This is a genomic window from Pseudomonas sp. GW821-FHT09C09 (assembly GCF_059418105.1).
Map to the genome: position 1 here is coordinate 154077 of NZ_JBWKPF010000007.1, position 55904 is coordinate 209980.

At 60.3% G+C, this 55904-nt stretch carries 54 protein-coding genes and 1 pseudogene (1 of these 55 only partly in view); 30 read left to right on the forward strand and 25 right to left on the reverse strand.

Going from position 1 to position 55904, the window contains the following annotated elements; translation table 11 throughout:
- Positions 1–186: 186 nt before the first annotated feature.
- The 3 genes from AC07NR_RS21955 to AC07NR_RS21965 all read right to left on the reverse strand — a co-directional run bounded on the left by AC07NR_RS21955 (position 187) and on the right by AC07NR_RS21965 (position 3095).
- Positions 187–522, reverse strand: coding sequence for a hypothetical protein (locus tag AC07NR_RS21955; RefSeq protein ID WP_085711582.1), 336 nt, complete (start codon positions 520–522; stop codon positions 187–189).
- A gap of 131 nt (positions 523–653) precedes the next feature.
- On the reverse strand, positions 654–1742 hold the full coding sequence (locus AC07NR_RS21960; protein WP_495079462.1) for a polyamine ABC transporter substrate-binding protein: 1089 nt from the start codon (positions 1740–1742) through the stop codon (positions 654–656).
- Between the two features lie 51 nt (positions 1743–1793).
- Positions 1794–3095 (reverse strand): NAD(P)/FAD-dependent oxidoreductase, encoded by a 1302-nt coding sequence (locus AC07NR_RS21965; protein ID WP_495079463.1) that lies wholly within the window; start codon positions 3093–3095, stop codon positions 1794–1796.
- A 160-nt stretch (positions 3096–3255) separates the two neighbouring features.
- Here AC07NR_RS21965 and AC07NR_RS21970 point away from each other — a divergent pair, with 160 nt between their 5' ends.
- Positions 3256–4140, forward strand: coding sequence for a LysR family transcriptional regulator (locus AC07NR_RS21970; protein WP_495079464.1), 885 nt, complete (start codon positions 3256–3258; stop codon positions 4138–4140).
- 37 nt (positions 4141–4177) lie between these two features.
- Here AC07NR_RS21970 and AC07NR_RS21975 read toward each other — a convergent pair whose 3' ends face one another.
- Together AC07NR_RS21975 and AC07NR_RS21980 are read right to left on the reverse strand one after the other, a co-directional pair.
- A complete protein-coding gene (locus AC07NR_RS21975) occupies positions 4178–4567 on the reverse strand; it encodes a c-type cytochrome (protein ID WP_495079543.1) in 390 nt (129 codons plus the stop codon).
- A 55-nt stretch (positions 4568–4622) separates the two neighbouring features.
- Positions 4623–5954: an aminotransferase-like domain-containing protein gene (locus tag AC07NR_RS21980; protein WP_495079465.1), complete on the reverse strand. Its 1332-nt coding sequence runs from the start codon at positions 5952–5954 to the stop codon at positions 4623–4625.
- A gap of 90 nt (positions 5955–6044) precedes the next feature.
- Between AC07NR_RS21980 and AC07NR_RS21985 the strand changes: the two genes are divergently transcribed.
- Complete coding sequence (locus AC07NR_RS21985; protein ID WP_495079466.1) at positions 6045–6938, forward strand: DMT family transporter; 894 nt, start codon at positions 6045–6047, stop codon at positions 6936–6938.
- Positions 6939–6941: 3 nt separating this feature from the next.
- Here AC07NR_RS21985 and AC07NR_RS21990 read toward each other — a convergent pair whose 3' ends face one another.
- On the reverse strand, positions 6942–7763 hold the full coding sequence (locus AC07NR_RS21990; protein ID WP_495079467.1) for a cupin domain-containing protein: 822 nt from the start codon (positions 7761–7763) through the stop codon (positions 6942–6944).
- 133 nt (positions 7764–7896) lie between these two features.
- Here AC07NR_RS21990 and AC07NR_RS21995 point away from each other — a divergent pair, with 133 nt between their 5' ends.
- On the forward strand, positions 7897–8415 hold the full coding sequence (locus tag AC07NR_RS21995) for a carboxymuconolactone decarboxylase family protein (protein ID WP_495079468.1): 519 nt from the start codon (positions 7897–7899) through the stop codon (positions 8413–8415).
- Positions 8416–8434: 19 nt separating this feature from the next.
- On the opposite strand, the gene AC07NR_RS22000 is transcribed toward AC07NR_RS21995, so the two are convergent.
- Positions 8435–9880: a SulP family inorganic anion transporter gene (locus AC07NR_RS22000; RefSeq protein ID WP_495079469.1), complete on the reverse strand. Its 1446-nt coding sequence runs from the start codon at positions 9878–9880 to the stop codon at positions 8435–8437.
- 159 nt (positions 9881–10039) lie between these two features.
- Here AC07NR_RS22000 and AC07NR_RS22005 point away from each other — a divergent pair, with 159 nt between their 5' ends.
- Entirely contained in the window at positions 10040–10339 is a 300-nt protein-coding gene (locus tag AC07NR_RS22005; RefSeq protein ID WP_248740746.1) for a DUF7693 family protein, read from the forward strand.
- A 5-nt stretch (positions 10340–10344) separates the two neighbouring features.
- Here AC07NR_RS22005 and AC07NR_RS22010 read toward each other — a convergent pair whose 3' ends face one another.
- A complete protein-coding gene (locus tag AC07NR_RS22010; RefSeq protein ID WP_248740745.1) occupies positions 10345–10803 on the reverse strand; it encodes a GNAT family N-acetyltransferase in 459 nt (152 codons plus the stop codon).
- Positions 10804–10928: 125 nt separating this feature from the next.
- Between AC07NR_RS22010 and AC07NR_RS22015 the strand changes: the two genes are divergently transcribed.
- Entirely contained in the window at positions 10929–11570 is a 642-nt protein-coding gene (locus AC07NR_RS22015) for a TetR/AcrR family transcriptional regulator (RefSeq protein WP_134826247.1), read from the forward strand.
- 4 nt (positions 11571–11574) lie between these two features.
- Here AC07NR_RS22015 and AC07NR_RS22020 read toward each other — a convergent pair whose 3' ends face one another.
- The 3 genes from AC07NR_RS22020 to ggt all read right to left on the reverse strand — a co-directional run bounded on the left by AC07NR_RS22020 (position 11575) and on the right by ggt (position 15002).
- Positions 11575–12588, reverse strand: a complete 1014-nt coding sequence (locus tag AC07NR_RS22020) for a lysozyme inhibitor LprI family protein (protein WP_248740744.1) — start codon at positions 12586–12588, stop codon at positions 11575–11577.
- Positions 12589–12674: 86 nt separating this feature from the next.
- Positions 12675–13208, reverse strand: a complete 534-nt coding sequence (locus AC07NR_RS22025) for a cysteine hydrolase family protein (RefSeq protein ID WP_248740743.1) — start codon at positions 13206–13208, stop codon at positions 12675–12677.
- A 66-nt stretch (positions 13209–13274) separates the two neighbouring features.
- The gene (gene ggt, locus AC07NR_RS22030) at positions 13275–15002 is read right to left on the reverse strand and encodes a gamma-glutamyltransferase (RefSeq protein ID WP_085711597.1); all 1728 of its coding nucleotides are present in this window, start codon (positions 15000–15002) and stop codon (positions 13275–13277) included.
- Between the two features lie 135 nt (positions 15003–15137).
- Here ggt and AC07NR_RS22035 point away from each other — a divergent pair, with 135 nt between their 5' ends.
- Positions 15138–15653: a methylated-DNA--[protein]-cysteine S-methyltransferase gene (locus AC07NR_RS22035; RefSeq protein WP_248740742.1), complete on the forward strand. Its 516-nt coding sequence runs from the start codon at positions 15138–15140 to the stop codon at positions 15651–15653.
- Here AC07NR_RS22035 and AC07NR_RS22040 read toward each other — a convergent pair.
- A complete protein-coding gene (locus tag AC07NR_RS22040) occupies positions 15650–16240 on the reverse strand; it encodes an NUDIX domain-containing protein (protein ID WP_248740741.1) in 591 nt (196 codons plus the stop codon). The genes AC07NR_RS22035 and AC07NR_RS22040 overlap by 4 nt on opposite strands.
- A 207-nt stretch (positions 16241–16447) precedes the next feature.
- On the opposite strand from AC07NR_RS22040, the gene AC07NR_RS22045 reads away from it, so the two are divergent.
- The gene (locus tag AC07NR_RS22045; RefSeq protein WP_495079470.1) at positions 16448–21292 is read left to right on the forward strand and encodes an RHS repeat-associated core domain-containing protein; all 4845 of its coding nucleotides are present in this window, start codon (positions 16448–16450) and stop codon (positions 21290–21292) included.
- Between the two features lie 2 nt (positions 21293–21294).
- Positions 21295–21696, forward strand: a complete 402-nt coding sequence (locus tag AC07NR_RS22050) for a hypothetical protein (RefSeq protein ID WP_495079471.1) — start codon at positions 21295–21297, stop codon at positions 21694–21696.
- Between the two features lie 188 nt (positions 21697–21884).
- Here the strand turns inward: AC07NR_RS22050 and AC07NR_RS22055 are convergent.
- The 3 genes and pseudogenes from AC07NR_RS22055 to AC07NR_RS22065 form a co-directional block, all read right to left on the reverse strand.
- Positions 21885–22913 (reverse strand): annotated as a pseudogene (locus AC07NR_RS22055) (chitinase); the annotation flags it as partial.
- Between the two features lie 39 nt (positions 22914–22952).
- Entirely contained in the window at positions 22953–23588 is a 636-nt protein-coding gene (locus AC07NR_RS22060) for a lytic polysaccharide monooxygenase auxiliary activity family 9 protein (RefSeq protein ID WP_114883991.1), read from the reverse strand.
- A gap of 223 nt (positions 23589–23811) precedes the next feature.
- Positions 23812–24249, reverse strand: coding sequence for a hemerythrin domain-containing protein (locus tag AC07NR_RS22065; RefSeq protein WP_085712365.1), 438 nt, complete (start codon positions 24247–24249; stop codon positions 23812–23814).
- Between the two features lie 137 nt (positions 24250–24386).
- Here AC07NR_RS22065 and AC07NR_RS22070 point away from each other — a divergent pair, with 137 nt between their 5' ends.
- Positions 24387–24812, forward strand: a complete 426-nt coding sequence (locus tag AC07NR_RS22070) for a GNAT family N-acetyltransferase (RefSeq protein ID WP_085712366.1) — start codon at positions 24387–24389, stop codon at positions 24810–24812.
- A gap of 64 nt (positions 24813–24876) precedes the next feature.
- Here AC07NR_RS22070 and AC07NR_RS22075 read toward each other — a convergent pair whose 3' ends face one another.
- Positions 24877–25227, reverse strand: coding sequence for a hypothetical protein (locus AC07NR_RS22075; protein ID WP_085712367.1), 351 nt, complete (start codon positions 25225–25227; stop codon positions 24877–24879).
- 134 nt (positions 25228–25361) lie between these two features.
- On the opposite strand from AC07NR_RS22075, the gene AC07NR_RS22080 reads away from it, so the two are divergent.
- From AC07NR_RS22080 to AC07NR_RS22115, 8 genes are all read left to right on the forward strand, one after another.
- Positions 25362–25691 carry a DUF6388 family protein gene (locus tag AC07NR_RS22080; protein WP_085712368.1) on the forward strand — a complete coding sequence of 110 codons (330 nt, stop codon included), beginning with the start codon at positions 25362–25364 and terminating at the stop codon, positions 25689–25691.
- Positions 25692–25716: 25 nt separating this feature from the next.
- The gene (locus tag AC07NR_RS22085; RefSeq protein WP_119427043.1) at positions 25717–26421 is read left to right on the forward strand and encodes a YoaK family protein; all 705 of its coding nucleotides are present in this window, start codon (positions 25717–25719) and stop codon (positions 26419–26421) included.
- A gap of 77 nt (positions 26422–26498) precedes the next feature.
- Positions 26499–26891, forward strand: coding sequence for a sulfurtransferase complex subunit TusD (gene tusD, locus AC07NR_RS22090; RefSeq protein ID WP_248741031.1), 393 nt, complete (start codon positions 26499–26501; stop codon positions 26889–26891).
- Between the two features lies 1 nt (position 26892).
- A complete protein-coding gene (gene tusC / locus AC07NR_RS22095; RefSeq protein ID WP_248741025.1) occupies positions 26893–27249 on the forward strand; it encodes a sulfurtransferase complex subunit TusC in 357 nt (118 codons plus the stop codon).
- Entirely contained in the window at positions 27249–27542 is a 294-nt protein-coding gene (gene tusB, locus AC07NR_RS22100) for a sulfurtransferase complex subunit TusB (RefSeq protein WP_114883996.1), read from the forward strand. The genes tusC and tusB overlap by 1 nt, the downstream gene beginning before the upstream one ends.
- A complete protein-coding gene (locus AC07NR_RS22105; protein ID WP_007958196.1) occupies positions 27539–27874 on the forward strand; it encodes a TusE/DsrC/DsvC family sulfur relay protein in 336 nt (111 codons plus the stop codon). Before tusB ends, AC07NR_RS22105 begins: the two co-directional genes overlap by 4 nt.
- Complete coding sequence (locus AC07NR_RS22110; protein ID WP_495079472.1) at positions 27871–28872, forward strand: glycosyl transferase family protein; 1002 nt, start codon at positions 27871–27873, stop codon at positions 28870–28872. The genes AC07NR_RS22105 and AC07NR_RS22110 overlap by 4 nt, the downstream gene beginning before the upstream one ends.
- 91 nt (positions 28873–28963) lie before the next feature.
- Positions 28964–29965 carry a glutathione S-transferase family protein gene (locus tag AC07NR_RS22115; RefSeq protein ID WP_495079473.1) on the forward strand — a complete coding sequence of 334 codons (1002 nt, stop codon included), beginning with the start codon at positions 28964–28966 and terminating at the stop codon, positions 29963–29965.
- Between the two features lie 42 nt (positions 29966–30007).
- Here AC07NR_RS22115 and cysG read toward each other — a convergent pair whose 3' ends face one another.
- The 6 genes from cysG to AC07NR_RS22145 form a co-directional block, all read right to left on the reverse strand.
- Positions 30008–31402, reverse strand: a complete 1395-nt coding sequence (cysG, locus tag AC07NR_RS22120; protein ID WP_305833936.1) for a siroheme synthase CysG — start codon at positions 31400–31402, stop codon at positions 30008–30010.
- On the reverse strand, positions 31403–32683 hold the full coding sequence (serS, locus tag AC07NR_RS22125) for a serine--tRNA ligase (RefSeq protein ID WP_495079474.1): 1281 nt from the start codon (positions 32681–32683) through the stop codon (positions 31403–31405).
- A 15-nt stretch (positions 32684–32698) separates the two neighbouring features.
- Positions 32699–33073, reverse strand: coding sequence for a fluoride efflux transporter CrcB (gene crcB, locus AC07NR_RS22130; protein WP_085712376.1), 375 nt, complete (start codon positions 33071–33073; stop codon positions 32699–32701).
- The gene (locus AC07NR_RS22135) at positions 33073–34395 is read right to left on the reverse strand and encodes a replication-associated recombination protein A (protein WP_114884005.1); all 1323 of its coding nucleotides are present in this window, start codon (positions 34393–34395) and stop codon (positions 33073–33075) included. Before AC07NR_RS22135 ends, crcB begins: the two co-directional genes overlap by 1 nt.
- A gap of 24 nt (positions 34396–34419) precedes the next feature.
- Entirely contained in the window at positions 34420–35040 is a 621-nt protein-coding gene (gene lolA, locus AC07NR_RS22140; RefSeq protein ID WP_495079475.1) for an outer membrane lipoprotein periplasmic chaperone LolA, read from the reverse strand.
- Positions 35041–35105: 65 nt separating this feature from the next.
- Entirely contained in the window at positions 35106–37514 is a 2409-nt protein-coding gene (locus AC07NR_RS22145; RefSeq protein ID WP_085712378.1) for a DNA translocase FtsK, read from the reverse strand.
- A 475-nt stretch (positions 37515–37989) separates the two neighbouring features.
- On the opposite strand from AC07NR_RS22145, the gene aat reads away from it, so the two are divergent.
- The 3 genes from aat (at position 37990) to infA (ending at position 39767) form a co-directional block, all read left to right on the forward strand.
- Positions 37990–38670 carry a leucyl/phenylalanyl-tRNA--protein transferase gene (aat, locus tag AC07NR_RS22150; protein ID WP_495079476.1) on the forward strand — a complete coding sequence of 227 codons (681 nt, stop codon included), beginning with the start codon at positions 37990–37992 and terminating at the stop codon, positions 38668–38670.
- Positions 38671–38728: 58 nt separating this feature from the next.
- Positions 38729–39436: an arginyltransferase gene (locus AC07NR_RS22155; protein WP_119427033.1), complete on the forward strand. Its 708-nt coding sequence runs from the start codon at positions 38729–38731 to the stop codon at positions 39434–39436.
- 112 nt (positions 39437–39548) lie between these two features.
- Positions 39549–39767: a translation initiation factor IF-1 gene (gene infA, locus AC07NR_RS22160; protein WP_002553999.1), complete on the forward strand. Its 219-nt coding sequence runs from the start codon at positions 39549–39551 to the stop codon at positions 39765–39767.
- A 756-nt stretch (positions 39768–40523) separates the two neighbouring features.
- On the opposite strand, the gene clpA is transcribed toward infA, so the two are convergent.
- Positions 40524–42794 carry an ATP-dependent Clp protease ATP-binding subunit ClpA gene (clpA, locus tag AC07NR_RS22165; protein WP_085712381.1) on the reverse strand — a complete coding sequence of 757 codons (2271 nt, stop codon included), beginning with the start codon at positions 42792–42794 and terminating at the stop codon, positions 40524–40526.
- 30 nt (positions 42795–42824) lie between these two features.
- On the reverse strand, positions 42825–43208 hold the full coding sequence (gene clpS, locus AC07NR_RS22170; RefSeq protein WP_011334948.1) for an ATP-dependent Clp protease adapter ClpS: 384 nt from the start codon (positions 43206–43208) through the stop codon (positions 42825–42827).
- A 224-nt stretch (positions 43209–43432) separates the two neighbouring features.
- On the opposite strand from clpS, the gene AC07NR_RS22175 reads away from it, so the two are divergent.
- Positions 43433–43714, forward strand: a complete 282-nt coding sequence (locus tag AC07NR_RS22175) for a cold shock domain-containing protein (RefSeq protein WP_114884011.1) — start codon at positions 43433–43435, stop codon at positions 43712–43714.
- A gap of 79 nt (positions 43715–43793) precedes the next feature.
- Here the strand turns inward: AC07NR_RS22175 and icd are convergent, their stop codons facing one another.
- Positions 43794–45050: an NADP-dependent isocitrate dehydrogenase gene (gene icd / locus AC07NR_RS22180; protein ID WP_085712383.1), complete on the reverse strand. Its 1257-nt coding sequence runs from the start codon at positions 45048–45050 to the stop codon at positions 43794–43796.
- A 481-nt stretch (positions 45051–45531) separates the two neighbouring features.
- Between icd and AC07NR_RS22185 the strand changes: the two genes are divergently transcribed.
- From AC07NR_RS22185 to aceA, 9 genes are all read left to right on the forward strand, one after another.
- Positions 45532–47757: an NADP-dependent isocitrate dehydrogenase gene (locus tag AC07NR_RS22185; protein ID WP_114884013.1), complete on the forward strand. Its 2226-nt coding sequence runs from the start codon at positions 45532–45534 to the stop codon at positions 47755–47757.
- Positions 47758–47835: 78 nt separating this feature from the next.
- A complete protein-coding gene (locus tag AC07NR_RS22190) occupies positions 47836–48282 on the forward strand; it encodes an NUDIX hydrolase (protein WP_103386160.1) in 447 nt (148 codons plus the stop codon).
- 59 nt (positions 48283–48341) lie between these two features.
- Positions 48342–49466 carry a tRNA 2-thiouridine(34) synthase MnmA gene (gene mnmA / locus AC07NR_RS22195; RefSeq protein ID WP_495079477.1) on the forward strand — a complete coding sequence of 375 codons (1125 nt, stop codon included), beginning with the start codon at positions 48342–48344 and terminating at the stop codon, positions 49464–49466.
- On the forward strand, positions 49463–50086 hold the full coding sequence (hflD, locus tag AC07NR_RS22200; RefSeq protein WP_495079478.1) for a high frequency lysogenization protein HflD: 624 nt from the start codon (positions 49463–49465) through the stop codon (positions 50084–50086). Before mnmA ends, hflD begins: the two co-directional genes overlap by 4 nt.
- Positions 50087–50213: 127 nt before the next feature.
- The gene (gene purB / locus AC07NR_RS22205) at positions 50214–51584 is read left to right on the forward strand and encodes an adenylosuccinate lyase (RefSeq protein WP_085712387.1); all 1371 of its coding nucleotides are present in this window, start codon (positions 50214–50216) and stop codon (positions 51582–51584) included.
- A gap of 86 nt (positions 51585–51670) precedes the next feature.
- Positions 51671–52846, forward strand: coding sequence for a ribosomal protein uL16 3-hydroxylase (locus tag AC07NR_RS22210; protein WP_114884016.1), 1176 nt, complete (start codon positions 51671–51673; stop codon positions 52844–52846).
- Positions 52839–53264, forward strand: a complete 426-nt coding sequence (locus AC07NR_RS22215; RefSeq protein WP_423203817.1) for a GNAT family N-acetyltransferase — start codon at positions 52839–52841, stop codon at positions 53262–53264. The genes AC07NR_RS22210 and AC07NR_RS22215 overlap by 8 nt, the downstream gene beginning before the upstream one ends.
- Before the next feature lie 132 nt (positions 53265–53396).
- Positions 53397–54134, forward strand: a complete 738-nt coding sequence (locus AC07NR_RS22220; protein ID WP_248741018.1) for a secretin N-terminal domain-containing protein — start codon at positions 53397–53399, stop codon at positions 54132–54134.
- A 476-nt stretch (positions 54135–54610) separates the two neighbouring features.
- On the forward strand, positions 54611–55904 hold the 5' portion of the coding sequence (gene aceA / locus AC07NR_RS22225) for an isocitrate lyase (RefSeq protein WP_039767419.1). The gene runs 32 nt beyond the window's last position; 1294 of the gene's 1326 nt are visible here — the first part of the coding sequence; it begins with the start codon at positions 54611–54613; its stop codon lies off the right edge, out of view.

A 55904-nucleotide genomic window follows, 5' to 3' on the forward strand; every position in this document is an offset into this window, starting at 1 on the left:
GGTTCGGATCGTCTGCAAGAACGTCGCGTAGCTGAAGGTGGCTCGGATCGTCTGCAAGAACGCCGCGTTGCCGAAGGTGGCTCGGATCGTCTGATCGAACGCCGCGTCGCATGATCTGAAAACGCTTTCGCAAGACAAAGAAAAGCCCGGCCTGATCAGCCGGGCTTTTTCACATCCAGCCGTCGCTTACTGAACGGTCTTCAGCTTGACCACGTCACCGGAAACCTTGGTGGTGTAGCCGCTCAGAACCCATGCCCAGAACCAGTTTTCCTGAACCTGGGTGTTGATCATGGCATCGCCGCCCTTGGCCTGGATGGCGGCCTCTTGCGCGCGGACGAAACGGCTGTTCTGCCGGATCGGGATCACGCCGAACAGCATCAGGCCGGTGGCGGTCGCTTCGCTGTGGCCGATCACGGTGTACTGGTTGCTGTCGTAGTGCTTGGTATTCATCGGGGTGCCGGTGCAACCTGCCAGAACCACACCGAACAGTGCGGCGGCGACTACTTTGCTGAGGTATTTCACTGCAAGACTCCATGGGTAAACGCCCGGGATCCATCTCTCGGGCGGCGCACACTTTACTGGAGGCAATGGCACATTGGTATCAATCTGGAAATGTTTCATGAAGCGCTGCCAGCAGCGCTTCACGAGTCTCTTCAGGTGTTGGTCTTCAATTTGGTCCACAGCCGCGTCGTCAACCGCGCAATCGCCGCCGGCAACTCTTCCACGGTGAACAGCTTGTCCATCACCTCTTTCGGCGGGTATATCGCCTGATCCTGTTTCACCGCCGGCGTCAGGAACTCATTCGCTGCCGCGTTGGGGTTGGCGTAGTGAATGCTGTTGCTGATGTTGGCGATCACCTTGGGTTCCAGCAGGTAGTTCATGTAGGTGTAGCCGTTCTTCTGGTGGGGCGCGTTCCTGGGCATGACCACCATGTCGAACCACAGCGTCGTGCCTTCGTCCGGGATCGAATAGGCGATGTCGATACCGTTTTTTGCTTCCCTGGCACTGGCGGCAGCCTGGACGACATCGCCGTTGAAACCGATCACCGCACAGACGTTGCCGTTGGCCAGATCGCTGATGTACTTCGACGCGTGGAAGTACTGCACGTAAGGGCGAATCTTGAATAACGCAGCCTCGGCTTTTTGGTAATCCGCCGGTTCATGGCTGTGTGGCGGCAGGCCCAGATAGTTGAGGGTGATCGGCAACACCTGGGTCGGGTTGTCGATGATCGCCACGCCGCACTGGCTCAGCTTCTTGATGTTGTCTTCTTCGAAAAACAGCTTCCACGAACGGGTAACGTCGGTGTTGCCGAAAATCGCCTTGATCTTCTCAACGTTGTAACCGATACCCGCCGTACCCCACATGTACGGATAGCCGTATTGATTGCCCGGATCGTTGACTTCGAGTTTCTTCATCAACTGCGGGTCGAGGTTCTTCCAGTTCGGCAGTTGCGACTTGTCGAGTTTCTGGATCGCACCAGCCTTGATCAACCGCGACAGAAAGTGGTTCGACGGACTGACCACGTCGTAACCGGTATTGCCGGTCATCAACTTGGATTCCAGCACTTCGTTGCTGTCATGGATGTCGTAAGTGGCCTTGATGCCGGTGGCTTGGGTGAAGTTGGCCAGGGTGTCGTCGGCGATGTAGCCGTTCCAGTTGGAAATGTTGACCGCTTCGTCGGCCAGGGCGCCGGTCGATGCGGTTGCGAGCAGGACCGCCAGGGAAAGTGTATGGACGCGCATGTTCTGTCACCTGAATTGAATGGCTTTTGTTCTTGTGGGATGTGCGGAATTTCAGATTTCTGTTCTGGCCCTGACCGCCTCCACGCGCATGCGAAGCATGGCACCGATATCGAAGAAAGGTCGCGGCGGCAGCCAGCCGGGTTCGGCCCGTTGCATCACCGATTGCAGCAAGGGCGAGTCGACGCCCGATGCCAGTTCCGCCAACAGCCGTCCCCACAGGGTTCCACGCGCCACGCCTGAACCGTTGCAACCGGCGACGGCGAAAACGCCCTCCTCAACCCGGTCGAAATAGGCCTGGCCGCTGCGACTCGCACTCAGGTGACCGGTCCAGGTGTAGCGAATGTCTTGTTCGCCAAGGAACGGAAAACGCCGTTGCAGACCGCGCACATGATGTTGCCGACGCAGGACCAGTTCGCTGTCGGACAGGTCTCGCGTGCGGTATTCGGCGGTGTTGCGGATCATCACCCGGCGATCCGGGGTCAACCGCACGGTCGCGCCCAGCGGCCGGGTCGACAGCACACCCCAGGGCTCGACCGAACCGATGGCCGCGAATTCCTGATCCGTGAGCGGGCGCGTGAGACTGGCGCTCAACTCCATCGGAAACGTGGCGCTGTCGCGGATGCCGACGCGGGGAATGAAGGCGTTGAGGCACACCAGCACCTGCTTCGCCTCGATACTGCCTTCGGCACCTCGGGCACGCAGGCGTCCCTGGCCGACACGCTCAAGACCCGAAATATCGGTGTTTTCAAACACCGTGACATTCTCCGGGAGCACATCGAGCAAGCCCTTCACGTACTTGGCCGGTTGCAGCAGCGCGTTGCCATTGCCGCACCAGATCGCCGCCTGATAGTGGCGAGTGCCGAGTTTCTGGCTCAGCGCCTCGCCTTGCAGGAATTCGGCGCGGGCACCGAGGGCGCGTAGCGTGGCCAGTTTTGCATCGACCTGATTGAGCTTGGCCGGGTCGTTGACGGCAAAAAAATAACCGCTGTCACGAAAGTCGCAGTCGATAGCGTGTCGGGCAATGCGTTGGCGGACTTCTTCGCTGGCGGCGCGGGAAACTTCCGTGTCGACTTCAAACCCAGCAAAGCCTGCGGCGCCGATCAGTTCGCTGTCGGCCGGGTGTTCATGGGCGACCACGAATCCCGAGTTGCGCGCCGAAGCGCCTTCCGCCGCCGATTGCCGATCCACCACCACAATCCGCGCTTCGGGATGCAATTGCGCGAGGTTATGCGCGGCGCTGAGCCCGGTGATCCCGGCCCCGATCACCAGCCAGTCGGCTTTTTGCGCTCCGCTCAGGCGACCGCGTGCCGGGGCGTTTCCGGCTTGCGCGATCCAGCCACAGATATTGTCCATGCATCACCTCGTAAGACTGTCGTTCGGCGGCTTGCCTTCTTGGGATGCCCATGCGTGAATCGCATGCCCGTGTTGTGAAGATTGCCGCCAGAGCTTGAATCTATAGGGTCTTCAAACGCCTCACCAACGCTAAGAAATCATCGAGCCATTCTGAAAACGCATGGATAAAATTCGCCACGTTCCGTCCCTGCAAGCCATGCAGGCACTGGTCGAAGTCGCCCGATGCGGCAGCTTCACTCAGGCTGCGCAGACGTTGTGCCTGACCCAAAGCGCCGTCAGCCGGCAGATCCAGCAACTGGAAAGTCACTTCAACGTGGCGCTGTTCGTGCGCACCAGTCGCAACCTGCACCTGACGCCGGAAGGCGAGCAGGTTCTGGCGAGCGCGCGGAGCATTTTCGAGCAACTGAAAAACCTCGAAGAACGCCTCACGCCGCAGAAGCGACCGTTCCGCATTCGCCTGCACGTGTCGCTGGCAGTGCGTTGGTTGCTGCCCAGACTCAGCGACTTCTATCTGCACCATCCCGAGGTCTCGTTGGCCATCGAAACCGTCGCCACCGAAGTCGTCGAGCCCACCAGTGACAGCGACGCGTACATCCTTTATCTGCCGACGGCATCGAGTGATCCGGACTGCCTGACGTTGTTTCAGGAAACACTGGTGCCGGTGTGCGCTCCCAATTTGGTGGACGCCCCCCGGTCAGTCGAAGAACTGCAGCGTTTTGCCTTGCTGCATCGCTCGGCGGATCGCCAGGCGTGGATCGAATGGCTGGCTGCGAACGACGGCAAACCGCTGGAGGACTACCGGCACATCCCGTTCAATCTCGATGAACTGGCACTGGACGCGGCGGCGCGGGGATTGGGTGTGGCGGTGACGGACATGACGCTCGCGGCAGAATCCATCGAGCGTGGGGTGTTGGTGGTGCCGTTCGGGGAACCGCTGAAAACCGGGGGGATTTACTCGTTGTGCCTGCAGCCGTCAGCGGCAGCGCATCCAGCGTGTGCGGTGGTGATGGGGTGGTTTGCCAGTCAGGTCGAGCAGGAAAATTGAACGCGGGAACGGCGTTGCGCGGTCCCCGCCATTAAGCTCATTGATTGGGAAATGACTGAAGATACGCCAACAAATTATCAATCTTCTCCTCATCACTCAGCCCCCAGAAGATCATCCGCGTCCCCGGCACCACGCCTTTCGGATCTTTCAGATACTCCGTCAGCGTTTCGCGGTTCCAGGTGATGCCGGAGTTCTTCATTGCATCGGAGTACACGTAGTTCGCCGATGTCCCCGCCGGACGGCCGATGATGCCGTTGAGTTGCGGGCCGAATCCGGGACGGGCGGATTCGCCGACCTGATGGCAGCCGCCGCACAGGCGCGGGAAGATTTTGCCGCCCGCCTCGGCGTCGCCGGCCGCATAGGTGGCGGTGCTGAACAGGCCTGCGTTGAGGATCAGGGCGAGGGTCAATAACGCGGTGTTTTTCATCGGGAGCATCCAGATCTTCGGCGGTGCCAAGGGTAATCCTGCGGGGAGCGTTGCGCTACAGGTAAGCCGCGATCACCTGCCGGACTTTGAGCAAGGCTTGACGCAGGACAAGCATGTCCACCGAGCCCAGCGCCAGCCGGATCGCGTGGGGCACATGGGCCGATACGGTGAACGGCTCGGCGTTGGTAACCGAGATCTGCGCCTTCATCAGCTCGATCACCACCTGATCGGACCTTGCATCTTCCGGCAGCGGCAGCCAGAGGAAATACGAAGATGGATGACCAACCATCGGCAAGCCTTGCAGGATTTCCGCGGCCAGCACCTGACGGGCCCGGGCGTCATCGCGCTTTTGCGCCTCCAGCAAGGTGACCGTGCCGTCGTCGAGCCAGCCGCAGGCCATCGCGGTCATCACCCCCGGCGTGTTCCAGGTGGTGGCGCGGATGATGCGTTCCAGTGCCGGGACGATTTTCAGCGGCGCGGCGATGAAGCCGACGCGCAGACCCGTGGCGATGTTTTTCGAAAGCCCCGAGACGTACACCGTGCGCTCCGGCGCAAGATCCGCCAGTGGCGGCGGCGGGTTATCGACCAGAAAGGCGTAGGCAGCGTCTTCGATGATCGTCAGATCATGCTGTCGGGCAATCGCTACCAAGCGTTCGCGCTGGTCCAACGGCATTACCCAACCCAGCGGATTGTGCAGGGTCGGCATGCTGTACACGGCATGCACCGGGCGACTGCGGCAGAATCTGTCGAGTGCCGCCAGATCCGGCCCGTTTGCGGTCACTGGAATCGCCACCACTTCCAGATGCAGTGCTTCGGCCAATACCTTGAAGCCTGAATAGGTCAGCGCATCGGCCGCGATCACGTCACCGGGATTGAGCTGTGCCATCAACGTCACCGCCAGACCTTGCTGGGCGCCGTTGACGATCAACACCTGTTCGGCGTCGACACTCAGGCCTCGGGCTTGCAAGTGCCGGGCAACCGAGGCCCGTTCATGCTGGCGCCCGGCGTGGGGCTGATAACGCAGGAGCGCTTCAAGGTCGCCGGACAGCGCCAATTGCCGCAAAGCGGTGCGCAACAGATCGGCCTGCCCCGGCAGCGACGGGTAGTTGAAGTTGAGGTCGATCATGCCGACGGCAATATCTTTCTGGTCAATGCCCTGCCCCGGCAATAACGAAGTTTCCCGGACAAACGTGCCCCGCCCGGTCTCACCGCTGACCAGTCCCATCGCCTCAAGCTCCGCATACACCCGCGACGCCGTGACCAGCGCCAGCCCTTCGCTGGCCGCCAGTTGCCGATGGGTCGGCAAACGCGTACCAGGCAGCAAACGACCGGCACGAATGTCGGCGGCATAGGTATCAACGAGGGTCTTGTAGCGGGAGCGCGGCATGTCGGGATGTATCCATGACAATTCTTTGATTGTGCTGATTCTCAACCCTAGGATGAGCCACAAGCAACCCCACTTTTGAGCATGACCGACATGGAACGAACCACGAATCTGCCCGCCCCGGCCCTGGAAAAAACCAGCGGCTGGATCAACGGTTTCATCGGCGTCGTGATTTTCAGTGGCTCGCTGCCGGCCACACGGCTGGCGGTGCTGGAGTTCGACCCGGTGTTCCTCACCGTCATCCGCGCCACCATCGCCGGGGTCTTGGCGTTGTGCCTGTTGTGGCTGTTTCTCGAACGACGCCCGGCGCGGGATCAGTGGTTCTCTTTGTTGATCGTGGCAATGGGCGTAGTCGTGGGATTCCCGCTATTGACCGCCCTCGCGCTGCAATATGTGACGTCGGCGCATTCCATTGTGTTTGTAGGATTGCTGCCGTTGGCGACGGCGTTTTTTGGCGTGCTGCGCGGCGGTGAACGGCCGCGCCCGGTGTTCTGGATCTTTTCGGTGTTGGGCAGTTCGCTGGTGGTCGGCTTTGCGGTTTCCCAGGGACTGACCGCCTCGCCCACCGGCGATCTGTTGATGCTCGCGGCGATCCTTGCCTGCGGTCTCGGTTATGCCGAAGGCGCCAAACTGTCGCGCACCCTCGGCGGCTGGCAGGTGATCTGCTGGGCACTGGTGTTGTCGCTGCCGGTGATGGCCGTACTCAGCGTATGGAAGGCGCCCGCCTCGTTCAGCGGCATCAGCGTGTCGGCGTGGGTGTGCCTGGCGTACGTTTCGCTGTTCAGCATGCTGATCGGTTTTGTGTTCTGGTATCGCGGCCTCGCTCAGGGCGGGATTGCGGCGGTCGGGCAGTTGCAGTTGTTGCAGCCGTTTTTTGGTCTGGCGCTGGCGGCGACGTTGCTGCATGAACACGTCAGCGTCGGCATGCTGGTGGTCACGTTGGGTGTGATTCTCTGTGTGGCCGGGGCGAAGAAATTCGCAAGATAAGCTTCAGCTCGTTCCCGCTTTCCACTCCCGTGGACTGAGCCCGGTCTTGCGTCGAAACGCCCGGGCCAGCGCCGAAGGACTTTCATAGCCGACTTCTTCGGCGATCAGGGCAATCGGCCGCCCTTCGCGCAGACGTTTCTGCGCGAGGCTGATCCGCCAGCTCACCAGATAATCCACCGGCGTCTGCCCCACCACTCGCCGGAAATGCTCGGCAAAACCGGCACGGGACAAATGCACGGTCGCGGCCAGTTCGGCGACGCTCCAGGCCTTGGCCGGATGGTCGTGCATCAGGCTCAAGGCACGGGAAATCTTCGGGTCGGCCAACCCCGCCATCATGCCCGGTTGCTGATTGCGACTGCTGATCAGATGCCGCAGCAGCAGAATAACCAGCAATTCGAACAGCCGATCCATCACCGCTTCACGCCCGCAATGGCCGTCGAATGCTTCCTTGAACAGCCATTCCAGAGTGCTGGTCATCTCCGGAAGGTCGGCGAGTTTCAGCACCAGATAATCCGGCAGCGCCGCCGCCAGCGCATTGCCCGCGCCACCATCAAAGGTCAGCGAGGCGCACACCAGTTGCGCGCCCATGCTCTCGTCGGCGAACAGTCGATGGGAAAACGGGCGTGGGAAAAAGATCAGCGTTGGTTCACTGAGGGTGAGTTCGGGGTCATTCCCCGGTTTGAGCAGCACTTGCCCGGCCTGCAACAGATGCACATGACCGCAGACCTGATCGCCACCGTAGGCGCTGATGCCGCAGAAAGTACCGCTGTGGAAGGTGCCGGCATTCACGCCGAAGTGGCTGAGCAACGTGGACAAGCGATCCATGGGCGAATCCTCGACGACAGGCTTGGACGATCTGTCGCATATCCTCGACGATTTGCACCCAAGGCACCAGCCTCGCTCAATAACATGACCTCCATCCCCGGCGCACTTCGCACCGGACTTTTGGAGAATCACCATGAGCCGCATCGCCCCGATCACCCTTGAAAACGCCACCGACACCACCCGCCCGACCTTGGAAGGCGTGCAGAAAAAAATCGGCTTCCTGCCAAACCTGTTCAAGACCCTGGCGGTTGCACCCGCCGCACTGGATGCCTATGTGCAAGCCTCCGCCACACTGGGCAAAACGTCCCTGAGCGCCAAGGAAAAAGAGGTGGTGTACCTCGCCACGTCGCAGGTCAACGGCTGTGATTACTGCCTGGCGGCGCACACCTTGTTTGCCAGCAAGGCCGGGCTGGCAGCAGAAGAAATCATCGAAGCGCGTCACGGCAGGCTGAATGCTTTTGCCACCCTCGCCCATCAACTGACCGAAACCCGTGGTCATCTGAGCGATGAGCAGATTGCCGCCGCCCGCGCTGCCGGCATCGACGACAAGAAGATCATCGAAGTGATCGCCATCGTCGCCGTGCAGACCCTGACCAACTACCTCAACAACACCGCGCTGACCGACATCGACTTCCCGGCTATCGATGCCTGATCCGTGACCGGGGTCGATCTCAGTCGTGGTCGACCCCGGCGCGTTTCAGCAGTTTCTTGCAGCGCTCGGACAGGTGAAACACCTGCAACTGCTTGCCGGCCTTGGCGTAGCGTTCACGCAGGGTTTTCAGCGCGGCGATGGCCGAGTAGTCGACAAAGCTCAGGTGCCGGCAGTCCAGGGTCACGCGCTGTGGATCGTTGGCCGGGTCGAACTGATTGAGGAACGGCGTGGTCGAGGCGAAAAACAGCGTGCCGTGCAGGCGATAGAGTTTGCTGCCGTCGGCTTCCAGATGTTCGTCGGCGTACAGTTCACGCGCCTGCTGCCAGGCAAAATTCAGCGCCGCGATGATGATCCCGCACAGCACTGCCGTGGCCAGATCGGTGAACACCGTGATGGTGGTCACCGCGATGATCACCAGCACATCATTGAGCGGCACTTTGTTCAGCACCCGCAACGAGGCCCAGGCAAACGTCTGCTGCGACACCACGAACATCACCCCCACCAGCGCCGCCAGCGGAATCCGCTCGATCAGCGGCGACAGAAACAGAATGAACAGCAGAATCAGCACGCCCGCCACAACACCGGACAATCGGCCGCGCCCGCCGGAGCTGAGGTTGATCACGGTCTGACCGATCATCGCGCAACCACCCATGCCGCCGAACGCGCCGGAGACCATGTTCGCCGCCCCCAGCGCCACGCATTCGCGATCCGGGTAACCACGGGTTTCGGTGATTTCGTCGGTGAGGTTGAGGGTCAGCAGGGTTTCCAGCAGGCCGACCAGCGCCATCAGGATCGCGTAGGGCGCGATGATGCGCAGGGTGTCGAGGTTGTACGGGATGTCCGGCAGCGCGAACGTCGGCAGACCGCCAGCGATGTGCGCCATGTCGCCGAGGGTGCGGGTCGGCAGGCCGAGCAGATAGACCAGCGCCCCGACGCCGAGGATCGCCACCAGTGCCGGCGGAACGGCACGGGTCAGGCGCGGCAGGATGTACACGATGGCCATGGTCAGCAGCACCAGCCCGGTCATCAGGTACAACGGCGTACCGCTGAGCCACTGCTCGCCGCTCTTGAAATGCTCCAGTTGCGCCAGCGCAATGATGATCGCCAGACCGTTGACGAACCCGAGCATCACCGGGTGCGGCACCATGCGCACCAGTTTGCCCAGGCGCAACAGCCCGAACGCCATCATGATCAACCCGCCAAGCAACACCGTCGCCAGCAGGTACTGCACGCCGTGCTGCACCACCAGCGCGACGATCACCACCGCCATCGAACCGGCCGCCCCGGACACCATGCCCGGCCGGCCGCCGAACAACGCAGTCAGCGTGCAAATGATGAAGGCGCCGTAAAGCCCCATCAGCGGATTGAGATGAGCCACCAGCGCGAACGCAATGCATTCGGGCAACAGGGCGAACGAGGTGGTGAGTCCGGCCAGGACATCGGCGCGCAGACGAATCGGTTTCATGGCTTACCTGACAGCGCGGCCGACACTGGCGGCCGCTGTATTCACGGGAAAAAGAGGGTTGCGGATGTTACGCAATTGACCGGGCACGGGCCAGCGGTCGCTGACAGGGACGGCCTGGCGCTTTATGCTTGCGCGCTTCGTTGATCGACGGATTTGAACATGTCACCGCTATCCACCCGCGAAGTCTGCCAGCGCCTGCGCGATGCGGCATTGGGCGTTTGCGCATTACGGCGTATTGCACAGGAATCCGGGGCCGGCCAGATGTCGGTCGAGATCGACGGCTGGCACCTGTCGCTCGACTTTGACAGCCAACGCCTGCACCACTGCCTGCAATGCCGGTGCCCGGAAGGTCGCTTATGGACACTCGACACCACTCAACGTTTCGGCACCGACCCGGTCAGCCTGCTCAGCACCTGGGAACTGGCTCAGATCGAGCGGCTACTGGCCTGGGCCGACTGACCGAATCAGCCCTGTCGCAGGTCCAGGTTGTAGGTGTAATAGCCTGTGTCACGCACCCAGCCAAGGGACTCGTACAAGCCCTGAGCCGTGAAATTGTCGGTGGCGGTTTCCAGAACCAGTCCCTTGGCACCGGTTTCCACGGCGAAGTCGCGGGCGGTGTTCATCAGCAATCGCCCGACGCCACGGCCTCGAGCGGCCGGCGTGGTAAACAGGTCGCTGAGCAACCAGGTGCGGTGGGCATCAATCGATGAAAACGTCGGATACAACTGTACGAATCCCAACGCCTCGCCGTTTTCATCTTCAACCAGAAAAATCGCCGATTCGTTGCCGGCCATGCGCTCGGCGATGAAGGCCCGCGATTGCGCCAGGTTCGATGGCTGACCATAAAATCCACGATAGCCGTCGAACAGAGAGGCCACCGCATCCAGATGTTCCGCGCTGGCGCGTATTGCCTGAAGACTCATATCCCCTCCCCCGATCCCGTCAAATGATTGCAGCAGCATAGCGCTGTCCGTCGAGTTCGCTGGCTTAATCGCTATATAGTTTTGTATATTGCGAACCCGAAATCGCCAGACTTTCAACGCCTTCCATGAGCAGCATCCGCGAACGCAACCAGCAACTGATCCTCAAGGCCGCCAGCGAAGAGTTCGCCGCCAACGGCTTCGACGCGACCCAGACCCGCGACATCGCCGCCCGCGCCGGTGTGCCCAAGGCCAATCTCTATTACTACTTCCAGAGCAAGGAAAACCTCTACGGCAAAGTGCTGCTCGGCTTTGTCGAACCACTGTTGGAGGCCTCGGCGGTATTGCGCGAAAGTGACGACCCGTTGATCGGCCTGCGCGCCTACGTCGCGGCCCGCATCCGAATCGCCCGCGAGCATCCGGCGATTGCCAAGGTGTTCAGTGGTGAACTGCTGCTGGGCGGTCGCCAGCTACCCGATGAATGCCGCGACCTGCTGCACGCCGAAGCCCGGCGCAATGTCGAGTGCCTGCGCAGCTGGATCGAGCGCGGCTTGCTGGCGCCGGTGGATCCCGAGCATTTGATGCTGTTCATCTGGTCGGCGACGCGCACCTACACCAATATCGGCTGGCAGATGGGGCGCATCACCGGGCGGGAAGTGCCGCAGGATGAGGACTATGAAAGGGCGGCGGATACCATCACGCGGCTGGTGCTGGGCGGTGTGGTGTCCGCGCCGGTGAGTGATGTGCGCAGGTTGATGTTTGCGACTTGAAGTGTCAGGGCATGAAGTCCAGCGGCAGCGCTGCTTCACCTGACCTTTGCTTGTACCAGGCCTGCATGACGTCGGGTAATCGAGCTTTCCATTGCGGCACGTTGGTGTAGTAACGAACACGAGAATTTCCCTTGCCGTCGTAGGCCATCAGCATCACCCAAAACCGGCTGCTTGGGCCGCTCATGAAAATCGCCGTCCCCCCTATACCACGCATCCACATTTCCACAACCTGGCCGTCCGGCACATCTGCACCAGGGTCGCCGATCATCATTGAACCGGATGTTTCAACCAGCACCTGATAGTCAGCGTTGAGTAACGCATGCAGCGTCGCGTTGTCCTGAGACGAACGGGCCAGTCCAAGGCTGAGTAAATCGTATTCGATCTTCAATGGTTGCTCGGAAGCCACATAGCGACCGGCGTAGAAAACCCCCATGCCCCCACCGCAGGCGGCGTCGGAACCATCCTGAACAACATTCAGAATGCCGTTGATCGCCGTAAAGCTCAGCGCACATTCACCTTCAGCGTAATCGGCCTGCTTACCCTTCAGCACAGCCACACCCTCCAGATCGCCCGAGTTGCCGCCCTCTGCCGCCGAAATATCGAAAGCGATATGCCCGGCGTCGCGCTGCCGGGTATTGATTTGGGCGGCTGTCGAGGGACCATCAGGGATGAGCTGCCATGTGGCGTTCCAGCCAAAAGGTTTGGCGGCGTAATCGAGCTCGGTAATTCGCATCAGATAATTGCGGCGCAGACAGGCCAGCCGCTGGTCGCAACTATTGCGGCTTTTCAGCCACATCCGCTGATCAGCCTTGAGGGCTTTGGGATCGGCAACTTTGGCCAGCGCCGAACGCCAGACTGCAGCCAGTTTGTCATCGAGTCCCGAGAGATCCGGATCCGCACAAATGGCTTTTTCAACCGGGCTGGAAGCGCCGGCGCAGTCGAAACTGGCAGCGTGGGTGTTGGCAGCAAAAACGAGGGACGTCAGCAGCAAGGCGTGACGGAGATTGAAAGCGAGCATCGACAGATTCCATTCCTGAGGCGGCGGCAGTATGCCGGGCCCGGGCTATCGATGCTCTGGAAATTTCACCGGTTACTTCAAGAGAGTCAGAACGCGATCTCGGCCGCCGGCTTCACATCAATCCGCGCCACGGAACCGGTCAGGTGCGCCCAGTCCTTGTTGTGTTCGGCGATGATGTCTTCCGCGCTCATGTTGCCGTTGTCGACGGTGGAATGCGCGTCGGCGGCCAGTTCCACGTCGTAGCCCAGTTGATGGGCCTGGCGTACGGTGGCGTTGACGCAGTAATCGGTCTGCAAGCCGCAGATCACCAGGCGATCGAAGTCTTCCCGGGGGATCAGCTTTTGCAGGTGGGTCTGGTAGAACGAGTCGTTGGCGGTCTTGTCGACGTGCAGGTCACTCGGTGCGGTATTCAGGCCATCGGCCAGTTGCCAGCCCTCGGCGCCGTAGGTGAGCGGGCTGTCCTTCTCGTTATGCTGGATCAGCACGACTGTGACGCCAGCCTTGCGTGCGCGGGCGCTGAGGCCGTTGATAGTGTCGATCACCCGTTTGATGTCGTGGCACTCGTATTCGCCTGTGCACAGGGCGCGCTGGACATCGATGATCAGCAATGCGGTGGTCATGGTGAGCCTTCCTTGATCGGTCCTTGAGACAGGGGCGGACGTGTGCCCGCCCCCTTTTTACCCTTCTCAGTAACCCAAAGACAACCCGGTGTTGCGCCGTGGATCATTGGCGCCGTAGAAGCGGTTCTTGCCCACCGGTTTACCGCCCAGCGACGGCGCTCCGACCAGAATCGCAGCGATGTGGTTGGCGTCCTGCGGGCCCGCAAACTTGTGGCCCCAGCTCTCGAGAATCTTCTTCGTGTCGGGGCTCGCGGCGTAGTCCTCGAGGTTGGTCTGCTCCGGCATCCACTGCTGGTGGAAGCGCGGCGCATCGACCGCTTCCTGCAGGCCCATGCCGTAGTCGATGACGTTGAGCATGGTCAGCAGCGTCGCCGTGATGATGCGACTGCCGCCCGGCGTGCCCACCACCATCACCACTTTGCCATCCTTGGTGACGATGGTCGGGCTCATCGACGACAAGGGCGCCTTGCCGGGGGCGATGGCATTGGCTTCACCCTGCACCAGGCCGTACATGTTCGGCACGCCCACTTTCGAGGTGAAGTCGTCCATTTCATCGTTGAGGATCACCCCGGTCTTGCTCGCCATCACACCCGCGCCGAACCAGTCGTTGAGCGTGTAGGTGACCGACACCGCGTTGCCCCATTTGTCGACGATCGAGTAGTGCGTGGTGTTGCTGCCTTCGTGAGGCGCAACGCCAGGTTTCAGCTCAGCCGACACACCGGCCTTCTGCGGCTGGATCGCGTTGCGCAGCTTGGTCGCGTAGTTCTTGTCCAGCAGGTGCTCGATCGGGTTCTTCACGAAATCCGGGTCGCCCAGATAGCTGTTGCGATCCACATAAGCGTGGCGCATCGCCTCGATCTGATAGTGCATGCCCTGGGCCGAATGGAAGCCCAGATCCTTCATCGGATAGCCTTCGAGGATGTTCATGATCTGGCAGATCACCACCCCGCCAGAGCTTGGCGGCGGCGCCGACACCACGTGGTAGCCGCGATAATCGCATTCCACCGGGGCCAGTTCGCGGGTCTTGTATTTGTCGAGGTCGGCCTGGGTGATGATGCCCTTGTTGGCCTGGCTGGAGGTGACGATGGCATCGGCCACCCAGCCTTTATAGAAGCCGTCGGCGCCTTTCTCGGAAATGGTACGCAGGGTCTTGCCCAGATCCTTCTGCACCAGTTTCTGCCCGACCTGCATCGGCTCGCCGTTGTGCAGGAAGATCGAGCCTGAATCTTTCATGTCCTTCTTGAACACGTCGGTGGCGTAGTCCAGCAGATCGACGTCACCCTGCTCCAGCTCGAAGCCTTCTTCCGCCAGTTTGATGGCCGGGGCGATCATGTCCTTGCGCGGCTTGGTGCCGTACTTGGTCAGCGCCAGCTCCATGCCGGAGACCGTACCCGGAACGCCCACCGCGAGGTGGCCACGGGTACTCAGATCAGGAATGACGTTGCCATCCTTGTCGAGGTACATATTGGCCGTCGCGGCCAGCGGGGCTTTTTCCCGGAAGTCGAGGAAGGTCTTGCGTCCGTCCGCCAGTTGGATGGTCATGAAACCACCACCACCGAGGTTGCCCGCTGCCGGGTAAACCACCGCCAGTGCGTAGCCCACGGCGACCGCCGCATCCACCGCGTTGCCACCACTTTTCAAGACATCGACACCCACGTGGGTGGCCAGGTGCTGGGCGGTGACCACCATGCCGTTTTCGGCGGCGACCGGGGCAACCGAGGCGGCATGGGCCATGAGGCAGCTGAGCGCCAATGAGGTCGCAATCAGCGATTTGGCAAAAGGTTCGTACTTCATGAGTCGGTCTCTTCTTTTTATAAGGTAGGAAAGCGCTTCAAGAGCATCAGCCAGTATGGTCGCGATTGCGGTTTGCGCCTCCCCGATCCGGCAGTATGCTGGGCGCTGTTGCCGACCCGACCCGGAGTTTTTCCCATGGCCTACACGTTCATCACCCTGCCCTCGCCCGTCGGCGAGTTGAAGCTGGTCGCGAACGGTTCACGACTGGCCGCCATCCTCTGGGAAAACGACAAACCGAACCGGGTGCGCCTCGGACCCATGACCGAAGCCCCTGATAATCCGGTGTTGCTGAAAACCGCGCGACAGCTGGAAGAATATTTTGCAGGAACGCGAAGTGCGTTCGATCTGGAGCTGGACTTTGCCGGCACCGAGTTCCAGAAAAAGGTCTGGGCCGCGTTGCTGACCATTCCGTTCGGCGAAACCCGCACTTACAGCCAGATTGCCGAACAGATCGGCCATCCCAGCGCGGTACGTGCCGTCGGCGCGGCGAACGGCAGAAACCCGATTTCGATCATCGCGCCCTGTCACCGGGTGATTGGTGCTTCGGGAAAACTGACCGGGTTTGCCGGCGGCCTTGAAGCCAAGGAACGCTTGCTGATACTGGAAGGTGGCCAGTGGTCAGACATCGGCAAAACCGGCGAGCTGTTTTAAGCGTCGAAAAAGTTATTCATCGCCGCGTACTGCAACAGCATGATGGTCTTGGCATCGCAGATCTCGCCACGATGAAACGCTGCCAGTGCATCGTCGAAGCGCCACTCCAGAACCTCCAGTTCCTCGGTTTCCTCCTCCAGGCCTCCACCGTCGCTGACCTTTGACGCCGCATCGTATTCGGCAACGAAGAAGTGCAGCTTCTCGGTCACCGAGCCCGGGCTCATGTACGCCTCGAACACCTTCCTCACATCGTGCACGCGGTAACCGGTTTCTTCCTCGGCCTCGTCGCGGATGCGCTGCTCCGGCGCCGCGCCTTCCAGCAACCCGGCAGCCACCTCGATCAGCAGACCGTCATGACCATTGACGAACACCGGCAAGCGGAATTGGCGAGTCAGCACCACCGTACGCTTCTCTCGGTTGAACAACAGAATCGCTGCACCATTGCCACGGTCATAGACTTCGCGGGTCTGGCGTTGCCATTCACCGTTGTTGCGCAGGTAGTCGAAGGTGATTTTCTTCAGCAGATACCAGTCGTGGGACAACACCTGAGTGTCGACGATGTTGATCCGCTCGGCGGTGTTGGGCATGACGCTCGATCCTTTTTTGTCATCGATATCGTTAATGGCATGGTAGGCGAAAGCCCTGCTCAACGAACAGCCTCTCGCTAATACCCGGCAAAGCCGAATGCACTTAGAGAAACGCCCTACAGACATCGCCTACTCGGCTGACTTCTTTCCTGTTTGATCCCCCGCAAAGTTTCGCGCCATCCCCTTGATGCGCGCGAGTGACTGCGAATGCTTCCATCTGACCAACTCCTGAAACTGAACAACAGCATCGGTTTGCTGGTGGTCGCTGCGCTGAACCCTGACCAGCCCGACGCCGAGAAGCTGTTTCAGGAGTTCCGTCTCTGCCTCAACGACTATGAAAGCTGGGCCGAGCAGTTCTGGACGGGAAACGCGCTGGATGTCGATCAGGTGTTCAAGGTCGGCAACGATGTCCAGCTCAGTGCGCCGGTTGGCAGTCGAAAACCCATCAGTTCCTCAGTGGCCATGTGTTCTGCCACTGGCTCCCTGACGCTGGTGCACATGTTCGAAGCCGCGCGCTTCGTGCCGATCGGCGATACGCCGGTGACCCTGGAACCGGTCATTTCGGACGCTGGCGGTGTCCTGTCATTTGGCGAACCGCAGCATTACACCATCGGCCCCAGCGGCATTCTCGAGGTCGACAACTGCGACCGGGGCCAGCGTTATCGCATCACCTTCTTTCCCGATGTTTCCACCGCGCATATCCAGACGCTGTATGCCTCGTATCAGGGGCTCATTGATGGCCTGGAAAAATGGTTGCGTGAGGAATGGGTCGGGGTTCAACCGCAATGGGCCGAGTTTTCCAGCGCGGGTTTTCTGGAGCGTTACGGTCAGTTGCAGCAGGCCGACTGGCGCGGTTTCGAAACGGCGCTGAATGGCGTCTGGGATGACGTGAAACAACTGTTTGCCCTGCTCGCCGACTTGCAGGCCAACAGCGAAAAACTGCTGCAATACCTGTCCGGTGTCGAGTTGGAAGCCTTGCTCGAGGCCTCCGCCGAAGCCATCGCCAATGGCTTGCTGATGCTCAGCGACGAGCCGTTGCTGTTCATTCATCTGGCAGCTTTTACCAGTTGGCTGAAGATGCTGCCGCCGCAGTACCTCGCCGAGGTGGTGGCTGAAGTCCGGGCGGAGTTACTGGTCAGTTTTCTGCTGATGTGCATGTCGGGCGGTATGGGCGTGCCGCTGCGGTTGAGCGCCAAGGTGCTGGGCAAGGTCAAGTCGCCGCGTGCCCGGGAATGGCTGGCGGCGTCGGCGTTGCGGTTGGCGGAGCTGACTTCGGCGCCCGATCTGACTCGGCATGCGGGCGCGTTGAAACCGCTGATGATCAATGCCCGTCCGGCACCGCTGCGGCCGACACCTGCAGTTCCGCTGGAGATTCGTACGGCGGATGCGCGGGTGCTGACGGTGCCCAATCCGGCGGCCATTGCACGTAACAAGTCACACGGCACGACCCGAATGGAGCGGCATGAGCCTCGCGACGATGCGTCGGCTCAGGCGAAGAACCCTAACGGTGACAGCGCCGATTGCGCGCCGTTGACCTGCACCAACGGGTGTCCGGTGTCGATGGTCACTGGCGAAGAGCTGCTGACGCTGACTGACGGTGTGCTGGATGGGCTGCTGCCCTTCGAATTCAGCCGGTTGTATCGCACCAGTGCGGCGGAAATCGATGTCGGGTTGGGTTTTGGCTGGAGTCATTCGCTGGCGCATCGACTGGAGGTTGATGGCGCTTCGGTGGTCTGGGTTGACCATGAGAACCGGCGCACGCGGTTTCCGTTGCCGAGTGGCGAGCGGCCGGCGATTCACAACAGTCTGTCGCGGGCGGCGATCTTTCTTGGGGATGAGCCGGAGGAACTGATCGTTGCGCTGGCGGGGGATGCGGCGCGGTTTTATCACTTTCGGGCTGGACGTCTGACGCTTTTCAGCGATGCCTACGGCAACCGGTTGCGCATTTCGCGTGATCGTCTGGATCGCGTTGAGCGCCTCGACAACGGGGCCGGTCGTTCCTTGTTGCTGCGCTATGAGCGGGCGCATCTGGTCGCGGTCGATTATCAGGTTTTTCGGGAGTCTGCCTGGCGTACCGAGCAAACGCTGGCCAGCTACCGCTTCGATGCCCGTCACCGACTGATCGAAGCGACCAACGCCGTCGGCGAAAGTGAGCGTTACGACTACGACGACCAGCATGTCATCCTGCAACGGCAACTGAGTGGCGGCGCGAGCTTCTTCTGGGAGTGGGAGCGTTCCGGCAAGGCGGCACGTTGCGTGCGGCACTGGGCATCGTTTTCGCAGATGGACACGCGTTATGTCTGGGACGATGCCGGCAGCGTCACGGTGCGCTACGTCGACGGTCGCGAAGAGGTTTACGTCCACGACGACACGGCGCGGCTGGTGCGTCAGGTGGCCGCCGACGGTGGCGAGCAGTTCAAGGCCTACGATGCGCAGGGCCGATTGATCGCCGAGCAGGATGCGCTGGGGGCGGTCACCGAGTACCGCTATGACGACGCCGGACGGCTGATCGCGCTGATTCCGCCGGACGATGCGCCCACGTCCTACGAGTACCGCAATGGTTTCCTGCACCGCCGTTCGCGTGGCGAGGCGGAGTGGACCTACCGGCGCAATGCCCAGGGTGACATCACTGAAGCGGTTGATCCCGACGGCCATGTCACCCATTACCACTACGACCCGCAGGGGCGGTTGCTGTCGATCCGTTATCCGGACAGCGGCCGGCATGTGTTCGTGTGGAACGACCTTGGGCAACTGGTCGAGGAAAGCCTGCCGGACGGTGGGGTTCGGAAGTTTTCCTACGATGCCTTGGGACGGCGGATTACTGCGCAGGACGAACATGGCGCCGTCACCCGCCATGTGTGGGACGCCGTCGGCCGGCTGATCCAGACCACGATGCCGACCGGAGCGACGCGGGCCTGGTCCTACAGCGCTTACGGCCAGATCACCGCCGAACGCGATGAGTTGGGGCGCATCACCCGCTACGAGTATGACGACGACCTGCACCTGGTCAGCCGGCGGATCAATCCTGACGGCACGCGGCTGCAGTATCGCTACGACCATGCGCAGCTGTTGCTGACGGAAATCGAGAACGAGTCCGGCGAGAAGTACCGGCTGGACTACACGCCGACCGGATTGATCCGACAGGAAACCGGTTTTGACGGGCGGCGCACCGCGTACGCCTATGACCGCAACGGTCATCTGCTGGAGAAGACCGAGTACGGCGATGACGGCTCGACGCTGGTCACCGGCTATCAACGCGATGCTGCCGGGCGCCTGCTGCTCAAGACCCTGCCGGACGGCGGCACGGTTGAATACCGCTACGACCGCCTCGGTCGGCTGATCGGTGTAGACGACGGCCAGAATCACCCACTGGCCTTTGAATACGACCTGCAGGACCGCCTGGTCCGTGAGCATCAGGGCTGGGGCACCTTGCGTTACACCTACGACGCCTGCGGCCAACTCACCCGGATGCGTCTGCCGGACAACAGCAAGCTCGACTACCACTACGCCAAGGGCGGCGCGCTGACCGCGATCGACCTCAACGGCGCCTTGCTCACCCGCCACGTCTACCAGAACGGCCGCGAGCAAAAACGCCAGCAAGGCCTGTTGCTCAGCGAATATGCCTACGACGAACAGGGCCGCTTGCTGTCCCACGCCGTAGGCCATCAACGCAGTGCGCTGTACCGCCGCGATTTTGCCTACAGCGCCAACGGCAACCTTGAACACATCGCCGACACCCGCCACGGCCAGCGCAGCTACCAGTACGACGCCCTCGACCGACTGATCCGCGTGCGCCACACCCGTGACGATGTGCCGGAAAACTTCGCCCACGACCCGGCGGGCAACCTGCTGCTACAGGACCGCCCCGGCCCGACACAGATCAAGGGCAACCGCCTGCTGATGCAGGGCGACCGTCACTACGACTACGACGCTTTCGGCAACCTGATCCGCGAACGCCGTGGTCGCGCCCAACAGCTCGTCACTGCATACCGCTACGACAGCCAGCACCGCCTGATCGGCCTGACCCGCCCCGACGGCACCAGCGCCACCTACCACTACGACGCCTTCGGCCGCCGCATCCGTAAAACCGTCGATGGCCAGACCACCGAGTTCTTCTGGCAGGGCGACCACCTGATCGCCGAAAGCAGCCCGACCCAGCACCGCAGCTTCATCTACGAACCCGGCACCTTCCGCCCGCTGGCGATGCTCGACGGCCAAGGCCCGAAACGCGCCTGCCCGTTCTACTACCAGCTCGACCACCTCGGCACCCCGCAGGAACTGACCGATTACAGCGGCGAGATCGTCTGGTCAGCCAAATACAGCGCCTACGGCAAGGTCACCTCGCTGGAACTGGCGACCGACGACTACCTCGACCAACCGCTGCGCTTTCAGGGGCAGTACTTCGATGCGGAAAGCGGGCTGCATTACAACCGGCATCGGTACTACGACCCGGACGTTGGACGGTACCTGACGCCGGATCCGGTGAAGCTGGCAGGTGGGCTGAATCAGTACCGGTACGTGCCGAATCCGACGGGGTGGGTGGATCCGTTGGGGTTGACGTCCAATTGTCCGCCGCCGAATAGGCCGGGATGTCCGGTTCCGGATGGGGTGGAAGGGTCCAAAGTTAATGAAGGTGAGCCCAAGCTTCCGCTCCGAGAAAAAGAAGGAGAATACTTATATCGCGGTGACGTGAAACATCCCGATGAGGTTTTTAAAAACGGGTTCAAAAGCAAAGGCCAAAGTACTGATCTATTGCTACACGCCATGGACAGCAATAACCCACCGAGCTACTTTATCAGCACATCACCATCTGAGTTTGTCGCGATCGAATTTGGTACAAGTTCAAAAACAAGAAAAGGTTACCTATACACACTTAGAAAAATATTAGGAATAAATGTAAACAAAACACTCGGAAACCAAGTACCATTTGCAGACGAGATAGAAGTTGCAATTCCAGGTTCCATTCATAGCGCTGACATTATTGGAGTTACACCGCTAAAAAAAGATGGTAGCTATGTAGGCTACTCAATCCCTAATCCAAAAAGAAAATAGAAATGGAACACAAAAAAATATCAATCATCGTTAATGAGGCTCTCGAACAGGCAAATCTGTCCTACGATGCCGCAAAGGGGACCATTGAGTTTTCGATGAGCAACGGATTTAAACAAATATACGAGGCAGACGACCTATATCTTTGTTTGGCGAAAATCAGGAATGAGCACCCGAAAATAACATTTCTTTGCAAGGGAGCCAAATTGAACGTGACGCCCTCCCGAATGTGTTCACAAATGAGTGGCGGCTCACTTGCGTATGAATTAACGCTAGGGAAATCAGCAAGAAGAGAAAACATAGTCCATATTTTCGACCATGAAGATTGCAACATTTCAAAAACACCGAAAGAGCAGCAAGATTATTTTAAAACATGGTTAAATTCACTCAGCGCGCCCAAAGAATGAGCCTCAAAGCACCTTGAGCAACACAATTTAAAGCCCTCATCCAGTCAGGTACACTGTTTGCAATTGATGAACAGCTACAGAACATTGGCCTCATTTTATTTTTTCAGTAATTCAAAAAAAGCCCGGCAGCGCTACCGGGCTTTTTCATTCGATTACCGCTGACGGGCCATGTCGGCCATTGCGACATCTGGCACCTGCGTGGCAGCCGCCACGCCGTTGATCAGCGGTCCATAACGCCGGCTGAACTCCCAGTTGTACGGCACACGATCCTTGCTGGTGCCGTTGTCCCAGTTTACCGACCAGGTCATCAGGCCCTTGATCGGGTGCCCTTTGACCGCCAGGCGTTTCATCGCGTTGCCGACCGCGTTCTTGTCGATCACATAACCGGTGGCAGCGGCGTCAACGTTGGCAGGCAGGCCGATGACGAACTTGTCCGCAGGGATCTTCGTGAACCCGCGCGTGCCGGTCACCAGACTTTCGGTCAGGTAATAGAGGAAGTCCTCTTTCATCGCATCGTTGTTCTGCGCGATCCATGCCCCGTTGCCGTTATTGGCCTCGGGGACCCAGACACCGTCACCACCCTGGTTGTAGAACTGCGGCGCGATGAAGTCGTAGTAGCCTTCCAGTGCCTGCAGGTAGCCGACGTATTTGCCGGAGGTGGTCAGGTATGGAAACTCCGGCGCCATGCTGATGATGAAATGCTTGCCCTGGCCGGCGTAGTGATCCTTGACCAGTTTCAGGGCGGCCGGCAGCACGGTCTTGTTGGCAGCGAAATCAATCGCGCTCTGTTCAAGATCGATGTCCAGCCCGTCGAAACCGTAGGTCTCCACCAGACGGATGATTTCGTTAGCCAGTGGCTGCTCCTGACCGGAACGCAACTCGATGTGCGCATCGGCGCCGCCGAGGGAAATCAGCACCGCCCGGCCCTGACTGTTGAGTACGCCAACCTGGCGGCGGAACTCGGCATCGGAAACATTGAAGGGCTTGAAGGTCGGAATCCCGCTGCCCTTCATGAACGCGACCGCAACCACGTTGTAGTCCTTGGGCACGTTTTCCAGAGCGATGTTGGCGAACTGACCGCGCTGATAGCCATCGCTCGGGCCCGCGGGCCAGTTGTGCCAGAAGCCCATGAGGATCTTCTTGCCGGCGATGCTCGGCATCAGCGAAGCCGCATCGCTCGCCTGGTTTTGCATTAACGTGAAGTCGATATTTGACATGTTCTAATCCTTCAGAACGTGTAGGTAGGTGTTGCGGACTTATTTGAAGTCCACATCGAAGGCCTGATAGAAGGCGTTGCCGGTGTTGGCGACGATCCACATCAGGACGATGACGTGACGACCTTGCTTGTTGGCCGGAAGTTTCACCGCGTGATTGACCTTGGCCTTCAGCTCCGCCGAATGACTGTAGTACGGCACTTGCGGATAGAAGTCCTCGGCGAACGGTTTTGTTTCCAGTTGCGCACGAGTGATGCGTTGTTTCGGGTCCCAGCCATCCTTGGTGATCAGCCAGCGGTAACCGCGAGTGGTGTGCGGCGCGGTGTATTCCCATTTCACTTCGAGGGTCTGGCCAGGGGTGACGTTGAGCAGCGGCCAGGTGAACGGGCGACCGAGCTTCTTGCTCATTTCCTCGTCGGTGAAGTTCACACAGTCACGGGCGTCGTCCTTGCCGCCGCTGAGAATGTGCCCGTCGGCCGGTGGCACGACACTCGGGTTGTCCGACTCGAAAGGCGCCGGGAACGGGCCGGCCACCAGTGCCGGGAAGTTCTTGCCGCCTTCCATCTCGTTGACCTGCCAGCCACCGAGCAATCCTTGTTCGATAGCCACCGCACCGCGGCTTGCAGGGGAAATGACGCGACCGTGTCGCAGTTGGGTTTGAGCTTGTGGTTGATTCATGTTTTTCACTCCATTGATTTAAGAACTCTCCTTTCCGGGGAGAGGTCTTCAAGCTAACGGAGGGGGATTTTTTGTCCATCGGCGGTTTTGTCGCAGCACGCCTGGGCAATATCCGAAAAACACCGAAAACACTGGATATAAATACAGTACATTACGACGACGCTCACCCAACGCATGGCAAAAAGCCTACACGGCGTCATTGCAAAAACCTGCATTCAAGCATTCAGGGAAGTTGCGCCTTGAACTCCTTTTCATACTGCCCGGCGAGCTGTTCTTTCTGCTTGTCGTCGAGCAGCTTGCCGGCCATCTGGAAGAACTTCTGCTCCTCTTCCTTCAAGTGGTGATGGACTTTGTCCGAGAGCTTTTTCGCCGTGGCCAGCCAGGCTGGACTGGACATTTCGGTCTCGTCGAGCTCCTCCATCATTTCGTCCATTTCATGGTGTTCGGCGATGGCGTGGCGACTGAGATCGACCCCGTTGTCGAACTCCATCAACGGGATGTAGAAGTGGCGCTCTTCGGCTGTCTCGTGGGCTTGCAGCTCGGCCTTCAGTTGCTTGTAGGCTTCGACGCGCTCCGGGGTGTCGCCGCTGGTCTTGATCAAGGTCTTGGCATAGCCGCGCTGGCGGTCGTGGCTCTCGCGAAGGGCTTCGAAAATATTCATGGACTCTCCTCGGCAGACGTATTCGGAATGAACGCCTTCAAGGGCTAGACCCCGGCGCGGGAGCAACGGTTCCGGGCGATTGCTTCAATCGACTGCCGCACGATAGGCTGCGAGCTCATTACTACAAGGAAGACAACATGACGTTGCGGATCGAGCTGTCACAGGACCCCACCGAAGAACAGCGCGCAGCCATCCTGGCGCCCCTGCGTGCCTATAACATCGCCAAGGCCGGGCCTTCGTTGTACGAGCCGGTCGCGCTGCTGGTGCGCGACGATAACGACGCGATCCTCGGTGGCCTTTATGGGCACACGTTCTATCGGTGGCTGTTCATCGAGTTGCTGGCCGTGCCGGAAGAAGGCCGGGGCCAGGGTATCGGCTCGAAACTGATGCAGATGGTCGAGGAATTTGCGCGAGAAAAAGACTGCGTGGGAATCTGGCTCGACACCTTTGAGTTTCAGGCGCCCGGGTTCTACAAGAAGCTTGGCTATGTCGAGTGTGGCGAAATCAAGGATTACCCGCTGGGGCACAAGCGGCACTTTTTCCAGAAACGCTTGATTGATTGAGTTCAGCGTCCCCCTCGCCAGCAAACTGGCGAGGGTCAGACACTTCAGCGCACTGAACCGCTCGTTACAGACAGGTCGCCAACGCTGCCAACCGGCGCTTGGCGACAAAGTCGTCCTTCTGCGCGTAGTAGTTCAGCACCGTGCCGGACGCATCAGTGGTCAAGTCGACGAACGACTCCGCCGAACGGGTATAAACCGTCGAGCCGCCCTTCTTGCCCGGTTGCAGGTACGCCGCCGCATCCACGCCGAACACTGCTTCGTCCTGCCAGGCGAACTGCACACATTCGGCCACGACTTTTTCAGGCTTGTCCGAATTCAGGACCTTGTAAGGAGTTTGAGTGCGGGCGTCTTCCATCACCGAACCCGCGCAACCGGCCAGCAGGGTTGCCGCCAGTGCCACCATCAGCATTCGCATTGCATTCGCTCATTCGGAAAAAAGCGGACTGTATCACCGCAACGCGCAAAATCGTTCTGCTTTACTGCATTTAGAGCGCGACACCCGCCGACAGCTGCGGCACATTAAGGTCATCAGCCCCACAAGGAAGCCCCATGGCGCCTACCGACCAGCGACATGAACATGCTTTGAAACTGTTTCTCGACGCACGCCCCGAGCTGCGCGAAACCCTCGACCATCTCAATCCGTTACTGGCCCAGGCCAAGGGCGAAACCCCGGCACAGTACCGCGAGGAACGTCTGCACGAGGCCTTTGAAGCCGAGGCCGAAAGCCAGGGTCTGTTCGCCTGGGAGCTGACGCTGCAACTGACTGCAGCCACTCCCGAGGAATATCAGGCGCAACGCCTGGAAGTGCACCGCGAGGTGGCGGAGATGGCCGGGATGGACTGGTTGGAATATTGCGACCTTTATGGCATAGAACCCTGACTTCGACGCAAGGACATCCGCGCCAATGCTGCCAACCGCCTCGACTCACCGCGCCAGCCCCGGCCACTTGCACACGCAAAAATGGCGCGGTCGCATAGGGCTGGCAATGGTGGCCGCGCTCTCGGTGCTGGCGGGGATGACCGATGCCATCGGCTTCATGGCCAGCGGCGACTTCGTTTCATTCATGAGCGGCAACACGACACGCTTGGCGGTAGCGATCAGTGACGGCGATGTGAGTCTGACGCTGCGGCTGGTGATCCTCGTCGCCACGTTCATCGTCGGCAACGCCCTCGGTGTGGTGATCGGTCGCCTCGGCGGGCGCCGCGCACTGCCGTTGCTGCTGTGCATCGCGACGCTGCTCTGCGGGGCCGCCGCCTGGCCGTCCGAGGTGCAACTCCCGGCGCTGCTGGCGGCAATCATCGCCATGGGCATGCTCAATGCTGCGGTAGAGGAAGTGAACGGTCTGGCGGTCGGGCTGACTTATGTCACCGGTGCACTTTCACGGTTCGGCCGCGGTCTTGGGCGCTGGATCATGGGCGAGCGACGCAATGGCTGGCGGGTGCAACTGGTGCCGTGGAGCGGCATGTTCATCGGCGCCATCCTCGGTGCCGTGCTGGAGCATCACCTGGGACTCAAAGCACTGTACGCCAGCGGTTTGCTGGCTGCGTTGATCGGCCTGGTCTCGCTGAAAATCCCTCGGCGCTGGCAGTTGGGTTACATGCCGCGCTGACGTCTGCGGCAACATCGACTTCGCCGCCCCGCCGAGAAAGCTTTATCATGGCCGCAGTTTTGCTGATCGAGTCCGTCATGAAGTTCGCCATCGCACTGTTTTCCGCCGCCCATGCGCCCTCCTCGCGCCGCGCCCTGCTGTTCGCGCAGGCTGCGCTGGCCGGCGGGCATGAAATTGTCCGGCTGTTTTTCTATCAGGACGGGGTCTACAACGCGTCCGACGCCGTGGTCACCCCACAGGACGAACTGGACCTGCCCAAACAGTGGCGAACCTTTATCACCGAACAAAACCTCGACGGCGTGGTGTGCATCGCCGCCGCCCTGCGCCGGGGCGTGTTGAATGCCGAGGAAGCCGGGCGTTATCAGCGTGATGCCGTGGCGGTCAGCGCGCCGTGGGAATTGTCCGGCCTCGGCCAGTTGCATGATGCGGTACAGGACGCCGACCGCATCATCTGTTTCGGAGGCGCATGACATGGCCAAATCCCTTCTGATCATCAGCCGTCAATCGCCATGGTCCGGGCCCGGCGCCCGCGAAGCGCTGGACATCGTGTTGGCTGGCGGTGCCTTCGATCTGCCGATCGGTTTGCTGTTTCTCGACGACGGTGTGTTGCAACTGGCTGCCGGGCAGAACGCCAGGGCCCTGCAACAGAAAGACCTGAGCGCCAACCTGCAAGCGCTGCCGATGTTCGGCGTCGAAGAGCTGTTCTACTGCGCCGAAAGCGCCAGTGTTCGCGGCCTCGGCGATCGTTCGCTGGATGAGGCGCAGCCTTTGGCCGCCGAGCAAATCACCGCCCTTATTGACCGTTACGATCAGGTGATCACCCTCTGATGTCGACTTTGCATGTGTTGTCTCATTCCCCGTTCGGCGACGAACGCCTGACCAGTTGCCTGCGTCTGCTCGGCACTGCCGACGCGCTGCTGCTGTGCGGTGATGCCGCTTACGCGCTGCAACCCGGCACCGCGCCGTTCAACGCGCTGGAAACCCGTCGGGTGAAATTGTTTGTGCTGGCCGAAGACGCACAAGCCCGTGCCGTGCAGGTTCCGGACTGGGCCGAGGCCATCGATTATCCGGCCTTTGTCGAGCTGTCGATCCACCACGACAAGGTCAATTCCTGGCTATGAATGCGCTGACCGTCGGCGCCCGCGCCATCGAACTGGACAAGGACGGCTTCCTGGTCGACCTCAACGACTGGTCGGCAGAAGTCGCCAGCGCCCTCGCCGCTGCCGAAGATATCGAACTGAGCCCGGAACACTGGGAAGTCCTCGAACTGCTGCGCAGCTTCTACGCCGAATTCCAGTTGTCGCCGGCAACCCGGCCGCTGATCAAGTACACCGCGCTCAAACTCGGCGCAGAGAAAGGCAACAGCCTGCACCTGAACCGACTGTTCAAAGGCACCCCTGCCAAACTCGCCGCGAAACTGGCGGGCCTGCCCAAACCGACGAATTGCCTATGACCGACTATCCAGCGCTGACCCTCGAAACGCCCGCCGAACATCCGTTCGCCCAGTTCGTGCGCATCCTCGGCAAGGGCAAGCGCGGCGCCCGTGACCTGACCCGCGAGGAAGCCCGGGAAGCCATGGGCATGGTGCTCGACGAAGCGGTCGAGGCAACCCAGCTCGGCGCGTTCCTGATGTTGCTGCGGCACAAGGAAGAAAGCGCCGAGGAGATGGCCGGTTTCACCGAGGCCCTGCGTGAACGCTTGCAGGCGCCAGAGTTGAAGGTCGATCTGGACTGGCCAACCTATGCCGGCAAGAAGCGCCACCTGCCGTGGTATCTGCTGGCGGCCAAGTGCCTGGCGCAGAACGGCGTGCGTATCTTCATGCACGGTGGTGGCGCGCACACCGCCGGGCGTTTGTATTCCGAACAACTGCTGGGCGAGCTGAGCATCCCGCTGTGCCGCAACTGGCAACAGGTCGGCGCGGCGCTGGATAACGGTGGGCTGGCGTTCATGCCGCTGGTGGACTGGGCGCCACAGCTGCAACGGATGATCGACCTGCGCAACACCCTCGGCCTGCGCTCGCCGATCCACTCGCTGGCGCGAATTCTCAATCCGCTGGGCGCGCGTTGCGGCTTGCAGAGTATTTTCCACCCCGGCTACCAGGCGGTGCACCGCGATGCCAGCGGTCTGCTGGGCGATACGGCGATCGTGATCAAGGGTGACGGCGGCGAAATCGAGATCAACCCGGATGCCGACAGCCACTTGTACGGCACCACCGGCGGCGAGAGCTGGGACGAGGAATGGCCGCAGTTGTCGGCGCAGCGTCACGTCAAACCGGCGTCGCTGGATGTCGAGCATCTGAAGGCTGTCTGGCGCGGCGATGTGGTCGACAGCTACCCGCAAATGGCGCTGATTTCGACCATGGCACTGGCGCTGCGTGGTCTTGGCCAAAGCCGGGAACAGGCGTTCGAAACCGCCGAGCAATACTGGGCCACGCGGGAAAAATCGATTTAATCGATCATTCACGCCCGATCTTTGCGCTTTTTGTTCGAACTCATCGGAATAGACTCCACTCCAACGATTATTGGATTCTGGAGTCTTGATCATGGGTTTACTCGTCGACGGCCGCTGGCAGGACAAGTGGTACGAAAGCAGCAAGGATGGCGCGTTCCAGCGCGAACAGGCGCAGCGCCGTAACTGGGTCACTCGTAACGGTGAGCCGGGCCCGAGCGGTGAAGGCGGTTTTGCCGCCGAAGCCGGGCGTTATCACCTCTACGTCTCCCTCGCCTGTCCGTGGGCGCACCGCACGCTGATCCTGCGCAAGCTCAAGGGCCTGGAAAGCCTGATCGACGTTTCAGTCGTCAGCTGGCTGATGCTGGAAAACGGCTGGACCTTCGACCAGAACCTCGGCTCGACCGGCGACAAACTCGACCACTTCGACTTCATGCACCAGCGCTACACCGCTGACACCGCCGACTACACCGGACGCGTCACTGTGCCGGTACTGTGGGACAAGAAGCTCAAACGCATCGTCAGCAACGAATCGGCGGAGATCATCCGCATGTTCAACAGCGCCTTCGATGACTTGACCGGCAACGATCTGGACTTCTATCCGGCGCCATTGCGCAGCGAGATCGATGCGCTGAACGAGCGGATCTACCCCGCCGTGAACAACGGCGTGTATCGCGCCGGGTTTGCCACCTCGCAGCAGGCCTATGAAGAGGCGTTCGATGATGTGTTTGCCGAACTTGATCATCTGGAGCAGGTGCTGGGTGCCAACCGTTATCTGACGGGCGAATACCTGACCGAGGCGGACGTGCGGTTGTTCACCACGCTGATTCGTTTCGACGCGGTGTATCACGGGCACTTCAAATGCAATCTGCGGCGGATCAGCGATTACCCGAATCTGTCGAACTGGCTGCGTGAGATGTACCAGTGGCCGGGCGTTGCCGAGACCGTGGATTTCCAGCACATCAAGAACCACTACTACGGCAGCCACAAGACCATCAACCCGACCGGGGTTGTGCCAAAGGGGCCGAAGCAGGATTTCAAAGTTGCCCATGACCGGAACCGGTTGGGCGGGAAAGGGGTTTGGCGCAGAGGTTGAGAGCAGGATCGTTCCCACAGCGTGGGAACGATCCCTTCAGAGTCAGACCTGACCCTGAGCGCCCTCGAACCACGCCAGTTTCTCGCGCAGTTGCACCACTTCGCCGACGATCACCAGCGTCGGCGCATGCACTTCATGCTCCGCCACCAGACGCGGCAGGTCGGCCAGGGTGCCGGTGAAGACCCGCTGATTGACCGTGGTGCCCTGCTGGATCAACGCTGCCGGGGTATCGGCCGCACGACCATGCTTGATCAATTGCTCGCAGATGACAGGCAACCCCACCAGGCCCATGTAGAACACCAGCGTCTGCGCCGGCGCGACGAGGTCGGCCCACGGCAGATCGGTGGAACCGTCCTTCAGGTGCCCGGTGACGAAACGTACCGACTGCGCGTAATCGCGATGAGTCAGCGGAATCCCGGCATACGCCGCGCAACCGCTGGCCGCTGTGATGCCCGGCACCACCTGGAACGGGATGCCATGGGCTGCCAGCTCCTCGATCTCTTCGCCGCCACGACCGAAGATGAACGGATCCCCGCCCTTCAACCGCACTACGCGCTTGCCGGCCTTGGCCAGATCCACCAGTTGCTGGTTGATCTGATCCTGCGGCACGGCGTGATCGGCGCGACGCTTGCCGACGTAAACCCGCTCGGCATCGCGACGGCACAGCTCAAGAATCGCCGGAGCGACCAAGCGGTCATACAGCACCACGTCGGCCTGTTGCATCAGGCGCAAGGCACGGAAGGTCAGCAGATCCGGATCACCCGGCCCTGCGCCCACCAGATACACCTCGCCGGTCGCCACGGTCGCTTCGCCATCGATTTTCGCCTGCAGCAGACGCTCGGCTTCGGCGCCCTGTCCGGCCAGTTGCCGGTCGGCAATCGGACCCTGGAAAACGTCTTCCCAAAAGGCACGACGCTGCTGCACATCGGGAAACAGGCCTTTGACCTGATCACGAAAACGCGCGGCCAGACCGGCCAGATGGCCGTAGGTCGAAGGAATCCAGGTTTCGATCTTGGCGCGAATCAGCCGGGCCAGCACCGGCGCATCGCCGCCGCTGGACACCGCGATGATCAACGGTGAACGATCAACAATCGCCGGGAAGATCACGCTGCACAGCGCCGGCGCATCCACCACATTGACCGGCACGCAACGCCGATGAGCATCAGCGGAGACTTGCGCGTTCAAGGCTTCGTCGTCGGTGGCGGCAATGATCAGCCCGCAACCGTCCAGATCCGTTTCGGCGTAGCCACGCAACAGGCATTCGCCACCGCTGGTGGCAACCAGTTCGCGCAGTTGCGCTTCGATTTCAGGTGCGACCACCCGCAGCAGCGCACCGGCATCGGCCAGCAGGCGGGATTTGCGCAAGGCAATTTCCCCCCCACCGACAACCAACACACGACTGCCGCGCAGGTTGTGAAACAGCGGCAGATATTTCATTTAGCCGATGACCTCAAGGCCACCCATGTACGGCTTCAGCACGTCCGGCACGCGGATCGAACCGTCGGCCTGCTGGTAGTTCTCCAGCACAGCCACCAGGGTACGGCCAACTGCCAGACCAGAACCGTTCAGAGTGTGTACCAGCTCAGGCTTGCCGGTTTCCGGGTTGCGGAAACGCGCCTGCATGCGGCGGGCCTGGAAGTCGCCGCAGTTGGAGCACGACGAGATTTCACGGTATTTGTCCTGGCTCGGGATCCACACTTCCAGGTCGTAGGTCTTGACCGCACTGAAGCCCATGTCGCCGGTGCACAGCGCCAGAGTACGGTAAGGCAGACCCAGCAGTTGCAGGACTTTCTCGGCGTTGGCGGTCAGGCCTTCCAGCGCTTCCATCGACTTCGACGGCTCGACGATCTGTACCATCTCGACCTTGTCGAACTGGTGCTGGCGGATCATGCCGCGAGTGTCACGACCCGACGCACCGGCTTCGCTGCGGAAGCACGGGGTGTGGGCGACGAACTTGATCGGCAGTTGCTTCGAATCGACGATTTCACCGGCCACGATGTTGGTCAGCGACACTTCGGCGGTCGGGATCAGGTACAAATCGGCTTCGCCTTCGCGGGCGATCTTGAACAGGTCTTCTTCGAACTTCGGCAGTTGACCGGTGCCTTGCAGCGCCGGGGCCTGAACCAGATAAGGCGTGTAGGCCTCTTCGTAGCCGTGCTCGGTGACGTGCAGGTTAATCATGAACTGCGCCAGTGCGCGGTGCAGACGGGCAATCGGGCCACGCAGCAGCGCGAAACGTGCGCCGGACAGCTTGGCGGCGGTCTCGAAGTCGAGCCAGCCGAACTTCTCGCCCAGGGCCACGTGGTCCTGAACCGGGAAGTCGAACGCAGTTGGGGTGCCCCAGCGACGGACTTCGACGTTGCCGTCTTCGTCTTCGCCGACCGGAACCGATTCGTGCGGCAGGTTCGGAATGCCCAGCAGGATCGAGTCCAGTTCGGTCTGGATCGCGTCCAGCTCGACTTTACCGGCGCTCAGTTCGCCCGCCATGCGCTCGACATCCGCCATCAGCGGCGCGATGTCTTCGCCGCGCTGCTTGGCCTGACCGATGGATTTGGAACGCGCGTTACGCTCAGCCTGCAGTGCTTCGGTGCGGGTCTGGACGGTCTTGCGCTGTTCTTCCAGCGCTTCGATGCGCGCGACATCCAGGGCAAAGCCACGGGAAGCCAGGCGGTCCGCTACGTCCTGGAGGTTGCTACGTAACAGTTTGGAATCGAGCATGTCGGTTTCTCGTTATCAAAGTTTGGTCAGGGACAGGCCGGCCCACGTCGCGAGCAGCCCGCCGAATACGCTGATGGCCGCATAGCCCAGGGCCAGCGGCACTTGCCCGCTTTCCAGCAGACGCACCGTATCCAGTGAAAAGGATGAAAAAGTCGTCAGCCCCCCGAGGAAGCCGACCATCAACCCGGCGCGCACCTCGATCGGTACTTCCGGGCGTATCAAAAACAGGCCGTACAACACGCCGATCAACAGGCAGCCCACGATATTAACGGCCAGCGTCGCGGTATAGAAGTGCCGCGGCCAATTGGCGTTGACCCAATTGCCGGTGGCGAAACGCAACAAGGTGCCGGCTACCCCGCCGACGGAGACTGCAACGATCAATGGAACCACTATTTTCTCCGCTGCCGGGGGCTTAAACGATCGAGTTGGGCAAGGTGGTTGAGCTTCTCGCCGATCTTCAACTCCAGGCCACGGGGCACGGGCTGATAGAACGGAATCGGGTCGAGTTCTTCCGGGAAATAGTCTTCGCCGGCGGCATAGGCGTCCGGCTCGTCATGGGCGTAGCGGTATTCGTCGCCGTAACCCAGTTGCTTCATCAATTTGGTCGGGGCATTGCGCAAATGCAGCGGCACTTCCAGCGAGCCGTGTTCGGCGGCGGCGCGCAGCGCGGTCTTGAAGCCCATGTACACCGCGTTGCTTTTCGGAGCGCAAGCCAGGTACGTGATGGCCTGGGCCACGGCGAGTTCACCTTCGGGGCTGCCGAGACGCTCCTGCACTTCCCACGCGGCCAGGCACAGGCTCAGCGCGCGGGGATCGGCGTTGCCGATGTCTTCGCTGGCCATGCGCACCACGCGGCGGGCCAGGTACAGCGGATCGCAGCCGCCGTCGATCATCCGCGCAAACCAGTACAGCGCGCCGTCCGGGTTCGAACCGCGCACCGATTTGTGCAGCGCGGAAATCTGGTCGTAGAACGCTTCACCGCCCTTGTCGAATCGCCGGCGAGTGTCGCCGAGCAGGCTTTGCAGCAACTCGGTGCCCATCTCGCTGTTGTCTTCGGCCAGGTCCGAGGCGTTTTCCAGCAGGTTGAGCAAACGTCGGCCATCACCATCGGCGGCGGACAGCAGCATCTGGAAGCCTTCATCGCTGAGGGTCAGATGACGCTTGCCCAGACCTCGGTCTTCGGTGAGGGCGCGGTGCACCAGTTTGCGCAACGCCGCTTCGTCGAGGCTCTTGAGTACATAGACCCGCGCCCGCGACAGCAATGCGTTGTTCAGTTCGAACGAAGGGTTTTCGGTGGTCGCACCGATGAAGATCAGCGTGCCGTCTTCAACGTACGGCAGAAACGCATCCTGCTGCGACTTGTTGAAGCGGTGCACTTCATCGACAAACAGGATCGTGCGCTTGCCGTACTGGCCGGCCTGCTGCTTGGCGATTTCCACCGCCTGACGGATCTCTTTTACGCCGGCCAACACGGCCGACACCGTTTCGAAATGCGCATCCGACACTTCCGCCAGCAGCCGCGCCAGGGTGGTCTTACCCACGCCCGGCGGCCCCCAGAAGATCATCGAATGCAGGGCACCCTGCTCCAGCGCTTCGCGCAGTGGTTTGCCGCGAGCGAGCACGTGTTCCTGACCGACGTACTCATCCAGATTGGTCGCCCGCAAACGGGCGGCCAGCGGCTGGGCAATCGGCGCACTGCGAAACAGATCCATCACGTACCGTTGAAACCTCTGAGGTTATTCCTGGATCACATCGGCACCCTTCGGGATGTCGAACTTGAACTTCGAGGCCGGGACCGCTTCGTTTGCCTTCACCCCGGTGAACAGGATGTTGGTGCGCTGGCCGACGCTGTCGATCAGTTGCATGTCATTGACCAGACCGTTGCGGAACGACAGGCGCAGGCTGTCGAACAGGGTGTCCTTGGTTTTCGGCTTCAAGGTGAAGTCGATCACGCCACCCGCTTCTTTCGCGCTGATGTCGAAGCTCTGGCTGATCTTCGACACGTCACCGGACAGCAACAGGGCCGGTGTCTGGGTCAGACGGTCGTCCAGTTTCTTGATGGTGGCCTGCTCCAGGTCCGGGTCCCACAGGGTGACTTTCTTGCCGTCGGAGACCATGGTCTGCTCGGCCGGCGCATTGGTGTGCCAGTAGAACAGGCCCGGGCGCTGCAGGGTCATGTCGCCGGTGGTTTCCTGCAACTGGGTGCCGCTGCCGTCGAGGGTCAGCTGGGAGAAGTTGGCCGTCAGGGTCTTGGATGTTTCCAGCAATTGGGTCAGGCGAGCCACATCCTTGTCATCGGCGTGAGCCGTGAGGGTGGTCAGAGCCAGTACCGGCAGCAGCATGCGGATAAGACGCATGGGAGTCCTCTTGAATACGCGTGGGAAAGTGGACGGCGCCTCATGCACCGCCCATTGCATTTGAATCAGTCGCGCACCGGGCCAGGGGCCAGGACTTCGCGGGAACCGTTGGTGTTCATGGACGTCACGACCCCGGCCATTTCCATGGCTTCGATCATGCGCGCGGCACGGTTGTAACCGATCTTCAGCTTGCGCTGTACAGCGGAGATGGAGGCGCGGCGGCTTTCCAGTACAAACTGCACGGCTTCGTCGTACAGCGCGTCGGCTTCCGGATCATCGCCGTCACCACCGCCGCTGCTGCCTTCGAAACCACTGCCCGCCTCTTCGACACCGTTGAGGATGTCGTCGTTGTATTCCGGCGCACCGCGCAGTTTCCAGGCTTCTACCACCCGGTGAACTTCATCGTCGGATACAAAGGCGCCGTGAACCCGGATCGGCAGGCTGGTGCCCGGCGGCATGTAGAGCATGTCACCGTGGCCGAGCAGTTGTTCGGCGCCGCCCTGGTCGATGATGGTCCGGGAGTCGATCTTGCTCGATACCTGGAACGCCATGCGTGTCGGGATGTTGGCCTTGATCAGACCGGTGATCACGTCCACCGACGGCCGCTGGGTCGCGAGGATCAGGTGGATACCGGCCGCACGCGCCTTCTGGGCGATACGGGCGATCAGTTCTTCAACCTTCTTGCCGACGATCATCATCATGTCGGCGAATTCATCCACGACCACGACGATGGTCGGCAGCTTCTGCAGCAGCGGCGCTTCGTCGTGGATGCTTTCGCGCTTGTACAGCGGATCGCTCAACGGCTCGCCGGCGTCCTGGGCTTCCTTGACCTTGGCGTTGAAGCCGGACAGGTTTCGCACGCCCATTTTCGCCATCAGCTTGTAGCGACGTTCCATCTCGGCAACGCTCCAGCGCAGGGCGTTGGCGGCGTCCTTCATGTCGGTCACGACCGGGCACAGCAGGTGCGGAATGCCTTCGTAGATCGACAGTTCCAACATTTTCGGGTCGATCATGATCAGCTTGGCGTCGTCCGGGCCGGACTTGAACAGGATCGACAGGATCATCGCGTTCACACCCACCGACTTACCGGAACCGGTGGTACCGGCCACCAGCAGGTGCGGCATCTTCGCCAGGTCGGTGATGACCGGTTTGCCGCCGATGTCGTGGCCCAGGGCCAGAGTGACCGGCGACTTGAAGTTGTCGTACTCGGGGGTCGACAGCACTTCGGAGAAGCGCACGATCTGGCGGTCTTCGTTGGGGATCTCGATACCGACCGTGGTCTTGCCCGGAATCACTTCCACCACCCGCACGCTGGTCACGGCCAGCGAACGTGCAAGGTCTTTCGCCAGGTTGGCGATACGGCTGACCTTCACACCGGCAGCCGGCTGGATTTCGTAACGGGTAATGACCGGACCTGGGTGGATCGAGTCCACGGTGACTTCGACGCCGAACTCCTTGAGCTTGATCTCCAGCAAGTGGCCGACCGCTGCCAGGGATTCGGGCGAATAATTGAGTTGTTTCTTTTCCGCAGGATCGAGAATCGAGATCGGCGGCAAGGTGCCTTCCACGGCGCTGTCGACGAACAACGGCACCTGCTTCTCTTTCTGCACGCGCTTGCTCGGCTCCGGCGCCTTGACCGGGGCCGGGGCGATGACCGGCGGAACCTGCTTCTCGCGCTCGGACATGTGTTTGCTCAGAGCCTGCTCGCGCTCGATCAAACGCTCCTTGACCTTGGCCTGTTCGCGCTTGTCGGTAACGGTCGGTGCGACCACGTCGTGCACCCGGTCATCGACTTCACGCAGTTGCGCCACCAGTTGCTTGCGCTCGGTACGCGCCGACCACCAGCGATTGATCGCGCCCTGGAACAGTTCGAACAGGTCGAGGGTGATTTTGCCGGTGACATCCATCACCTTGAACCACGACAGGTCGGTGAATACGGTCAGGCCGAACAGGAACAGTGCGATGAACAATAATGTGCTGCCCTGAATGTTCAGGGCATTGCGGGCCAGGTCACCGAGGCTTTCACCCAGCGCGCCACCCGCACCGGCCGGCAACGCGGTGGCCGCATGGAAATGAATGTGCGCCAGCGCGGCTCCGGACAGCACCAGAAACACCAGGCCGATCAGGCGCCAGGAAAACAGCCAGCCGCTCCACTGCCACGGCTCGTGGCGCTGACGGAAGATCTGATACGCCTTGATCGCCAGCAGTAACGGGAAGATGTACGCGAAGTAACCGAGCACCATGAACAGGATGTCAGCGCTGTAGGAGCCCGCCGGACCGCCGAAATTCTGCACGTCGTCGATCTTGCTGTTGTGGCTCCAGCCCGGATCGTCCTTGCCGTAGGTCAGCAAGGCCATCATCAGGAACAGGCACAGAGCGCCGATGGCGATCAATGCACCTTCCTTGAGCCGGTAGTGCAATTGCTGGCGCCAAAGCGGAACGACTGTTTTTGGTGCTTCCGTGGATTTCTTCAAAACGCTTCTTTTCCTGCGCCAGCGGCGCGTCCATCTATTGAATGACGATAAAAAACTGCCCGATCCAGGCAGGTAAAAAATTGACGGGCGCAACTGAGACTACTTTTAACACTGCGCCCGCTCTTTTATAAACACGGCACACTGCGAATATTCTGTAACAGCCCGGCATTGTACGGGTTTGCGCGTTCGATGCCATGCTTCAAACCCCATGTTCAAGCATAGCCAAGCAGACAAAACCTGCGACGCAATTTGAGCATGCATTGTCTTTTGTGACAAAGGCTTATGAGGTGTATTTGATGAACGTAGCGAAGCATGCACCCTCAAGCTTGTCGCCCGTCTACGACCGCATCCCTGAAGGCAAGTTGCAGCAGCGTCGACTTCGCGCAGGTTCGGGAGGACATTCGCGCCATTTAACGGCACACTTTGCAACGGCCCCCGCCGCCCACCGCCCTCCCCTTCTGCAAGCCTGGACGCCATGCTGACTTGGTTACAACGCAATTCACTGACTTTCCCGCCACTGGAAAAGGCCATGCGCGATCCCAACGGATTGCTGGCGGCCGGTGGCGATCTGTCCGCCGATCGTCTGATCCAGGCCTATCGCCACGGCTGCTTTCCGTGGTTCTCCGAAGGACAGCCCATCCTCTGGTGGTCGCCGGATCCGCGCACCGTATTGTTTCCCGACGAACTGCATGTCTCGCGCAGCCTGGGCAAACTGCTGCGCCAGCAACGCTACCAAGTGACCGTCGATCAGGACTTCGAAGCGGTTATCCGCGCCTGCGCCGCACCACGGGATTACGCCGATGGCACCTGGATCACCGAGGCCATGCAGGATGCCTACATTGAACTGCACCAACGCGGCTTCGCCCATTCAGTGGAAGTGTGGGATGAGGGCAAACTGGTCGGAGGCCTCTATGGTCTGGCGATGGGGCAGCTGTTTTTCGGCGAATCGATGTTCAGTCGCGCCGACAATGCCTCCAAGTACGGCTTTGCCACGCTGGTGCGGCACCTGAAAGACTCGGGGTTCGTGCTGATCGACTGCCAGATGCCTACCGATCATCTGCACAGCCTGGGCGCCCGGGCAATTTCCCGCCCCGCCTTTGCCGAGTATCTGGCCCGGCACCTCGACCGACCCAACCTGGCCACCTGGGTTTGCTGAGCGACTTTTGCGCGCGTGGCTTACACTTAATTCACCAGCTTACCCCTGAGGGTTGATCATGACCGAGTTGGCGCGGTTGAAGTTTTATGCCACTCAGCCTCATTCCTGCAGTTATCTGCCCGAGGAACAGGCCACGACCCTGTTTCTCGATCCGAGCCAGCCCATGGATGTGCATGTCTACGCAGACCTGTCGGAAATGGGCTTTCGTCGCAGCGGCGATCATCTGTACCGCCCGCATTGCCAGAACTGCAATGCCTGCGTGCCTGCGCGCATTCCGGTGGCGCAGTTCAACCCCAATCGCCAGCAGAAACGCATTTTCAAACGCAACGCCGACTTGCAGGTACGCCCGGTCAAACCGGCCTTCAGCGAAGAGTATTTCGATCTTTATCAGCGCTACATCGAACAGCGCCATGCCGACGGCGACATGTACCCGCCGAGCCGTGATCAATTCTCGACTTTTCTGGTTCGCGACCTTCCCTTCTCGCGCTTCTACGAGTTCCGTCTCGACGGACGGTTGCTGGCCGTCGCCGTCACCGATCTGCTGCCTAATGGCCTGTCGGCGGTCTACACCTTTTACGAACCGGAAGAAGAACGCCGCAGCCTCGGACGCTACGCCATCCTCTGGCAAATCGCTGAAGCCGGACGCCTTGGACTTGAAGCCGTGTACCTTGGCTACTGGATCAAAAACTGTAAAAAGATGAACTACAAGACCCAATATCGGCCTATCGAACTGCTGATTAATCAGCGCTGGGTCATCCTGAACTGAACGCAAGCCCTAAACCCCTTGGCGTAAACCCCATTTTTCGGGCACAATGCACGCCGCTTTTGCCTGGCGCAGTTGCACCGGGCCATTCATTGGATACCGAGGGCTTTACTGCATGTCGAAAGAAGACAGCTTCGAAATGGAAGGCACTGTCGTCGACACCCTGCCCAACACCATGTTTCGTGTGGAGTTGGAAAATGGGCACGTCGTAACCGCGCATATTTCCGGCAAGATGCGCAAGAACTACATTCGTATTCTTACCGGTGACAAAGTGCGCGTCGAGCTGACGCCCTATGACTTGAGCAAAGGGCGTATTACTTACCGCGCTCGCTAATCAAGTCAATACAAGACGCCCGGCTTAATGCCGGGCGTTTTTGTTTGTCCGGGATTTGGTTCTTTGTGCTTGAGTTTTGGGGGCATATCCGTTGCTTCGGGTGCTGCCGCTGGCGGTTTCGCTCTTACAGCGAGTCACTTTTTTCAAACGCCAAAAAAGTAACCAAAAAGTCTTGGCCCCGGCGTACGGCACTTCGCTTAGGCTCAGTGTTCCCTCGCTACGGTGTCCATCAGGGGGCATCGCCTACGGTTTGCTTCGCTGCACCTCCTCTCGATGTATGCGGCTTCGCCGCACGGCGCTGCGCGCCTACCCCCTGATGAACACCTTCGCTCGGCCTGCCGAAGGGGCAAAAAATCAAAAGCCAGAGCCAGAGCCAGATCAAGAGCCACTCACCACGATGAGCGTTAGCTCGAGTACTGCTTTTGATCGCAAGGCCCGTCGGCAGGCTGAGTGGAGGGATTGATTCGGGGTGGGAGCGAAGCGACCGTTTGGCGAAGCCAAACACATCGAGAGGAGGTGCAGCGAAGCAAACCGTAGGCGATGCCCCCGGATCGATCCCGGAGCGAAGGAACCCCGAGCCTCAGCGAGGGGCCGTACGTCAGGGTAGAGACCTTTTGGTTACTTTTGGGGCGTTTGCCAAAAGTGACCCGCCGTAAGGGCGGAACCATAAGCCGCAGCACCCGAAGAAACGGATATTCACACCCAACAACCAGACAACAAAAAGGCGCCCGAAGGCGCCTTTTCACTTACCAGCCATCAGGCCATTTCTGCGGTGGTCTCGAAGTCAAACGTCAGCTCACCATCCTTGATGTCGATGTGAACCACACCGCCATGCTCGGCCAGCTCGCCAAACAGAATCTCCTCCGCCAGCGGACGCTTGATCTTGTCCTGGATCAGACGCGCCATCGGGCGAGCGCCCATTGCCGAATCGTAACCACCGGCCGCCAGCCAACTGCGCGCCGCGTCGGTAACTTCCAGAAGCACACGCTTGTCTTCCAGCTGCGCCTGAAGTTCGGTGAGGAACTTGTCCACCACGCTTTTGATGACCTCGTGACTGAGGCGACCAAATTGAATGATGGTGTCCAGGCGGTTGCGGAATTCCGGCGTGAAGCTCTTCTTGATCACTTCCATCGCATCGGACGAGTGGTCCTGATGAGTGAAACCGATCGAAGCACGCGCCGCGGTTTCGGCACCGGCGTTGGTGGTCATGATCACGATCACGTTGCGGAAGTCCGCCTTGCGCCCGTTGTTGTCGGTCAGCGTTCCGTGGTCCATCACCTGCAGCAGCAGGTTGAAGACTTCCGGATGCGCCTTCTCGATTTCATCGAGCAGCAACACGCAATGCGGTTGCTTGGTAATCGCTTCGGTCAACAGACCGCCCTGGTCGAAACCGACATAACCCGGAGGCGCACCGATCAGACGCGATACGGTGTGGCGCTCCATGTATTCGGACATGTCGAAACGAACCAGCTCGATCCCCAGCGCCTTGGCCAATTGCCGCGCGGCCTCGGTTTTACCGACACCGGTAGGCCCGGCGAACAGGAACGAACCGACTGGCTTGTCCGGCGACTTGAGGCCCGCACGGGACAGCTTGATCGCAGTCGACAGCGAATCGATCGCCGCATCCTGACCAAACACCGTCAGCTTCAGGTCGCGCTCCAGGTTACGCAGCAGCTCCTTGTCGGAACTGGTGACGTGTTTCGGCGGAATACGTGCGATCTTCGCCACGATGTCTTCAACCTGGGGCACGTCGATGCGCTTCACGCGCTTGTCGACCGGCTGCAGACGCTGGTAGGCGCCCGCCTCGTCGATCACATCGATGGCCTTGTCCGGCATGTGCCGGTCATTGATGTAGCGCGATGCCAGTTCTGCAGCGGCGCGCAGCGACTCATCGCTGTACTCGATGTTGTGATGCTGTTCGAAACGCCCTTTCAGACCACGCAGGATGCCGATGGTGTCTTCCACCGACGGCTCGACCACATCGACCTTCTGGAAGCGACGTGCCAGGGCACGGTCTTTCTCGAAGATGCCACGGAATTCCTGGAACGTGGTCGAACCGATGCAGCGAATGTCACCCGACGACAGCAGCGGCTTGAGCAGGTTCGAGGCATCCATGACGCCACCGGACGCAGCACCGGCACCGATGATGGTGTGGATCTCGTCGATGAACAGGATCGCCTGCGGACGTTTTTTCAGCTCGCCGAGCAGCGCCTTGAAGCGCTTCTCGAAATCGCCGCGATATTTGGTGCCTGCGAGCAAGGCGCCCAGATCGAGGGAATAAACGACGCTGTTGGCCAGCAGATCCGGCACCTGGTTGTCGACAATGCGCTTGGCCAGGCCTTCGGCAATCGCGGTTTTACCCACGCCCGCCTCGCCTACCAGCAGCGGGTTGTTCTTGCGACGCCGCGCGAGAATCTGCGCGACACGCTCGACTTCCGTTTCACGCCCGACCAGCGGATCGATCCGGCCCTGGCGTGCGAGTTCGTTGAGGTTGCTGGCATACGCATCCAGCGGATTGCCTGAAGAAGAAGACTCACCGCCCTCGTCGTCCTGCATATCTTGTTCACCTTCAGAGTGATCGCCATGCCCCGGCACCTTGGAAATACCATGGGCGATATAGTTGACGACATCGATTCGTGCAACGCTCTGCTGTTTCAGCAGGAACACTGCCTGACTCTCTTGCTCACTGAAGATTGCAACCAGCACATTGGCGCCGGTTACTTCGCGCTTGCCCGAGCTCTGCACATGAAAGACAGCACGTTGCAGCACACGCTGGAAGCCCAGGGTTGGCTGGGTTTCGCGATCTTCGTCATGGACGGGGATCAGCGGCGTGGTGGAGTCGATGAACTCCTGCAGGTCGTGCTTGAGTTTGTCGAGGTTTGCGCCGCAGGCACGCAATACGGTGGCGGCAGCCTCATTGTCCAATAGGGCCAGCAGCAGGTGCTCGACGGTCATGAACTCATGACGCTTCGAACGAGCCTCCTTGAAGGCAAGATTGAGGGTGACTTCGAGCTCGCGGTTTAACATAGCTTCACCTCATACCCAAGTGGTCGGCGATTAACCGTCCTTCTCGATTTCACAGAGTAGCGGATGCTGGCTTTCCCTGGCGTACTGGTTGACCTGCATGGCCTTTGTCTCGGCGATGTCGCGGGTAAACACTCCACATACTGCCCGTCCTTCTGTGTGGACGGCCAGCATGACCTTGGTCGCCAGCTCGCGATTCAGGTTAAAAAACACCTCGAGCACTTCGACGACGAAATCCATCGGTGTGTAGTCATCATTAAACAAAACCACCTTGTACATCGGCGGCGCCTGTAACGCAGGCTTTGCTTCCTGAACAGCAACGCCTGCCGAATCGTCGTCGTGCTCCTGTGGAAGATCCTTTTGGAGAAGCGGGCGATCCTGATTGAATGTTAGTCGAATCTGGCTGATTGCATGCATGGAAAGAAAGGTTCGTCAGTTGTGCAAATACAGTGGTGGGGGCGGCTTGACACGTTTTCAACTCCGACTGCCCGGTCACCTTGACTATCGGGAAAACGGTGTTACAACCAATAGAACCCACAGTGGGTAAAAAAGATCCGCGGAGTCAATCTTTTTAACGGATTCGACTGCGGATGAATTGGATGATACTCCAGCGATGGAGACTGTTGCAGAGGGATTTGAGCATGGTTGTCGGCAAGGTGAAATGGTTCAACAATGCCAAGGGGTTCGGTTTCATCAACACCGACGCCCGCGAGGGGAAAGATGAGGACGGCAAGGAAATCGATTTCTTTGCCCACTACTCCGCCATTGAAATGGACGGGTACAAAACCCTCAAAGCCGGGCAAATCGTCAAATTCGAGATCGTGCAAGGACCCAAAGGCCTGCATGCCACAAAAATTCAGAATGTCGAGGCCGCAAAAGACGCCGTCTCGCCAGCAGCTCATCACCAGTCAGTGACCAGCTGAAGCAACCAGAACACCTGCCAGAAAACAAACTGCCCGGCTCGATCACTCGAGCCGGGCAGTTTCGTTGCAGCTGCCTTTCTTACATGTGCTTGACGATCGCTTCACCGAAGCCCGAAGAAGACACCAGCGTGGCGCCTTCCATCAGACGTTCGAAGTCGTAGGTCACGGTTTTGGCCTTGATGGCGCCGTTAGTGCCCTTGATGATCAGGTCGGCCGCCTCGGTCCAGCCCAGGTGGCGCAGCATCATCTCCGCCGACAGGATCACCGAACCCGGGTTGACCTGGTCCTTGCCGGCATATTTCGGCGCGGTACCGTGAGTCGCCTCGAACATGGCTACGGTGTCGGACAGGTTGGCGCCCGGCGCGATACCGATACCGCCCACTTCCGCCGCCAGGGCGTCGGAGAGGTAGTCACCATTGAGGTTGAGGGTGGCGATCACATCGTATTCGGCCGGACGCAGCAGGATCTGCTGGAGCATGGCGTCGGCGATGGCATCCTTCACGATGACTTCGCGACCGGTTTTCGGGTTCTTGAATTTCATCCACGGGCCGCCATCCAGCAGCTCGGCACCGAATTCATCCCGCGCCACCTCGTAGCCCCAGTCCTTGAAGGCACCCTCGGTGAATTTCATGATGTTGCCCTTGTGCACGATGGTCAGCGACTTGCGGTCGTTGTCCACCACGTATTGCAGGGCCTTGCGCACAAGACGCTTGGTGCCTTCTTTCGAAACCGGCTTGATGCCGATACCGCAATCCTGGTCGAAACGGATCTTGGTGACGCCCATTTCTTCTTTCAGGAATTTGATGACCTTGGTGGCCTCAGGCGAGCCGGCCTTCCATTCGATACCGGCATAGATGTCTTCGGAGTTCTCGCGGAAGATCACCATGTCGACGTCGCCAGGCTTTTTCACCGGGCTCGGTACACCTTCGAACCACACCACAGGGCGCAGGCAGACATAGAGGTCGAGCTGTTGACGCAGGGCAACGTTGAGGGAGCGGATGCCACCACCGACCGGGGTGGTCAGCGGGCCCTTGATGGAAACCACGTAATCCTTGACGGCGTCCAGGGTTTCCTGGGGCAGCCAGGTGTCCTGGTCATAGACTTGAGTTGCTTTTTCGCCAGCATAAACCTCCATCCAGGAAATCTTGCGCTTGCCCCCGTAGGCCTTGGCCACGGCAGCATCAACCACTTTGATCATCACAGGGCTGACGTCGACGCCAATGCCGTCACCTTCTATGAAGGGAATGATCGGGTTATCAGGGACATTGAGAGAATGGTCTGCGTTGACGGTGATTTTGTCGCCGACGGCTGGAACCTGAATCTTCTTGTAACCCATGCTGAACTCCATTGTTTGGATTGAACATCTGGCTTGGTTCGAGCGTAACCCAGTTGAATCAACACGCAAACCCTCTGTTCCGGGCGCGGCTACATCTCGTTTCGTACAAGCCTGAAAGCAAAGGGAAAAGCGCCAATCTCAAGCATTCACGGCGACTCTACGCCCCACCCCGCCCTGCGACCTTTAGACCAATGGACGAGAATCGTTGCATATGAACCATCGGCAGATTGCCAGCTACCTATGTATAATGCCGCCCGCTGACCAAAGGGTCACGACGGCTGGCCTCTCTAGCACGAGACTTTCCGCCTGATTGGTCGGGTTGTTACCGCAGTCCGACTGCTTGACGCTCTACTGATGCACCCAACATCACCGCGAAGATTCTCGACATTCGGTTCATGGATGACTTTGAACGAACGCGCTTACCCGGCGCCCCTCGAGTTTCTGCGCACGCTTTAGCAAAGAAGAGAGAGTTAATCCGAATATGCCCACCCGCTCGAAGATCATCTATACCTTCACCGACGAAGCTCCAGCCCTCGCCACCTATTCCCTGCTGCCGATCATCGAGGCTTACACCGCCTCGGCCGATATCGCCGTGGAAACCCGCGATATCTCTCTTGCAGCACGTATTCTGGCCAGCTTCCCCGAGCAACTGGGCGACAAAGCCGTAGCCGACCACCTCGCCGAACTGGGCGACCTGGCCGTTACGCCTGAAGCCAACATCATCAAGCTGCCGAACATCAGCGCCTCGGTTCCGCAACTGCAAGCCGCGATCAAAGAACTGCAAGCCCAGGGCTACAACCTGCCGGACTATCCGGAAACCGTGACCAGCGACGCCGACAAAGACGCCAAGGCGCGTTACGACAAGGTCAAGGGCAGCGCCGTGAACCCGGTTCTGCGTGAAGGCAACTCCGACCGCCGCGCTCCGCTGTCGGTCAAGAACTACGCGCGCAAGCACCCGCACAAAATGGGCGCCTGGGCCAAGGACTCCAAGTCCCACGTCGCTCACATGAGCACCGGCGATTTCTACGGCAGCGAAAAAGCTGCCCTGATCGACGCCGCTGACGCCGTGAAGATCGAGCTGATCGCCAAAGACGGCACCGCTACCGTCCTGAAAGAAAAAACCACCGTTCAGGCGGGCGAGATCCTCGACTGCTCCGTGATGAGCAAAAAGGCCCTGCGCGCGTTCATCGCCGCTGAAATCGACAGCGCCAAGCAACAAGGCGTGCTGCTGTCGGTTCACCTGAAAGCCACCATGATGAAGGTCTCCGACCCGATCATGTTCGGCCAGATCGTTGCCGAGTTCTACAAGGACGCCCTGACCAAGCACGCCGACGTGCTGGCAGAAATCGGCTTCAACCTGAACAACGGCATCGGCGACCTGTACGCCCGCATCAAATCCCTGCCGGCCGAGCAGCAAGCCCAGATCGAAGCTGACGTTCAAGCGGTCTACGCCGTTCGTCCGTCGCTGGCGATGGTCAACTCCGACAAAGGCATCACCAACCTGCACGTGCCAAGCGACGTCATCGTCGACGCCTCGATGCCGGCGATGATCCGTGACTCCGGCAAGATGTGGGGCACCGACGGCCAGCTGCACGACACCAAGGCCGTGATCCCGGATCGTTGCTACGCCACTATCTACCAGGCCGTGATCGAAGATTGCAAAGCCAATGGCGCTTTCGATCCGACCACCATGGGCAGCGTGCCAAATGTTGGCCTGATGGCCAAAAAGGCTGAAGAGTACGGCTCCCACGACAAGACCTTCCAGATCAAGGCCGACGGCGTGGTTCGCGTGACCGACAGCAAAGGCACCCTGCTGATGGAACAGGCTGTCGAAGCCGGCGACATCTTCCGCATGTGCCAGACCAAAGACGCGCCGATCCAGGACTGGGTCAAACTGGCCGTCAACCGTGCTCGCGCAAGCAGCACCCCGGCCATTTTCTGGCTGGACCCGATGCGCGCCCACGACGGCGTGGTGATCGAGAAGGTTCAGGCTTACCTGAAGGATCACGACACCGCCGGCCTGGACATCCAGATCATGGCGCCGGTCGACGCGATGAAGTACACCCTGCAGCGCACCCGCGAAGGCAAGGACACCATTTCGGTGACCGGCAACGTACTGCGCGACTACCTGACCGACCTGTTCCCGATCATGGAACTGGGCACCAGCGCCAAGATGCTGTCGATCGTGCCGCTGATGAACGGCGGTGGCCTGTTCGAAACCGGCGCCGGCGGTTCGGCTCCGAAGCACGTGCAGCAACTGGTCGAAGAGAATTTCCTGCGTTGGGATTCGCTGGGTGAATTCCTGGCCCTGGCCGCTTCTCTCGAGCACCTGGGTGTGAACTACAACAACCCGAAAGCGCTGGTTCTGTCCAAGACCCTGGACCAGGCCACCGGCCAGTTCCTGGACAACAACAAGTCGCCATCGCGCAAAGTCGGCAACATCGACAACCGCGGCAGCCATTTCTACCTGGCCATGTACTGGGCACAAGCCCTGGCTGCCCAGACCGAAGACGCTGCACTGCAGGCGCAGTTCGCAACTTTGGCCAAGACCCTGACCGAGAACGAAGCGACCATCGTCGCCGAGCTCAACGCCGTTCAAGGCAAGCCAGTGGACATCGGCGGTTACTACCACGCCAATGCCGAGCTGATCAGCAAGGCCATGCGCCCGAGCGCAACCCTCAACGCGGCGATTGCTGCGCTGGTATAAGGTTGTAAAGGGAACATCACAAACCCCGGCCATGCGCCGGGGTTTGTGTTTCTGCCTTCCGCCCAGGAGATTCAATCAATGCAATGGCTCCCCCACATCACCGTCGCCACCATCGTCGAGGACAACGGTCGTTTCCTGATGGTCGAGGAACACAAGGCCGGACGTAACGTGCTCAATCAGCCCGCCGGTCATCTGGATCCGGACGAAACCCTGATCGAAGCCGCCGTGCGCGAAACCCTCGAAGAAACCGGCTGGGACGTCGAACCCACCAGCGTGATCGGCATTTATCTGTACACCGCACCGAGCAACGGCGTGACTTACCAGCGTGTGTGCTTCAGCGCCAAAGCCGTGAAACACCACCCGGATTACCAACTGGACGACGGCATCGTCGGCGCCAAGTGGCTGACCCGCGACGAATTATTGGCCCAGCGAGACAACTGGCGCAGCGAGCTGATCATCCGCTGCATCGATGATTATCTGGCCGGCAATCGCTTTGGTCTCGAACTGATCCGCCCTTCCCTTTAGCCTTGAGGCCGTGAGCCTGATAGAATCTCGTCCTTTTTCAAGACACTCATTGAATCCCTATGCGTGATCCAGCCCCTTCTGACACATCCAAGAAGCGCGTCATTGTCGGCATGTCCGGCGGCGTGGACTCTTCCGTTTCCGCTCTCCTGCTGATCGAGCAGGGTTATGAGGTGGAAGGCCTGTTCATGAAGAACTGGGAAGAAGACGACGGAACGGAATACTGCACCGCCATGGACGACCTGGCGGATGCCCAGGCCGTGTGCGACAAGATCGGCATCAAGCTGCACACCGCCAACTTCGCCGCCGAGTACTGGGACAACGTGTTCGAGCATTTCCTGGCCGAATACAAGGCCGGACGCACGCCGAACCCGGACATCCTGTGCAACCGCGAGATCAAGTTCAAGGCGTTCCTCGACTACGCCATGATGCTCGGCGCCGACCTGATCGCCACCGGCCACTACGTGCGCCGCCGCGATATCGATGGCCGTACCGAACTGCTCAAAGGCCTGGATCCGAACAAGGACCAGAGCTACTTCCTGCACGCCGTCGGCGGCGAACAGATCGCCAAGACCCTGTTCCCGGTCGGCGAGCTGGAAAAACCGCAAGTCCGTGCGATTGCCGAGAAATACGAGCTGGCGACCGCCAAGAAGAAGGACTCCACGGGGATCTGCTTCATCGGCGAGCGTCGTTTCAGCGATTTCCTCAAGCAATACCTGCCGGCGCAACCGGGCGAGATCAAGACCACCGAAGGCGAAGTCATCGGCCGTCACCACGGCCTGATGTACCACACCATCGGTCAACGCCAGGGCCTGGGCATCGGCGGCCTGAAAGACGCCGGCGACGAGCCGTGGTACGTGCTGCGCAAGGATCTGGACACCAACGAGCTGATCGTCGGCCAGGGCAACAACCATCCGTGGCTGTTCTCCAGCGCCCTGCTCGCTTCGGAAATCTATTGGGTCAACCCGATCGATCTGAGCCAGCCGCTGCGCCTGACTGCCAAGGTCCGTTATCGCCAGAGCGACCAGGCCTGTACCCTGGAAAAAACCGCGACCGGCTACCGCGCCGTGTTCGACGAGCCGCAACGTGCGGTCACGCCGGGCCAGTCGGTGGTGTTCTATGACGGAGAAATCTGCCTCGGTGGCGGCGTGATCGAAGTCGCCGAGCCGTGGAGCGGCCAGGCATGAGCCCGACCCAGGAGCAATTGACGGCTCTGGGCGGCGTGTTTCTCGCCGCCGTACTGGTCGACCGGATCGCCAAGACCGGCCAGACCAACGAGGCCGGGCTGAGCTGCATGCTCAGCAGCCTGCTGGTTCGCGACCCCAAAGACACGCTGGACGTGTACGGCGGCGACGACATCAACCTGCGCGAGGGTTACCGCGCGCTGATCGGTGCCCTCGAACGCGACCCGAGCACCTTGCAGCGCGAGCCATTGCGCTACGCCTTGTCGATGCTCGGCCTTGAGCGGCAACTGGCCAAGCGCAACGACATGCTCGACGTGATCGGCAAGCGTCTGCCGCAGATCCAGTCGCAGGTCGAACATTTCGGCCCGGCCCACGAAAACGTGATCGCCGCGTGTGGCGCGTTGTATCAGGACACCCTGAGCACGCTGCGCCAACGCATTCAGGTGCACGGCGACATGCGCAACCTGCAGCAGCCGAGCAACGCCTCGAAGATTCGTGCCCTGCTGCTCGCCGGCATTCGTTCGGCACGCCTGTGGCGTCAGCTCGGCGGTCATCGCTGGCAGTTGGTGATCAGTCGTCGCAAGCTGCTCAAAGAGCTGTATCCGTTGATGCGCAGCGAGTAAATCGCCGCGCAATAAAAGCTTTGTAGTCTGTAACGCGTAATACGCCGGTCAGTTGGCGACGGACCGGCGGATTTTTTCATGTATGATACGCGCCCCATTTCGTTGCCCGACTGTCCGAGAACACCCCATGCAGCTCTCTTCGCTCACTGCGGTTTCCCCTGTTGACGGCCGCTACGCCGGCAAAACCCAGGCCCTGCGCCCGATTTTCAGCGAGTACGGCCTGATCCGTGCCCGCGTTCTGGTTGAAGTGCGCTGGCTCCAGCGCCTGGCCGCTCACGCCGGCATCCCGGAAGTGCCAGCCTTCTCCGCCGAAGCCAACGCCGTTCTGAACGAACTGGCCGAAAACTTCTCGCTGGAGCACGCCGAGCGCGTGAAAGAGATCGAGCGCACCACCAACCACGACGTGAAGGCGATCGAGTACCTGCTCAAGGAGCAGGCGGCCAAGCTGCCGGAACTGGCCAAGGTCAGCGAGTTCATCCACTTCGCCTGCACCAGCGAGGACATCAACAACCTGTCCCACGCCCTGATGCTGCGCGAAGGCCGTGACGACGTGATGCTGCCGCTGATGCGCCAGACCGCCAACGCCATCCGCGAACTGGCCCTGCGCTTTGCCGACGTACCGATGCTGTCGCGTACCCACGGTCAGCCGGCTTCCCCGACCACTCTGGGCAAAGAGCTGGCGAACGTGGTTTACCGCCTCGAGCGTCAGATCGCTCAGGTCGCTGCCGTTCCGCTGCTGGGCAAGATCAACGGCGCTGTCGGCAACTACAACGCTCACCTGTCGGCCTACCCGCAGATCGACTGGGAAGCCAACGCCCGCGCCTTCATCGAAGACGAGCTGGGCCTGGCCTTCAACCCGTACACCACGCAGATCGAGCCGCACGACTACATCGCCGAGCTGTTCGACGCCATTGCGCGCTTCAACACCATCCTGATCGACTTCGACCGCGACATCTGGGGCTACATCTCCCTGGGGTACTTCAAGCAGCGCACCATCGCCGGCGAAATCGGTTCGTCGACCATGCCGCACAAGGTCAACCCGATCGACTTCGAAAACTCCGAAGGCAACCTGGGCATCGCCAACGCGCTGTTCCAGCACCTGGCGAGCAAACTGCCGATCTCCCGCTGGCAGCGCGACCTGACCGACTCCACCGTGCTGCGTAACCTCGGCGTCGGCTTCGCTCACAGCGTGATCGCGTACGAAGCCAGCCTCAAAGGCATCAGCAAACTCGAACTGAACGCTGACAAGATTGCTGCCGATCTGGACGCTTGCTGGGAAGTCCTGGCCGAGCCGATCCAGACCGTGATGCGCCGCTACAACATCGAGAACCCGTACGAGAAGCTGAAAGAACTGACCCGCGGCAAGGGCATCAGCCCTGAAGCGCTGCAGACTTTCATCGATGGCCTGGACATGCCGGCCGCGGCGAAAGCCGAGCTCAAGCAACTGACCCCGGCCAACTACATCGGCAACGCTGTAGCGCAAGCCAAACGCATCTGATCGACTGCTTGACCCGTTTGAGACGCCCGGCCGCGCCGGGCGTTTTTATTCCCGTCTGAAAAATGCTTTTTTTCAATAGGTTACATATGAATCCCGATATTCCTCTTCAACTTCTGGGTGGTCTCACGGCGCGCGAGTTCATGCGCGACTACTGGCAGAAAAAGCCACTGCTGATCCGTCAGGCGATTCCCGATTTCGAAAGCCCGATCGACGCCGACGAACTCGCCGGCCTGGCCCTGGAAGAAGAAGTCGAATCGCGCCTGGTGATCGAACATGGCGAGCGCCCATGGGAACTGCGCCGCGGCCCGTTCGCCGAAGACGAATTCAGCAAACTGCCGGAGCGCGAGTGGACCCTGCTGGTGCAGGCGGTCGATCAGTTCGTGCCGGAAGTCAGCGAGCTGCTGGAAAACTTCCGCTTCCTGCCGAGCTGGCGCGTCGATGACGTGATGATCAGCTTCGCCGCCCCGGGTGGCAGCGTTGGCCCGCACTTCGACAACTACGACGTGTTCCTGCTGCAAGGCCACGGCAAGCGCAACTGGAAAATCGGCCAGATGTGCGATTCCGAGAGCCCGCTGCTGCAACATGCAGACCTGCGCATCCTCGCCGAATTCCACGAGACTGAAGAGTGGGTCCTGGAACCGGGCGACATGCTCTACCTGCCGCCGCGCCTGGCTCACTGCGGCGTTGCCGTCGATGACTGCATGACCTACTCGGTCGGCTTCCGCGCACCAAGCGCCGCCGAAGTGCTGACCCACTTCACCGACTTCCTCAGCCAGTTCCTGACTGACGAAGAGCGTTACACCGATGCCGATGCGAAGCCGGTCAGCGATGATCCGCACCAGATCCAGCACGATGCACTCGGCCGCCTGAAGGCACTGCTCGCCGAGCACATGAGCGACGAACGCCTGCTGCTGACCTGGTTCGGCCAGTACATGACCGAGCCGCGTTATCCAGAGCTGGTGGTCGGCCCGGAAGAAGTCGAAGAAGAAGACTTCCTCAGCGCCCTCGAAGACGGCGCCATCCTGATCCGCAACCCGAGTGCACGCCTGGCGTGGTCGGAAGTCGATGACGATCTGCTGCTGTTCGCCAGCGGTCAGAGCCGTTACCTGCCGGGCAAGCTGCGCGAGCTGCTGAAGCTGATCTGCTCGGCTGACGCCCTGCACACCGACAACCTCGGCGACTGGCTGAGCGACGAAGACGGTCGTGGCCTGCTGTGCGAACTGGTCAAACAGGGCAGCCTGGGGTTCGCCGACGATGAATAAGATTCGCGTACGTGTTGCAGACTGGCAAAAGGACAACGCCGAGATCCGCCGCATTCGCGAAACGGTGTTCATTGCCGAACAATCTGTTCCACCCGAGCTTGAGTGGGACGCCGATGATGCCACGGCGGTGCATTTCCTGGCCTTCGAAGGCGACTTTCCGATCGGCACCGCCCGCCTGCTGCCCGACGGGCACATCGGCCGGGTTTCAGTGCTCAAGGACTGGCGCGGACTGAAGGTCGGCGATGCGCTGATGCAAGCGGTCATCGCCGAAGCTGAAGCTCGCGGCCTGAAGCAGCAGATGCTTAGCGCGCAGGTGCAGGCCACGGCGTTCTATGAGCGTCTGGGGTTCAATCTGATCAGCGAGGAATTCCTGGAAGCAGGGATTCCGCATGTCGACATGGTTCGTCATTCGGCATAACGCTAGATGAGCACCACAAAACGCCCCGCCATTGACCGATGCCGGGGCGTTTTGCTGTCTAGGATTCAACTTGCCCCACCCCGGGCCGACAAACTGGCAATATCAAGCCTTTCGAAAGCGGAGATAACGGACATGTCCCTACGCACCCTGCTCACCACCCTGCTGCTCGGTTGCAGTTTTTCGGTGATGGCAGCCACAGAAATCGTGCCCCTCAAGTACCACACCAGCGCCGACATGCTGCCGGTGGCCCAGGACTTCATCGGCAAGGACGGCCAGGTCAGCGCCTATGGCAATCAACTGATCGTCAAGGCCGAGCCGGACAAGATCCAGGAATTGAAAGCCCTGCTCACCCAGCTCGATACCGCCCCCAAACGCCTGCTGATCACCGTCGACACCAACGAAAACAACCAGCAGAACACCGGCGACCAGCAAACCAGAATCATCAACTACAGCACCGCCAGCCGTGACGGCGGCATTCAGCAGATTCAGGCCAGTGAAGGTGCGCCCGCCCTGATCCAGGTCGGCCAGAGCGTGCCGATCACCAGCAGCCAGACCAACTCCTACGGCGATTACAGCAGCCAGACCCAATATCGCAACGTCACCCAGGGCTTCTATGTCACCGCCAGCGTCACCGGTGACACCGTTCACCTGGCAATCAGTACAAACCGTGACCGCATGAGCCAGGAACGTCCCGATGTAGTGAACGTGCAAAGCACCGACACAACTGTCACAGGCCGCCTGGGCGAGTGGATCACCCTCGCCGGCGTGAACCGCGAGACTCAGGCCGACAAACAGGGCCTGGCCCGCAGCTACTCGACTCAAGGCCGGGATGACATGACGTTGCGGGTGAAAGTCGACACGCTGGACTAAAGCACCAAAAACTGACTGATTAGTCGTATTAGACGAAAGATGTAGTGCTTTAAAAAAAGCACTACAAAACGTTTGACGAGCCAAAAAAGCGAAGGCATGATGGCCTCGCTCCCGCTAATCAGAGGCCCTGGCAAGGGCCTTCGAAGCGATGCTCGCACCCATCCCCGCGAGCCGTTTCGTGTCTGTACCGCCCACAAGGTGTGTTTGACGAGGTTGCCGACTGGAACGAAGTTGTCCCGAGGGACGGAAGCGTAATTAGGTAACCCGGCTTTACACTGTAGTTCGCACAAAGGCCCACGACGCCCTAATGCGCCCGCCAGTTCGCCTTTACCTGCTCACTTCCCCTCGAGCCCATCGTTCATCCCGTCGCCTGCCCCGCCGAACCCGACCTGACCACCTAAGCTTCTGGTCAGCGAGCGCAAGGAATTTTCCACCGCAGAACAACTTTTCATAAAGACGCGACGAGGTTTATCTCCATGGCACTGACACGCGAACAGCAAATTGCAGCCCTTGAAAAAGACTGGGCTGAAAACCCGCGCTGGAAAGGCGTGACTCGCAATTACTCCGCTGCTGACGTCGTCCGTCTGCGTGGCTCGGTTCAACCAGAGCACACTTTTGCGAAAATGGGCGCCGAGAAGCTGTGGAACCTGGTCACCCAGGGTGCCAAGCCGTCCTTCCGCCCAGAGAAAGATTTCGTCAACTGCATGGGCGCCCTGACCGGCGGCCAGGCTGTGCAGCAGGTCAAAGCCGGTATCCAGGCGATCTACCTGTCGGGCTGGCAAGTCGCTGCGGACAACAACTCCGCCGAATCGATGTACCCGGACCAGTCGCTGTACCCGGTGGACTCGGTTCCAACCGTGGTCAAGCGTATCAACAACTCGTTCCGTCGTGCCGACCAGATCCAGTGGAAAGCCGGCAAGAACCCGGGCGACGAAGGCTACATCGACTACTTCGCGCCAATCGTGGCTGATGCCGAAGCCGGTTTCGGCGGCGTACTGAACGCCTACGAGCTGATGAAGAGCATGATCGAAGCAGGCGCCGCCGGCGTTCACTTCGAAGACCAGCTGGCTTCCGTGAAGAAATGCGGCCACATGGGCGGCAAGGTTCTGGTGCCAACCCAGGAAGCCGTACAGAAGCTGACCGCTGCTCGTCTGGCTGCCGACGTTGCCGGTGTACCGACCATCATCCTGGCCCGTACCGACGCCAACGCTGCCGACCTGCTGACTTCCGACTGCGACCCGTACGACCAGCCGTTCGTAACCGGCACCCGCACTCAGGAAGGTTTCTACAAGGTGCGTGCCGGTCTGGACCAGGCAATCGCCCGTGGCCTGGCCTACGCGCCGTACGCTGACCTGATCTGGTGCGAAACCGCCAAACCGGACCTGGAAGAAGCCCGTCGCTTCGCCGAAGCGATCAAGAAGGAATACCCGGACCAGATCCTGTCGTACAACTGCTCGCCTTCCTTCAACTGGAAGAAAAACCTGGACGACGCGACCATCGCCAAGTTCCAGCGCGAACTGTCCGCCATGGGTTACAAGCACCAGTTCATCACCCTGGCCGGCATTCACAACATGTGGCACAGCATGTTCAACCTGGCGCACGACTACGCCCGCAACGACATGACTGCCTACGTGAAGCTGCAGGAGCAGGAATTCGCTGACGCCGCCAAGGGTTACACCTTCGTGGCTCACCAGCAGGAAGTGGGCACCGGCTACTTCGACGACATGACCACCGTGATCCAGGGCGGCACGTCCTCGGTGACCGCGCTGA

Excerpts from the sequence above, each read along its gene's own strand:
- AC07NR_RS21960 (WP_495079462.1), bottom strand. The coding sequence starts at position 1,742 with ATGCGCGTCCATACACTTTCCCTGGCGGTCCTGCTCGCAACCGCATCG.
- AC07NR_RS21965 (WP_495079463.1), bottom strand. The coding sequence starts at position 3,095 with ATGGACAATATCTGTGGCTGGATCGCGCAAGCCGGAAACGCCCCGGCA.
- AC07NR_RS21970 (WP_495079464.1), top strand. The coding sequence starts at position 3,256 with ATGGATAAAATTCGCCACGTTCCGTCCCTGCAAGCCATGCAGGCACTG.
- AC07NR_RS21975 (WP_495079543.1), bottom strand. The coding sequence starts at position 4,567 with ATGAAAAACACCGCGTTATTGACCCTCGCCCTGATCCTCAACGCAGGC.
- AC07NR_RS21980 (WP_495079465.1), bottom strand. The coding sequence starts at position 5,954 with ATGCCGCGCTCCCGCTACAAGACCCTCGTTGATACCTATGCCGCCGAC.
- AC07NR_RS21985 (WP_495079466.1), top strand. The coding sequence starts at position 6,045 with ATGGAACGAACCACGAATCTGCCCGCCCCGGCCCTGGAAAAAACCAGC.
- AC07NR_RS21990 (WP_495079467.1), bottom strand. The coding sequence starts at position 7,763 with ATGGATCGCTTGTCCACGTTGCTCAGCCACTTCGGCGTGAATGCCGGC.
- AC07NR_RS21995 (WP_495079468.1), top strand. The coding sequence starts at position 7,897 with ATGAGCCGCATCGCCCCGATCACCCTTGAAAACGCCACCGACACCACC.
- AC07NR_RS22000 (WP_495079469.1), bottom strand. The coding sequence starts at position 9,880 with ATGAAACCGATTCGTCTGCGCGCCGATGTCCTGGCCGGACTCACCACC.
- AC07NR_RS22005 (WP_248740746.1), top strand. The coding sequence starts at position 10,040 with ATGTCACCGCTATCCACCCGCGAAGTCTGCCAGCGCCTGCGCGATGCG.
- AC07NR_RS22010 (WP_248740745.1), bottom strand. The coding sequence starts at position 10,803 with ATGAGTCTTCAGGCAATACGCGCCAGCGCGGAACATCTGGATGCGGTG.
- AC07NR_RS22015 (WP_134826247.1), top strand. The coding sequence starts at position 10,929 with ATGAGCAGCATCCGCGAACGCAACCAGCAACTGATCCTCAAGGCCGCC.
- AC07NR_RS22020 (WP_248740744.1), bottom strand. The coding sequence starts at position 12,588 with ATGCTCGCTTTCAATCTCCGTCACGCCTTGCTGCTGACGTCCCTCGTT.
- AC07NR_RS22025 (WP_248740743.1), bottom strand. The coding sequence starts at position 13,208 with ATGACCACCGCATTGCTGATCATCGATGTCCAGCGCGCCCTGTGCACA.
- ggt (WP_085711597.1), bottom strand. The coding sequence starts at position 15,002 with ATGAAGTACGAACCTTTTGCCAAATCGCTGATTGCGACCTCATTGGCG.
- AC07NR_RS22035 (WP_248740742.1), top strand. The coding sequence starts at position 15,138 with ATGGCCTACACGTTCATCACCCTGCCCTCGCCCGTCGGCGAGTTGAAG.
- AC07NR_RS22040 (WP_248740741.1), bottom strand. The coding sequence starts at position 16,240 with ATGCCCAACACCGCCGAGCGGATCAACATCGTCGACACTCAGGTGTTG.
- AC07NR_RS22045 (WP_495079470.1), top strand. The coding sequence starts at position 16,448 with ATGCTTCCATCTGACCAACTCCTGAAACTGAACAACAGCATCGGTTTG.
- AC07NR_RS22050 (WP_495079471.1), top strand. The coding sequence starts at position 21,295 with ATGGAACACAAAAAAATATCAATCATCGTTAATGAGGCTCTCGAACAG.
- AC07NR_RS22060 (WP_114883991.1), bottom strand. The coding sequence starts at position 23,588 with ATGAATCAACCACAAGCTCAAACCCAACTGCGACACGGTCGCGTCATT.
- AC07NR_RS22065 (WP_085712365.1), bottom strand. The coding sequence starts at position 24,249 with ATGAATATTTTCGAAGCCCTTCGCGAGAGCCACGACCGCCAGCGCGGC.
- AC07NR_RS22070 (WP_085712366.1), top strand. The coding sequence starts at position 24,387 with ATGACGTTGCGGATCGAGCTGTCACAGGACCCCACCGAAGAACAGCGC.
- AC07NR_RS22075 (WP_085712367.1), bottom strand. The coding sequence starts at position 25,227 with ATGCGAATGCTGATGGTGGCACTGGCGGCAACCCTGCTGGCCGGTTGC.
- AC07NR_RS22080 (WP_085712368.1), top strand. The coding sequence starts at position 25,362 with ATGGCGCCTACCGACCAGCGACATGAACATGCTTTGAAACTGTTTCTC.
- AC07NR_RS22085 (WP_119427043.1), top strand. The coding sequence starts at position 25,717 with ATGCTGCCAACCGCCTCGACTCACCGCGCCAGCCCCGGCCACTTGCAC.
- tusD (WP_248741031.1), top strand. The coding sequence starts at position 26,499 with ATGAAGTTCGCCATCGCACTGTTTTCCGCCGCCCATGCGCCCTCCTCG.
- tusC (WP_248741025.1), top strand. The coding sequence starts at position 26,893 with ATGGCCAAATCCCTTCTGATCATCAGCCGTCAATCGCCATGGTCCGGG.
- tusB (WP_114883996.1), top strand. The coding sequence starts at position 27,249 with ATGTCGACTTTGCATGTGTTGTCTCATTCCCCGTTCGGCGACGAACGC.
- AC07NR_RS22105 (WP_007958196.1), top strand. The coding sequence starts at position 27,539 with ATGAATGCGCTGACCGTCGGCGCCCGCGCCATCGAACTGGACAAGGAC.
- AC07NR_RS22110 (WP_495079472.1), top strand. The coding sequence starts at position 27,871 with ATGACCGACTATCCAGCGCTGACCCTCGAAACGCCCGCCGAACATCCG.
- AC07NR_RS22115 (WP_495079473.1), top strand. The coding sequence starts at position 28,964 with ATGGGTTTACTCGTCGACGGCCGCTGGCAGGACAAGTGGTACGAAAGC.
- cysG (WP_305833936.1), bottom strand. The coding sequence starts at position 31,402 with ATGAAATATCTGCCGCTGTTTCACAACCTGCGCGGCAGTCGTGTGTTG.
- serS (WP_495079474.1), bottom strand. The coding sequence starts at position 32,683 with ATGCTCGATTCCAAACTGTTACGTAGCAACCTCCAGGACGTAGCGGAC.
- AC07NR_RS22135 (WP_114884005.1), bottom strand. The coding sequence starts at position 34,395 with ATGGATCTGTTTCGCAGTGCGCCGATTGCCCAGCCGCTGGCCGCCCGT.
- lolA (WP_495079475.1), bottom strand. The coding sequence starts at position 35,040 with ATGCGTCTTATCCGCATGCTGCTGCCGGTACTGGCTCTGACCACCCTC.
- aat (WP_495079476.1), top strand. The coding sequence starts at position 37,990 with ATGCTGACTTGGTTACAACGCAATTCACTGACTTTCCCGCCACTGGAA.
- AC07NR_RS22155 (WP_119427033.1), top strand. The coding sequence starts at position 38,729 with ATGACCGAGTTGGCGCGGTTGAAGTTTTATGCCACTCAGCCTCATTCC.
- infA (WP_002553999.1), top strand. The coding sequence starts at position 39,549 with ATGTCGAAAGAAGACAGCTTCGAAATGGAAGGCACTGTCGTCGACACC.
- clpA (WP_085712381.1), bottom strand. The coding sequence starts at position 42,794 with ATGTTAAACCGCGAGCTCGAAGTCACCCTCAATCTTGCCTTCAAGGAG.
- clpS (WP_011334948.1), bottom strand. The coding sequence starts at position 43,208 with ATGCATGCAATCAGCCAGATTCGACTAACATTCAATCAGGATCGCCCG.
- AC07NR_RS22175 (WP_114884011.1), top strand. The coding sequence starts at position 43,433 with ATGGTTGTCGGCAAGGTGAAATGGTTCAACAATGCCAAGGGGTTCGGT.
- icd (WP_085712383.1), bottom strand. The coding sequence starts at position 45,050 with ATGGGTTACAAGAAGATTCAGGTTCCAGCCGTCGGCGACAAAATCACC.
- AC07NR_RS22185 (WP_114884013.1), top strand. The coding sequence starts at position 45,532 with ATGCCCACCCGCTCGAAGATCATCTATACCTTCACCGACGAAGCTCCA.
- AC07NR_RS22190 (WP_103386160.1), top strand. The coding sequence starts at position 47,836 with ATGCAATGGCTCCCCCACATCACCGTCGCCACCATCGTCGAGGACAAC.
- mnmA (WP_495079477.1), top strand. The coding sequence starts at position 48,342 with ATGCGTGATCCAGCCCCTTCTGACACATCCAAGAAGCGCGTCATTGTC.
- hflD (WP_495079478.1), top strand. The coding sequence starts at position 49,463 with ATGAGCCCGACCCAGGAGCAATTGACGGCTCTGGGCGGCGTGTTTCTC.
- purB (WP_085712387.1), top strand. The coding sequence starts at position 50,214 with ATGCAGCTCTCTTCGCTCACTGCGGTTTCCCCTGTTGACGGCCGCTAC.
- AC07NR_RS22210 (WP_114884016.1), top strand. The coding sequence starts at position 51,671 with ATGAATCCCGATATTCCTCTTCAACTTCTGGGTGGTCTCACGGCGCGC.
- AC07NR_RS22215 (WP_423203817.1), top strand. The coding sequence starts at position 52,839 with ATGAATAAGATTCGCGTACGTGTTGCAGACTGGCAAAAGGACAACGCC.
- AC07NR_RS22220 (WP_248741018.1), top strand. The coding sequence starts at position 53,397 with ATGTCCCTACGCACCCTGCTCACCACCCTGCTGCTCGGTTGCAGTTTT.